Source organism: Acinetobacter bouvetii (assembly GCF_902753875.1).
GTDB lineage: Bacteria > Pseudomonadota > Gammaproteobacteria > Pseudomonadales > Moraxellaceae > Acinetobacter > Acinetobacter bouvetii_A.
The window spans coordinates 57,672-115,042 of the sequence record NZ_CADDTS010000033.1; the positions used below are offsets into that span (position 1 = coordinate 57,672).

The window sequence follows — 57,371 nt, forward strand, 5'->3', positions numbered from 1 at the left end:
AACGTCGTGACAGTGAAGAAGGTGAAAACCAAAACCCAATGGCCTATGCGCAGCGTGATCGTCGTGAAAACCAGAATGGTTTTGCCCAACGTCGTGACAATAATAGCAGCAACGCCAATAATTACGCCCAACGTGAACGTCGTGATGGCAATAATGGCAACGGTTTTGCCCAACGCGGTGAACGTCGTCAGGATGGCAACACTTATGGTCAACGTGAACAACGCCAAAACTCAAGTTATGCACAACGTGACAGCCGCCCGGACAACTTTGGCAACAAAGGCACCTATGGTCAACGTGATGCTCGCGATGAAAATGCACCGCGCAAACCATTTGGCAACAAAAGCTTCAAGAAGTTTTAATGCTTAAAAATTTGTATTAAAAAACCGCTCATCTGAGCGGTTTTTTTTATTCCTTATTACCCTTAACTTAATGCGAGTTAAAACTTAAACAGAGTTAGGATAAAACAGGAATATCAATCCACTCGGCACTCGGGAAATGCTTTGCCAAATAGTTTTTAAGATATGCTGCCGTGTCTTTGGAAATCAGTTCATCTTGTGATTCATCATTTAAATTATAGGCCAAGGCATACAACTCAAGACCTCTACTTTTTAAAGCCTCCAGACTTAAAATCGTATGATTAATACTGCCTAAACGCCCTGAACTGACCAAAATCACCGGCAGTTGTTGCTGTGCAATATAATCAATGGTTAACAGTTCTGTGGTTAAAGGCACCATTAAACCACCTGCACCTTCCAGCAACACGACTTCATAGTTCTCGGTCAGTTGTCGGGTCGCATCTGCAATTTTCTGAAAATCAATCTCCCTGCCATCAATTTTCGTGGCTAAATGCGGTGACGCCGGATAAGTAAAAATTTCCGGCATGGTGAGTTTAGTCGCATCTTCTGGAAACCAGCCCATCTGCATAATTTCACGATGCTGTTCAATATCTTCAGAAATATCGGTATTTCCGGTTTGAACCAGCTTCTGGGTAATGGTTTTTTTACCTTGCCCGCTCCATAACTTGGCCAGATAACCTGTGGTAAAAGTCTTGCCAATGCCGGTATCGATACCACTGATAAAATAAACGGGTGCTGTCATGACTTGCTCCGTGCAATGCAATAAATGGGATGATAACTCAGCGGATACTGACGCTGACCAGTCTGATCAAGCTCAGAAAACTGCTGATAATCCTGATAAAACTGCTGTAAAGACTGTTTAGTCCAGCGATATTGTGACGCCGTAGCTGTCACACCGGTCGCCTTTAAATGCTGCAGCACAGCTTTAGGAAGTGCAAAACTTAAAGTTTCAATGTTTTGTTCAAGATGCAGAATTTCAAAGCCTTGCTGAATCAGCTTATCCTGAATGGATGACATAGAGAGATAATCCAGCCCTTGCCCGGTCAAAGCTTTAATTTCTTTTAAATTTTGCTGACCAAACGTGGAGAAACACAAATATCCTGCCGAGGTTAAGGCTTGAGCACATTTTTTGAAAATTGCATCGATATCACAAATCCATTGCAAGGCCGAACTGGAGGCAATCAGGTTCAAAGAGTGTGGAAAGTCGAGCTGTTCAATATCGCCAATCTGCCATTCAAAGCGTGAATCGGGCTGAAAATGCTGTTGCACTTGCGGATAAAGATCATTCAAAAACAGTCTATGGATGTCAAAATTGTGCAGCAATAACTGGCTTAAATTTCCCGATCCACAGCCAATTTCAAAAACCTGATCCAAGCAAGTTTGCGGCAAATATTGTTGCATTAATTGCATGAGATGCTGGCAAATCTGTTTCTGTACCACAGCTTGCGCTGTATAGCTTTGCCCGGCTTTTTCAAAACGTTGGGCAACCTGAGATTTATTAATATTCAAGATGACCACTCACAGCAAAGCCACAAGCTGATCGATATCAGTTGCGTTAACTTGAGAGGTGAGCGAAATCCGTAATCTTGAACTGTGTTTTGGCACGGTCGGCGGACGCACCGGCATGATATAAAAGCCAGCATGTTGCAGCTGCTTAGCTTTTTCCACAGTTTTTTGCGATTCGCCAATAATCACCGGGACAATATGCGAGGTCGAAGGACAATCAAAACCTTGATTTTTGACGGCTTTCTGCAATTGCTGACTGACTCGATTTAAATGTTGCCGCTGGCTATTTAAACTTAAAACTTTCTGGAAAATAAAATCAGTCCACGCCATACAGATCGGCGGCTGCGCAGTACTAAAAATCAGTGGACGCATTGAATTGATCAGATATTCACGGATGATAGGATGACAAATCAGATAGCCCCCGACCGATGCCAAAGCCTTGCCAAAAGTCCCGACCAGCAGATCAATATCATCAATGACATCATACTGTTCTGCGCAGCCTAGACCCTGCTCGCCACGCACACCAATCGCATGCGCTTCATCAACATAGAGCATGACTTTAGCAAACTGCTGTTTAATTCGAACCAGTTCAGCCAGATCAGTTTCATCACCATCCATACTGAAAATCGATTCCGTCACCACAATAATGCGATCAAAGGCTTCATCAGTATGATATTTATGTAAAAGTTGCGACAGATGATTCAGATCATTGTGGCGATAACGCACATATTTCGCTGTTGATAAACGGATACCATCAATCATGCTGGCATGAACCAATTTATCCGCCAAAATTAAAGTTTTACTGTCACTTAAGGCCGGCAGAATCCCGATATTCATGTGATAGCCACTATTAAACAGCAGCGCTGCACGGCCATGAAAAGCCTGACTTAAATGGGCTTCCAGCTGCTCATATTCTGGAAAATTTCCGGTCAATAAGCGTGAAGAAGATGAACTCATTCTACGTAGCGCATTTGGCCTTTCATCAAAAAACTGTTCACGCAAAGTTAAGTCTGCAGCCAGCCCCAAATAGTCATTGGATGATAAATTCAACATCTGCTGACCGTGAATGTCGATCATCCTACCTTGCTGAATATTGGTACTAAACTGACGTAAATTGCCTTGCTGTTTTAAAGCATCCAGTTTCATTGCGTAATCATTTAACAGGTTCATGCAGACACCTCTTGCATCTGCTCAACGACACTGACCAATTGCTCCAGCAAGGTATTTAGTTGTTGTTCGCTAATCACATAAGGTGGCATCACATACACCAATTTCCCAAAAGGACGAATCCAGATGCCGCGTTGTACAAACTGTTGTTGCAGGGTTTTCATATCCACATTGAAGTTCAATTCAACCACCCCAATCGCACCCAATACCCGCACATCCTTGACATAATCCAACGCTGACAAAGCTTGTAAATGATGCTGTAACTGTTTTTCGATGCGCTGAATATTGGCTTGCCAATCCTGTGCCAATAACACTTCGGTGCTTTTTAAGGCCACAGCACAGGCCAGTGGATTGGCCATAAAGGTTGGGCCATGCATGAATACCCCTGCCTCGCCGCGGCTAATGGTTTCAGCCACGTGCTTGCTGGTGAGGGTCGCCGAAAGCGTCATATAGCCACCGGTCAAACCCTTACCTATGCACATAATATCTGGCTCAACGCCTGCCCATTCCCAGGCAAACAGCTTGCCGGTGCGTCCAAACCCGGTAGCAATTTCATCAAAAATTAGCAGCACATCATATTGTTCACACAGCAATTTGGCCTGACGTAAATATTCAGGATGATAAAAACGCATCCCACCCGCACCTTGCACAATCGGTTCCAGAATTAAAGCGGCAATAGTGGAATGATGCAGCTTTAATACTTGTTCCAGTTCTGCAATATCGGCTTGATTCCATTCATCATCAAAGCCAATTTGTGGGGCTGCGACAAAGAAACGATTCGGCAGACTGGAACCAAAAATCTGATGCATCCCGGTCACCGGATCGCAAACCGACATGGCATTCCAGGTATCTCCATGGTAGCCGGATCGTGGCGTGACAAAATTGGTTTTCTGACTCTGACCCTGTGCAGTCCAAAATTGTACAGCCATCTTCAAGGCCACTTCTACCGCGACGGAGCCGGAGTCCGCATAGAAAATTTTATCCAGACTAGGCGGGGTAATTTTTAATAATAATTTTCCCAGTTCTATTGCAGGATCATGGGTCAGACCACCAAACATGATGTGCGACATTTTTTGTAATTGATCTTGAACAGCCTGGTTCAGTTCAGGATGGTTATAGCCATGAATGGCGCACCACCAGGACGACATGCCATCAATCAGTTGCCGGCCATCTTCCAGTTCGATCATGGCACCAGAAGCCTGTTTCACCTTAAAGGTCGGCAATGGTTGGGTCATAGAGGTATAGGGATGCCAGATATGCGCCAGATCAAATTCCAGATCAGTTAATTCGGTCATCCCTTACTCCATGCAGATGCTTGAAAATCAATTTTCATGATCTTAAACCTGCTTGAAGCAAAAATAAATTGCGAGATAAACCAGTTATCCGGTTGTTTGTTCTATTTTCTGTAAAAAATGGCAGATTTTGCCAGTTATCAGTTCAGCCTCAAATAAAGGGAAGCCGTGTGACCCGCTGACCAGCTCTGTTTCTAAAAACTTTGCATTGAATTTTTGAAAATTTCTTTGAACTTTGTAACTAACTAAAAAATCCTGTTTTGCAAAGACATGATATTGATGACCCGAATAGTTTTTCAAGATATCAACATTATTTAACTGTTCCAGACAATTTAATCCTTCACGAAGGGTCTCTAAATTCTGTGCCTGAATTAAACTTTGCAAAGTAATAAAGTCGGCTTTGGTGGTTTCAGTGCCCTGACACACCATATAGCCAAACTTTTTCAGCGTGGCAACCGCATCCTGTTCAAAGGATTGTTTAAACTGCTGAAAGGTCTGCTGATCCATTGCAGTAGGCCATGTTTCATTGGCCACAAAACAGGGATTGGAACCCAAAGTGATTAATACTTTTTCCAGTCCATGCTGTTTTTGAATTTGATCAACCAATAGTGTGGCCAACTGTCCACCCAAAGACCAACCGACAATCACATCGAACTGCCGAGCCAGTTCCACCTTCTGTTGTAAAGCCTGTTCATCCAAAGCATTAAAGATGTTGCAAAGTTCAACATCATGTCCTTGCGCTACTAAAGCCTGTTTTAATGGGTGCAGCAGTTTGGTTCCGCCGCCCCATCCTGTGATAAGTAAAATACGTTGGTTCAATGTAAACTCTAAGAAAACTAAATCATTGAGACAGTATAAAACGTCTCTTTCAATTCAAGCAGTGGCATTTCAACATTCACACACAATCTGCCATCGAGGTGGGCGACCTGCATGTCGCCGCTGGTCAAGGGTGATCAAGATTTTCCAAATCCACCAATAACTGCGCAGGAATTACTTTTGCCCAATTGCCTTTAAACTGCTTATGCATTTGATCAATTGGAAACTGGCTCTGTCTGCCAATTTCCTGTGCTCTGGCAATATCTTGCGCACGCATATACGCGATTAAATAATCTACACCTGCCAATTCCACATGAAACCACGATTCCACAAAAACACCTTCAGCCTTTAAAGTCTCAAGTGCTTCAGCTTGACGCATGTTTAATTCTTTTTGCCAGGATTCTACATTGTCTTTAGTCTCGGGTTTCAGCTGAATTAATACTGCTCCAACGTCCATAGTCACTCATATTATTTATTTTTAAAGATTTTTAATCTTAAGAAGATTTGAAATAATTGCAAACATCCACGACACTATCCCAGCAATAAATTTGCTAAGATCAATACAGATTCTAATTATAAAAGTCGCGCCATGAAAATTTTAAAATCGCTACAGATCAGCTTAATAGCCATTTCATTACTCAGCTCTTTTACTGTTACCACGCATGCCGAAAGTGCCATCCTCAGCTCTCAAAACCATGATCAAAAGCAATGGGTAGGCAAGCCCGCACCTGTATTTAAATTGCAGGATCAAAATGCAAAATGGCATGAGTTGAAACAGTATCAAGGCAAATGGGTGGTACTCTATTTTTACCCCAAAGATAATTCACCCGGCTGCACCCAGGAAGCCAATCAGTTCAAAAGCCTGTATCCTCAATTTATTAAAAATAATGCTGTAGTGCTGGGTGTGAGTCTGGATGATGTCAAATCTCACCAAAAGTTTTCAGCAAAATTAGGCTTACCTTTTCCCATCCTCGCCGACAGCAATCATCAGCTGGCGAATCAATTCGGCATTGTGCGTAACTTAGGCATTACTAAAATCGCCAAACGGGAAAGTTTTTTGATAGATCCACAAGGCACGATTGTTTACCATTACAGCAGTGTCAATACGCAAACCCATGCAGCTCAAGTGTTAGCAGATATTCAAAAGCTGAACAGAAAATAACGGCGGGATTAAAAAAGCCTCCAGACATTTATCCAGAGGCTTTTCACGCTATGCAATTCACTTACATTTTCATCAAGCATTTAGCAGTGAAAATGTAAATTTTACATTTGCGATTGAATATAGTTTTGCAAACCAATTAATTCAATCAGACGGATCTGTTTTTCCAACCAGTAAGTATGGTCTTCTTCAGTATCTGACATTTGCTGACGAAGCATATCTCGGGTCACATAATCCCCTTTCTCTTCGCACAGTTTTACGCCTTGCGCCAATTTTTCACGCACATGGTACTCAAGTGCCAAATCTGCCTTTAAGCAGGTCACCACATCTTCACCGGTCACAATATCATCGCGGTTCATATTGGGTGTACCTTCCAGGAACAGCACACGGCGGATGATGGAATCGGCATGAGATGCTTCTTCCTGCATTTCATGATCAATACGTTCAAAAATCTTGGTTAAACCCCAATCTTCATACATACGAGAATGAATCAGGTATTGATCACGAGCAGCCAGTTCGCCACCGATCAACATATTTAGATAGTCTACGACTTCTGGATTGCCACGCATTTCCAATACTCCATACCCTTTTGCTAACATTATGGACAAAAGCAACGACCAATGCAAAACAAAAAATATGTAAACCCATGATTTTTATAAAATTAAAATGAGAAACATACGCATTTGCAGTTTAAATAAGCAAATTTTCCATATAAAAAATAAACCTTTGCAGAATTAGAACAATTGCACAAAGGCTTATTTAAACGGTAAAAGTATATTTTTAAGATTTGTAACGATTACAAATGGTTCTTGTTTAAACCATTTCTTTAATTAAAAATCAAAACTTACACCAAATTTGTAGCTCCGATCCGCACCCACAATAGCGTATCCATCCTGAAATACACCTTCCCAATATTTAGTATTGGCAATGTTATCAATATTAAATACGAAAGTTGTATCCACTCCAGCTAAACTGGTTTTATAACGAGCACCTAAGTCAATAGTCGTAAAATCAGGCAGTTCCAAAGTATTAGTAGCATTCAAATACTGTTTACCTACATAGTTCACTCGTGCATTCACATTCAAGCCTTCCAGTACAGGCAGCTTATAGTCCACTCCCAGAGTAGCTGTTAAATCAGGCAGGCCATACATTTCGTTCCCTTGGTTTTTCACAGCTTTGACATATTCAGAATCGATATATGCCATGTTGCCCAAGACATTTAATCCTTGTAGCAGTTCACCAGAGAATGACCACTCCACTCCACGGCTTCGGGTTTCAGCTCCACCAGTCGTGATTTGGGTATGTCCATTTGCATCTGGCTGTTTAAAAGCCTCTGTCATACTGCTTTCTTTTTCAATCTGATAAAGTGCAAATGTGTTTAGCCATGAACCGGTTTGAATTTTTGTACCCATTTCATATTGTTTGGCAATAAAAGGCGCAAAGGTCTGGTTCCAGTTCACATCTTTTTCATTGCTTACTGTATCTCCCTGTGACAGACCTTCTACATAGTTGGCGTAGAATGAAACGTTGTCACCAAAGGGTTTAACCACGACCCCAATACTTGGAGATAATGCATTTTCTGAATAGGACGATGAACTGGTGTTTATATCCATATCCTGATAGCGTAGACCCAAAATTAACTGCAACTTGTCATCCAGCATCGACATTTGGTCTGTCAGGGTATAACTGATAAATGTGTTGTTATTATTCGGTGCAATCACTGGTTCTGCCGACATGACAGCATCTTTAGAAGACTGATACAAATTTGTGGCAAAAGGAAGTGTAGTCGCAGGTTTGTGCTGATTCGATTTAACTTTCAAATAGTCAGCACGTAGTCCTATCTGATGGTCGACTTCACCCGTGTCTAACTTGTAATCTGTCCCCAGATTGGCAGTAGTATTTTTAAAATTTGAATACTGGTTGAAGGTTTGGCTATCGGCATCACCATTTGTATTTTTTACAATCATTCGTGTACCAAATACGAAACCGTCATAGGTCTTATCTGCATATCCCAAACCACCAAAGATATTCCAGTTCTGATTCAATGCATATTTCGCATTTAAACCAACAAATTTACTGTCGATTTGCGTATCCAGATTATTAAAGTGATTCAAGCCCCCTTCTGGCGCTTTTAATACTTTCGGGGTACTCATTTTAGTGAAGGCAACCATGGCTGGTGAACCATCTGCACGATTTTCCTTAAGTGCATAAGCATCAAGGTTCAACTGTAATTTATCCGTGGTGTAATCTGCAGCAATTGAACCCAAAGCTTTTTTATCTTCTTCGCCATCCATATTACGCTCGCCCTGACCATAGACCAGATTGCTACGAACCCCGAATTGTTTTTGCGTACCAAAGCGACGTGATATATCCAGATGACTTTGATAATAACTCTGATCTTCAAAAGTACTGGTGATTCGGGTTAAATCGTCATCTGCACGTTTAGGCGTAATGTTGATCACACCACCCACCCCACCATTAGGTGCCATACCTGCAACCAGAGCATTTGGACCTTTTAAAACAGTGACTCCACCCAACATTTCTGCAGGAGCACGACTGACTGGTGCCATACCATATAAGCCATTCAGTGCAATTTCATCCCCATGCACACCAAAACCACGAATCTGGAAGTTTTCGTATAAATGGCCCTGATTGGTGGTCATACGAATACTGGCATCATTTTTTAACACCTGAGCCACTGTTGATGCCTGCTGCTCTTCAATCAGTTTTTCGGTATAAGCTACGACACTAAAAGGCGTATCAATAATTTTTTGATTCCCCAGAGCTCCCAGCTGAGTATTTTGAGCCAATTTACCCGCGGCATAGCTGGCCGTATCCGCTTCCGCCTGAAGGGTAATAGTTGGCAGCGCGGTATTTGCCTGCACCAGCTGAGTCGCCACCCCACCCAACATAATAAGAGAAATAGAATTGCCTAATATTTTTTTTGAAAAAGCATGCATAAGTAAAAATTTCAGAAGTTTATAAATAAGAATAGTTATTATATGTACAATGATTCTCATTAATTATTGTAAATTTTAATGTAATATTCACTTTATATTAAAAATAAAAATAACAATCTTTCCGATTAGACTTATTGATTTTTATATTAAAAAAACCATATCCACGGGCATGGATATGGTTTAAATATCACTTTTTTTTAATTAAGCCTGCACTTGACCATATTCAGCCATCAGGCTTAAGAAGTCAGTTTCGTTCATAACAGGTACACCCAGTTTTTCCGCTTTTTCCAGTTTAGAACCGGCTTTTTCACCTGCAACCACACATTTGGTCTTGCTTGAAACACTGCCACTGACTCGTGCACCCAGCGCTTGTAACATTTGGGTAGCTTCATCTCGGCCCATCTGACTTAAGGTTCCGGTAATCACCCAGCTTTCGCCATTGAGCGGCTGACGCGTCGGTGCAATCGGTGCATCCCAGTGAATGCCGGCTTCGAGTAAACGGTTCACCACTTCCAGATTATGCGGTGCCTGAAAGAAATCGATAATCCATTCCGCGGTAATATCGCCCACATCCGGAGTTTTCTTCAAGGCTTCAATATCGGCCTGTTGAAGGGCTTCAAAGGTCTGGAAAGTATTGGCCAGCATGCGTGCCGTGGTTTCTCCCACGCCACGAATACCCAAGGCATAAATAAAAGCAGCCAGTGTGGTTTTTTTACTGTTTTCAATGGCATCGAACAGGTTTTGTACCGACTTTTCACCCATTTTATCAATGGTTAAGAGCTGCTCACGATGCTCATGCAAGCAGTAAATATCTGCCACATTTTTCAGCAAGTCGAGGTGCAATAAGGATTCCACCCAGCGATCACCCAGACCTTCAATATCCATGGCTTTACGCGAAACAAAGTGGCGAATGGCTTCAATACGCTGCGCTGCACAATACAACCCACCTGAACAGCGTGCCAAGGCTTCACCTTCCGGCATCACCACTGGGGAATCACAGACTGGACAGTTCTCTGGTAAATGCACTTCAACCAGATCATCCGGGCGGAATTCAGGCCAGACTTTTTCCACTTTGGGAATGACGTCACCGCTGCGGTATACACTGACGGTATCACCAATCCGGACATCCAGGCGGTGAATTTCCCCAATATTATGCAAGGTGACATTGGATACGGTCACCCCACCAACAGCCACAGGGTTTAAACGTGCAACCGGGGTTAAGGTTCCGGTACGTCCTACTTGCCAGTCAATATTTTCCACTGTAGTTAAAGCCGCGACTGCAGGAAACTTATAAGCAGTTGCCCAACGCGGTTCACGGCTTAAAAAGCCCAGCTGTTGTTGCTGTTTCAAGCTATCGACTTTAATGACCATACCATCAATTTCAACATCCAGATCTGGACGTTCTACATTGATTTGTTCATAGGCCTTTTGCACGTCCTGAATATTGTCACAAATAAAATGACGTTCACCCACGGCAAAACCAAACTGCGTCAGCCATTCCAGACTGGCCGACATGGTGCTTTGACCATGATGTGGCTCGCACTGGGCAATACCATAGGCATAAAAGGCCAAAGGACGGGATGCGGCAATGTTCGGATCGAGCTGACGCAGACTGCCCGCCGCGGCATTACGCGGATTGGCAAAAGTCTTTTCACCTTTGGCTTCGTTTTCGGCATTCAGCTTTTCAAAGCCCGCTTTGGGCATTAATACTTCACCACGCACTTCTAACAGAGCTGGAACCGATGCCTGAGCAGAGGAAAGTACTTTCGGCAAATTACGGATAGTTTTGACATTTTGAGTAATCACTTCACCCGTTTCCCCATCACCCCGGGTAACCCCACGTACCAACACACCGTGTTCATACCACAGTGAAATAGCCAGACCATCGAATTTCAATTCCACATCATATTGGATTTTCTGATTTGGCAAACGCTCTTCTACACGGCGGGCAAAGGCAAACAGTTCTTCCTGATTAAAGACATTGCCCAAAGACAACATCGGCACCACATGAGTAATACTCTCAAATTTGGAGAGAGCCTTTCCTCCGACTTTGTTGGTCGGCGTATCGGACTGTACCCATTCTGGATATTGCGCTTCTAAAGCTTTAAGCTGATGAAAGAGTTGATCATATTCACTATCTTCAATGCTGGGTTGATCCATCACATAATACGCATGATTATGCTTGGCTAAAATTTGAATCAATTGACGCATTTGCGCTTTGATAGCTGAATTTTCGGTCATATCTACACCATAAAAAAGGGCGGTCTAGTTCCGCCCTTCACACATATTTGATCTACTCGCTATTATAGAAATCGAGTTGGTCAGTTTCAAATTAAACTTCTGCAGCTTGCCCTGCACGATAATCAATCGCGAAATGACGCCATTGCTCACGTAATTGCGGTGTAAATTCCTGATTGTTCTGATCATACACAGTACCGTCAACTTCACGGGCAATCAGGCGTGAAATGCTGTCCATGGTATCAAAAGCATTTTGTACATCACTATGTGGCAATGCCAGGAAGAAAGCCAAACCTTTCACTTGCTCAGTCGACAAGGTTTCCAGATCAAAACCAGCCGCCCCTTCATCGGTAATTTGTAACACTGAAAATAACAATTTGCTGCCATCTTCACTATAACGATGGAAACAGGCCATTTCGCCAAAACGCAGACCATATTTCAACAAGACTTTTAAGGTTTTTTCACCTGAAAGCACGCGACGTTCTGGATAAATATTTAGGGCAATAAACTCGGCCGCGGTCGATAAAGCACTTTCTTCATCCACACGTTGCTGTTCATGCAGGTGCTCATCCAGAATGCTACTCTCATCTTCAAACTCTGAAATTTCAGCTTTTTCAATGTGACCAAGATTAAGTTCAGCCTCATCTTTATCTTCAGCCTGTTCAGCTTTGGGCGCTGAATCTGCTGGTTGAGCTGCTGCTTTAACTTCAACCTGTTCAGTCGACACAATTGCTGCCGGGATTTCAGTTGCTTGAACCGCATTAGTTGCCGCAGTTTCTGCTTTCAGCTCTGCTGGTTCAGCCTTCACTTCAGCTAGACTCGGTTCAACACGTTCTGCATTTTCAGCTTCTTTGGCACTGTGTAATTGATCACGAACATGGCGAGGAATTACCGGTTGCTGGCTGTCAGTATTTACATGCAGTTCCGAATCGAGTGAAGGCGCTGCATTTGCAGGTTTTTTAAATAATAATCTTAAACCGAATAACATAATGATAACGGCGATAACGATACCAACAATCGTGGTGGCTTCCATATTATGACTCCGCAACTAAACCGTATTCTTTTGCCTGTTCCAAATCGACAGTGACTAATTTTGAGGTGCCCGGTTCCGGCATAGTAACACCTAATAAATCGGTTGCCATCGTCATTGCAACTTTATTATGGGTAATGTAAATGAATTGCACTTGTTCAGAAAGTTCTTTTACCAAATTACAAAACCGACCCACGTTTGCATCATCCAATGGTGCATCAACTTCATCCAGAACACAGAACGGCGCCGGATTTAAACGGAAGATGGCAAACACCAATGCCAATGCTGTTAATGCTTTTTCACCACCAGAAAGTAGTGCCAAGGAACTGTTACGTTTACCCGGTGGTCTGGCCATTAGTTTTACACCCGATTGCCAGTCATCTTCAAGGCTTAAACTCGCTTCCCCACCATTAAATACTTTAGGGAACAGCTCCTGCAGTTCATGATTCACCTGATCAAAGGTATTCATAAACAATTTGCGGGTTTCCTGATCAATACTCTTCATGGCCGCTTGCAACTGCTCGACCGTTTTTTCCAGGTCTTGAATCTGATGGCTCAGCTCTTCAAAGCGTTTCGAGACTTCTTCATATTCTTCTGAAGCTGCCAGATTGACCGCACCGAGTTTTTCAAACTGCTGCTGGGCTTTTTCCAGGCTGTGCTGATGGCTTGCCACATCAATATTCAGCCCGGTAAGCGCTTCACTATTCATTTCTTTCAGCTGCTCAGAATAATGCTGCAGATCGGACTTAGCCGCTTGCCAGGCCAGACGTTTTTCTTCCAGCTGGGTACGCAGCTTTTCATCTTGCTGCTGATGTTGATGGCGCTGCTCGGTTAGGCTTTGCTGTTTTTGCTGAATATTATTCAGTTCAACTTGCCATTCCGACCAGGTTTTTTGCAGTTTTTCCGTGATCTGAGCCTGTTCGCCAAACTGTGATTCTAAAGCCGGTAACTCGAGTTGGACCGGATCAATAAACTTTTTCGCCTGCTCCATTTGCGACAGAATCTGCTGGTACTGTGCTTTCAGGAAGCTGCTGTCTTTGTCTAACAGTTCAATTTGTTGTGTGGTCTGTACCGATTGGCGACGCACCAATTCCAGTTCCTGCTGCACCTGCTGCGCCTGTTGCTGGCTGTCATCCAGCTGCTCGGTTAATGCATCCACCTGAAACTGCATGGTTTTATAGTTCGGCAGGTTTTGCTCCAGCTTGAGATTCAAGGCATGCAGATCAATCTCCAGATCGTCTTTTTGCATGGCATCTTCTTCAAGCTGCTCATCCAGTTGTGCCAGTTGATGTGCCAGCTGTTGCTTTTGTAGCTCAAAGGCCTGTTGGGCGGTTTGAACTTTGGTGATATTGAGCTCGATTTGCTGGGTCGCCTGAATCTCTTTACGTAGTAGTTGCTGATCGGTTTTCAGCTGCTCATCGACGGTTTGCACCTGAGTGCGTAGCTCTGCAACCTGGGTCTGTAACTGACTGTGCTCGGCTTGCTTATCAACCAGTAACTGTTCGATTTCATCCAGACGGATACGATGGCTCAGCGCCCCCTGACCGGCTTGGCTGGCTTCGTCATAGTATAGGCCAATCACCCAGTCTGCCCCGACATGATAACCGTCCAGACTTAACACCGACTGCCCGGCTTTCAACTGGCTTTGCAGCGACAATGCCTGCTGCAAATCAGTGGCTACGGCAACATTTTGCCACAATGAAGACTGCGGCGATTCAATCCAGCTGGCCAGACTTGGACAACCCGACAACTGTATCGATTCGGCCGCGACCTGAGCAGTCAATTGGCGAGCCACACTGTCAGCAAAGTCACTGGCCGATTCCAGCCAATGTGCCGACAGCCATTTGGCCAGAAATTTCTCGATCAATGCTGCATGACTTTTGGCTTCATCACGAAGCGTCAAGACCTGCATCAGCTGCGGTTGGTCGGGCTTGCTTTGTGAACTGACTTTGACCAGCAACTGATTTAAATGTTTTTGTTCAGCCTGTAAAACCTGAATTTCCGCATTCAGCTGATTCAGTGTGCTTTGCTGGGACTGATACTGGATCTGCAAATCATCTAACTGCAACTGGACATCAATAATGCTTTGCTCGCGTTGCAACTGCTGACCCAAAGCCTCTTGCTTGGTCTGCATCAGCTGTTCCATGGCATCCAGCTGACTTTGATTTTGAATCTGCGCAGCTTGCTGTTGCAGGGTTTGCTTTTGCTGTTCAATGCGCAAAATATTTTTCGCCAACTGTTCACTCTGTGCCAGCATCTGCATCTTTTGCTGCTGCTGTTTTTCCACCTGAGTTTTGACTTGTTCAAACTGCTGCAAAACTTGCTGTTGCTGCGCTTTTAAGTCTGTGAGACCCTGACTTTTTTGCTGATTATTGCTTTCTTGTTGTTGTAGTTGTTCACTCTGAACTTCATTTTGTTCCTGCAAACTTTCCAGTTGCAGTTCAATCAGTTGCATACGCTCTTTGGTCTGCGCCTTTTGCTGTTCAAGCTGGGCCAAAGTCGCGGTATTTTGCTGGAACAAGGACTGTTTTTGTTCCAGCGTCATTTTCAGTTCAGCCAGTTTCTTTTCGGCCTGCTGCCATTCGGTTTGCAGCGGTGTGGACTGTTGAATCAGGCGTTGAAACAACTCGCTGGTGGCGGTCAAATCATGTTCCAAAGTGGTCAATTCGGAACGCACCAACTTGAAGTGATCGCCCAAATCGTTCATTTGCACTGTATATTCTTGCTGCAAGCGACTGCTTTGCTCACACTGGAAAGACAGCACTTCAATTTTAATGGTGCGAATCTGGGTTTCCAGTTCTTTATACTGAATTGCAGTTTCCGCCTGACGTTTCAGGGTTTTCAGCTGCGATTTCAGCTCAGAGGCAATATCTTCCAAACGCGATAAATTTTGCGTAGTGTGGTCCAAGTGCAGCATGGTTTCACGGCGCCGTGCCTGATAACGTGAAACGCCGGCTGCTTCTTCAATAAACACCCGCATTTCTTCAGGTTTGGCATCCACCAGACGGTTGATCATGCCCTGTTCAATAATCGCGTATGAACGTGGACCTAGACCGGTGCCCAGGAAAATATCAGTAATGTCACGACGACGACATTTGGTGCCATTCAAAAAATATTCGGATTTGCCATCGCGATTGACCTGACGACGTACCGCCAGTTCATTATAGGCATTATAAGCGCCACCCAGCTTGCCATAGGTATTGTCAAAACGCAGTTCGACACTGGCCACGCCCACCGGTTTACGTTTTGCCGTGCCGGTAAAAATCACGTCCTGCATGCTGCCACCACGCAGCTGGCGCGCACTGGATTCCCCCATGACCCAACGTATGGCATCAATCACATTCGATTTACCACAACCATTGGGTCCAACCACAGCGGTACGATTCGCCTTGAAATGTAAAGTCGTACTATCGGCAAAAGATTTGAAGCCGGAAAGTTTTAAGCTGCTTAAACGCATAATGTCCTGATCAACGTCGTGAACGTCTTGCCCATGCAAGTTCGATTTGTTTCATCCGTGTTAGTGATTCCAACACAAGGTTACGCAAGTGTCGACAAAAATCATCCATAAATAAAGTAGCTTGTTGTGATTTTCGGATCAAAACAGCATCAGTCACCAATTTAAATAATTCAAATGATTCCTGAAGCTCGCGACGGGAGATATTCAAGGTTAAAAAATAGCTGCGGCGCAGTGAAGGTAACAGCTCTTGATAAACCTTCATCAAGTAAGGATTACCCACCATTTCATGCTGGCGAGCCAAACCCTGAAAGATTAAGTCATAGAATTTTTCGGTATGTCCCTGACGCGTTTCTTCATGCAATTGCTCCAATAAAGCCTGAATCCGTTCTGCTTCATGGCTACGCCAGGTTTCTGCCATCCGGTGCACAATCTGCCCGGTCAGCAAGGCACACATCTCAAACAAGGCCCGTACCTGCTGGGCCGACATTTCCGAGACAATGGCACCACGGCGGGGGTAAATTTCGATCAGCTGGGTACGTTCCAGCAACAGCAGCGCTTCACGCACCGAACCACGGCTGACATCCAGCTCAGATGAAATCCGCAATTCCTGAATGCGTTCACCTTCGACCAGTTCACCGCGAATGATCTGCTCACTAATATGCTTGGCAATCTGTTCGGACAAACTGTCCTTTTCTTGTTCTTGCATACTGTTCCTATCTTGTTTTTATAAGATACAATCAAAAGCTTGTAGATACATCTGACTGTTACTTGCTTTTTTACTTAATTTTAACTGCAAAAAGAATGACATTGTCAGACAGTTTTTAAGTCGGTAAGGCCAATCTCATTTTTGATAAGCGAACCGGATAAAATCACCCTGTTTTAGGGAATTGTGTATCCTGCTCTCTCTTCCATCATAAGTGATTCATTTTAATTATGAAATACTATTGATTTCTACTGGCTGGTATTTGGTGTAACTACCGGATGCAACAGGCGCTGGCGTGAATAGCGGTACCAGCTCACCCCTGTTTCATACATTTTGAATGGCTTGGTAAACATTAAAAATAGGTGGAAAAACCTTGATAAATAAAATATATCCCCACGACTGACAATAGACAGGCAAAGCATCTTTTCAGCATGGCTGGCGATAATTTATGCGCGACTTTAGCGCCTAATTTGGCAGTCATAAAGCTCATGATACTAATCCCAATAAAGGCATAAATATGCACATAGCCAATACTATGCGGTATTTCAGCTTCCGTATTGGAACCAAACCACATAAAACCTAAAGCACCAGCAATTGCAATCGGTAATCCACCTGCAGCTGAAGTTGCCACCGCTTTCTGAATCACCACGCCATGACGGCTTAGATACGGCACCGTCAGACTGCCCCCACCAATACCAAAAATCGCTGAGGCCACCCCAATGCCCGCACCCGCCAGAATTTGCATGCCTTTGGACGGTAGATGATGCTCAGGATTCACTGGCTTGCTGGCACCATTAAACATGGTATAGGCCACCCAGACCGCAAAGAAGCCAATCACCAGCTGTAAGCCTTGACCGGACATATAGTCCGCCACACCCGCCCCTAAAAAAGCCCCTAATGCCAGACCGGGCGCCAGATTACGAAACACATTCCACATCACCGCGCCTCTTTTATGATGTGCGCTCACTGAACTGATGGAAGTGACAATAATAGTGGCCAAAGAAGTCCCCACAGCCAGATGCATAATCACTGCAGGATCATAATGTAACTGGGTAAATACGATATACAGAATCGGGACAATAATCAGACCGCCACCAACCCCAAACAGCCCGGCAGCAAAACCCGCCATTGCACCAATCAATAAATATATGATTAACTCCATTATTCACATTCCACTATTGCTTAGATTTAAATGGATTTAGAGACCCGACAACTGCAAAAAATCCTCGATGATGCGCATCAGCTTCCTGAAGTGTTGATACTCAAACCGGTCACCACCTCAACCAATGATGATGTGCGTGAAATTGCGCTCAAAGGTGTGCAGAGCATTCTGGTCTGTAGTACCCGGCAAACTCAAGGTCGTGGACAGCGTCAACGACAGTGGGTATCCCCTGAAGGCAACATCTATTTAAGCACATTGCTGAATACCCGAACAGCTATTGACGGGCGGCTTGCACTTGAAATTGCATTAAATATTCTGCAAATGCCGAGTTTGCAAGATCTAGATTTGCAAGTGAAATGGCCGAATGACCTGTATAGCCGTCAGGGTAAATGGGGCGGCATTCTGGTCGAACCGATTTCTACCCATCAGGTGATTGTCGGAGTTGGTCTCAATCTGGCACCAATTCCCAAAGAACAGATTGACCAGCATGCCACCTCACTCCGTGAATTAGGATTACAGGATATTTCCCGTATTCAGCTGATTGCGGAATTGTATATGGCCATTCAACAAGCCAGCGCATGGTTTGATCATGATTGTCATAATCTGGCAGCACGTTTTAATCACTATGCTGCTTTTAAAAATCAAGCCGTTGAATTTGAACATCATTCAGGGCTATGCTCGGGGATCTTTGCAGGCATTCAGGATGACGGTTCGGTTCGCATTGAAACCCCTGAAGGTGTGCAACAGTTTTATCAGGGCCGCTTGCGTCTTTTAGCCGCATCTGCGTAGAGAAATACCATGAAGAATCTATGGCTGGATATAGGCAATACCCGTCTTAAATACTGGATTACCGAGAATCATCAGGTGATTGAACATGCAGCTGAACTGCATTTGCAATCGCCTGCCGAACTGCTGCTCGGTCTGATTCAGCATTTTAAAGGTTTAGAGCTGAATCAGGTGGGTGTGTCTTCGGTTCAGGACAAAAAAAACAATGAGCGCATCCAGAAAATTCTCAAGTTTTTAAATGTACCAGTGACTTTTGCCAAAGTGCATGCTGAATATAAAGGCTTACGCTGCGCCTATGAAGATACCAGCAAGTTCGGGATTGACCGTTGGCTGCAAATGCTCGCTGTGGTCAACAATCCTGAGCAAAAATACTGTGTGATCAGTTGTGGTACGGCGCTGACCATCGATTTAACGGATGGTTTACAGCATTTAGGCGGTTATATTTTGCCAAACCTGTATTTGCAGCGCGATTCCCTGATTCAAAATACCAAAGGTATTAAAATTCCGGATGCCTCCTTTGATGAGCTCACCCCGGGCCGCAATACCATTGATGCAGTGCATCATGGCATTCTACTCAGTCTGGTCAGTACCATAGAAAAGGTATTAAACAAGTATCCGAGCCAGCTGATTTTAACTGGCGGCGATGCCCCCTTATTTGCCAAATATCTTGCACAGTATCAGCCTGTGATTGAGCCTGATCTGCTGCTCAAAGGTCTGCAAAATTACATTTATTCTTTGGCTGAAGCCTGATTTTAAAGTATAGGATTTAGCGAATCAGATAAGGCTGGATCACCTGCCAGACTTCAGGCAATTCGGTACAGCCTTCAGAATCAATAAAATGCCCCTGATGCCGGGCTGCAACTAGTTCGGCATCCAGACTTTTAGCCTGTTCAATACTGAACTTGGGCAGCACATGATTATCCCCTTCTGAATAAATCACCACCCGATGCTGAATCTGACGTTTGAGCAATTCAAAATCTATTCGGGCTGCATCAATAAAAGGATTAACCTCATCCAAGCGTCCTAAACGGCCATTAAAACCGGCAATCAAAACCAGTTGTCGTATAGGCTGTGTTTTTAACTGCCGGGATAAATAATGCAGTGCCGCAATACAACCCAAGCTATGTGCAATCACAATACTGTTTTCATCCAGATGCCCCGCCTGTCCTGTGATTTGTGATTCCCACACGGATAACTTGGGACGCGGTGAAGGATCCAGACGCAAGATTTTCAAACTAAAATACTCTTGATCCGCAAGCTGTTGAAACCACGGATACCAGTTTTCTTCCGGGCTGGCGGTATAACCATGTATCACCATCACTTGAGCCATTGTTATTTTTCCATCTGTTTTAGCCATTTGAGTGTGCAATACATTCAGGCGCAATCTGATGATTGAATTGTTAGTTATTTTATAAACTGAGTTGCTCAGATAAAGTAAATTGCAGAGATTTTCCTCTGCAATTTGTTAGATGATGTTCTAATTTTTACATAGATAATCAATGCACTAATAAGGGATGCAGCACATCCCACACCTCTTTACATTCCTCAAAACCATCACTACGCATAAAATGCCCGGCATGATTCACTTCCTGCATTTGAGCATTAATGTAATGCCCCAATAGCACAGCTTTAGGCGGGGACACATAAGGATCATCACAGGAAAAAAATAAAACCCGGGTCGCAATCTGTTTTTGCAAAATGGCCATGTCCAATTTGGCCTGCCGAATAAAACCGTCCAATTCTGGTAATGCGGTTAATTTATCCTTAAAACCGGCCACCAGAATCAGCCCTTTAATCTGTTTTTCACTGAGCGCCTTGGTGAGAAAATGTAGACTGGCCAAGCAGCCTAGACTATGTGCCACAACAATACTGTCTTGATCTAATTGTGGCATTTGCAACCCTAAAGCATGTTGCCAGTTTTGAAAATTTGGGGTATTGGCATCAGGTAAGATCAGTCGTCTTGCCACATGACCTGAATGCTGGATTTGCTGGCCCAGCCATGGAAACCAATGATCATTAGGAGATGCCTGATCACCATGAACGATATAAACTTTCTTTTGAAATTGTGACATAGCTGTTCTTCTTATTATAGATTGTAAAATGGTTCATCTTTATTCAATCATCATATGTCGATTAGAGGAAAAAAATCCAGCCTCTTCATCACAAAATAGGCTGGATTTATTCGAAAGTCTTTCTAACAATAGCTCTGCTATAAACATTTTCAGTTCATGCTCAGCCATGCGTCTAAAAGCTTATTTTTTTGCCGCGACAATCTTCTGGGTAGAAAACTCTGCGACTTGCTCCAACACGTTTGACACCAGTGGCTCCAGTGCTGTTCCTTTAATACCTACAGCACCACCCGCACCGGCAAGGTCATTAAAACTCACCCCATAACTACGATTCTGGCCATTATCCGAGAAGGTTTGTGAACCTAAAACTCGACCGTTTTCAACATCTAGAATTTTAATGTCCAGACTTAGATCAGCCGATTTACTGGTTTGTTTCATACTACCTAAAACTGGAACAAAGTTAGGAATATAACCACCAGCAATATCTTTCTTCTTGGTGCTTACCGCAATAGAAGTCACAGCACCAGTAATCACATATTTCGCAGGTGTCAATTTTAAGGTTTTTCCAGCCAGCGCCATTTCAGATTTTAAGGTCTCCAGTGCTTCACGGTCTTGAATATCAAAGCAGCCAGTTGCCTGTAGACGGGAAGTTAACAGACTGGATAAGCTTTTTTCTGCACCCGGAAAAGTATTTGAAGATTCCCCCGAGGCCATTTGTGCAAGCTGTGCCAGACCCGACATTGGATTGTTCACTGCGCCAGTTGCATTTTGACAACCCGCAGCCTTACAGGTTAAATCATTCACCAAAACCGTGGCAACAGGTTGAGTGCACTCAGCCGCATAGGCGCCTGTGGTTAAAAGAAATGCTCCGATTGCAACTAGCAATTTATTTTGCTTATTCATTATTTACCCTCTTTAAAAAAATATATTCGTCAAAACCACTGGACGAAAAAATCTATTTATACCTGAAAGTGATATTTTTGTCTTGGACAATTAACTATTAATTAATAGTAAAAGTAAATTTTTATAAATAGTTATGAACAAGATAAATATACTTTTTATTTTAAAACTGACTTCAAAACATTTAAATCTGCAATAAAAAAGGCGCAGGATGCGCCTTCTTCGGATTGATCAGTAAAGCTCAATCTTATTTATCTTTATTACCAAATAGTGGGCCCATACCGCCGCCACCGCCAAATTGTTTTTGCATATTGCCCAATGAACGCATCATTTTTGCCATACCTGACGGATTGGCAAATTTCTTCATCATTTTCGCCATTTGTGCATGTTGCTTAATCAGTTTATTCACTTCAGAAACATCCATACCACAACCTGCGGCAATACGTTTTTTACGGCTTGGGTTCATCAAATCCGGATTGCGACGTTCTTTAATGGTCATCGACTGAATAATCGCTTCCATCTTTTTCACTTGCTTTTCAGGATTCGCTTGGGCAATCGCATCTTGAATGCCGGCATTACTCATGCCAGGCAATTTGTCCAGAAAGCCCATCATGCCGCCCATTTTGTTCATCTGTTCAAATTGCATCAGCATATCTTCAAAGTTGAAGCTGCCGCCTTTTTGCAATTTTTTCGCCATTTTTTCGGCTTTTTCTTTGTCAATTTTACGTTCAACTTCTTCGACTAAAGAAAGCACGTCACCCATGCCGAGAATACGCTGTGCAATACGCTCAGGATGGAATGGCTCTAGGGCATCGAGTTTTTCACCCATACCCAAGAATTTAATTGGCTTACCCGTAATCGCACGGACAGAAAGCGCTGCACCACCGCGTGCATCACCATCAGTTTTGGTTAGGATCACACCGGTTAATGGAAGCGCGTCATTAAAGGCTTTCGCTGTATTTGCCGCATCCTGACCGGTCATGGCATCGACCACGAACAGAGTTTCGGTTGGTTTGATGGCAGCGTGAAGTTCTTTAATTTCGTCCATCATTTCGTCGTCTACATGTAGACGACCTGCAGTATCGACAATCAATACATCAGCAAATTGAATTTTTGCTTGTTCAATTGCACGATTGGCAATGGTAATTGGCTTTTCGTCTGCGCTTGATTCAAAGAAAATTGCACCAACTTCACCGGCTACTGTTTGTAGCTGTTTGATTGCTGCTGGACGGTATACATCGGCAGAAACCATGGCCACTTTTTTCTTTTGACGTTCTTGTAAGAAACGTGCAAGTTTTGCCGCAGTGGTGGTTTTACCCGCACCTTGCAAACCTGCAAGCAATACAACTACGGGTGGTTTGGCTGCAAGGTCAAGGCTTTCATTGGCCTCACCCATCATTTTGGTGAGTTCGTCATGGACAATTTTGACGAACGCTTGGCCCGGTGATAACTGAGTCATCACTTCCTGGCCCAATGCCTCTTCCTTAACTTTCGCGATAAACTCACGAGTTACAGGTAACGCCACATCGGCTTCAAGAAGTGCCATACGTACTTCACGTAACGTATCTTTAATATTGTCTTCGGTTAGCTGCCCTGAGCCAGTAACATTTCTTAAACTCTGCGTGAGTCGTTCTGTTAAGGTATCAAACATTGCAAATTCCGCTTAAAATAGCCGTGAGCAAAAAATTGTTTCTTAAAATAGAAAATTTATGCATAGAATGCTATAGGATACTGTAGTTCGCATCGAATTTATATAAATGAATATTCATCATCCTGAAAAAGGTTTGACATGATTAGCCTGCCCTTGGTTTACACGATCCTAGCATTAGTCGCTTATACCTCCTCTTTTTGGTATCTGTTTATCCACTTAATGTCAAAACGTGATCCAAACCATTGGTTTATTGGGCTATTGCTCGGTTTAGGTCTGCTTCTACACGGAGCTGTGCTATATAACGACATGCTGACTCCTTTAGGCATCAATTATGATGTATTTGTGTTGATGTCCTTTACTTCTGGCCTGATGTTGCTGCTCAGCCTGCTGTTTAGTACCTTCCGCCCGATTCTGGCCCTGAACTTACTCGGCATACCCGTAGCTGCAACCGGCCTGATTTTAGGTTTTGCCTTAAGCAAACAGAATCAGATCATTGAACAGCATTCTTTGGGTTTAGATATTCACATTATTTTGTCTTTATCGGCCTATGCGGTTCTGTTGATGGCGACCATTCAGGCAGTGATTTTGTGGTTTCAGAACCGTGAATTAAAGAATAAAACCAAAAGACTGTGGGTTAATTTACTGCCTTCATTTCAGGCGATGGAATCGTTGTTATTTGATTTAATCATTACTGGTTTTATCTTGCTGACTTTAGCGCTTGGTTTTGGTTTCTTTACCATTGAAGATTTCTTTGCCCAGCACTTAGCCCATAAAACAGCATTTAGCATTATTTCCTGGTTTGTTTATGGATCACTTTTAATTGGCCATTACCAGTTTGGCTGGCGAGGTCAAAAAGCCATTCGCTTTACTTTGATTGGTTTTTTCTTATTGGCAGTGGGTTTTATTGGTTCCAAGTTTGTACTGGAAATGGTTTTGGGTAAGTAATACTCTTGTGTTCAGTTTGTCTAATTAAAAACATGGAACAATGATTAAACATTAAGCGTGGAACGTAAAAATAAAGACGTTGTCGCCCTGCCACCCTAAAAATCAGAGTGGTAGGACTTAATACAATGATATCAAAAGAGAAATATCTAGTATTTCGTATAAGGTGTATTATATTAATTTCAGGAAAACTTACAAATACCAATACTTAGCAAAATATATTGTATCTTTAGCCTAAAGAAATTATTTTTTTAAAACTATACTTATCAACATACACAGCCAATGGCCTCCAAATTTCTGAGTAGTTATCAATTAATGTATTTTCGTTTGCAATTTCTTTAGCTTTCTTATGATTAGGTATTAAGCCCCATTGATTTATAGAACTAGGGGAAAGAATTTCAAATGAACTATCTTTTTTAATAATTGGATATATTCCAAACAAAAAAGCAGGTTCTGTAAACTTATTTACAGTCCATCCTATCAAAATCATATCGCTCAATAATAATGCTGAATCCCACTGGTCTTCAAAAAATAATGGCAAATCTTGGAAATAACTATCATCCGCCGCTATTAAATAAGAAATACGATTAGTTTTATTTAGTTCAGTATAAAAATCTCGGTTTTTTACTACAAATTGATATCCATATTTAACATCTTGTCCTGAGGTATTCAAAAGATATGGACTAAAACTATCTAAAAAAAATTCATCATCGACTTCAGTTAATAACTCTGGAATCATCCAAAAATTTTCTAAAAATTTGAACGGCCCATCAACTATTGCAATATGGTGTGGTTTTAACATTCTGGAATCCTATGGATAGAATGAAGGATGACCTTTAGCATTTTGTATCACAATTCAATCAATATAGCCTCAAGCTATTTAACACAAAATCCCTTATACGAAATCTAAATCTTAAAGCCTATCTCACACTACAATATTTCCAAGCCCTTTTCCTAGACAACCCAAAGAAAAAAACGTATAACACCGTTTTTCAAATTTAACGGGTAAACATCACTGTGAAACTCATCCTTGCACCCATGGAAGGCTTAACCGACCCCATTATGCGTGATGTACTCACGTCTGTGGGCAGCTTTGACTGGTGTGTAACCGAGTTTATCCGTGTGACCAATTCAGTCCTACCCGATCATATTTACTATCAATATTGCCCAGAATTACTCAATGGCGGCAAAACAGCATCAGGTACACCTGTACACGTGCAGTTCTTAGGCAATGATCCTGAAATGCTGGCAGCCAACGCCATTCGTGTAGTAGAGCTGGGTGCTCCTGTGATTGATATGAATTTTGGCTGTCCGGCAAAAACTGTTAACCGTCACCGTGGCGGTTCTGTACTGCTAGATGAGCCTGAAGTCGTCCACATGCTGGTCAAAGCTGTTCGAGATGCTGTACCTGCACATATTCCAGTGTCTGCCAAAATGCGTCTGGGTTACATGGATAGAAACTTCACCATGGAAAATGCCCATGCCATTGAAGATGCTGGTGCTTCATGGGTCACTGTACATGCACGAACCAAAGCCGATGGCTATACCCCACCCGCATTTTGGGATCAGTTGGCCCCTATTCGGGAAGCATTAAAAATCAATGTCATCGCCAATGGTGAAATCTGGACCAATGCGGATGCCAAGCAATGCCAACTTGAATCTGGCTGTGAAGATTTAATGATTGGTCGGGCGGCTGTAACCACCCCCGATATCACTCAATGTATCCGTCAAAATACCGATGAGCCAATCATCACCTGGAATGAATTATTAGCTTTGCAAATTCGTTTCCTGAACGGCACCTATAAAAAAGAAATGAATATGGTGGGCCGTTATAAACAATGGCTCGGTATGATGTCCAAACATTATCCTGAAGCCAAAGCATTGTGGGATGAGGTCAAACGGATTAAAGCCTTGACTGAAATCATTGAAAATTTAAATGTTTCCAAGCATTAAAGTAAAAAGCCTTTGAATGTTCAAAGGCTTTTTATCTAGCTTTTCACTTTAGCTCATTTCTTTACGCTGTTTTAAATTTTCCACATGCATTCGATTGGTTTTCCATGATTTTTCCAAAACTTCTTTTTCAATACGCAGTTTGATACGTTTCAGCTTCATGGCAGGAATGACTTCATCCTGAAACCCTTTGACATAATCTACCCATGCCGCGCCACGAAATACATTATCTGGCATGGCCGTTTTAAATTCACTTTCTGGCATAAACACAATCACCGAATGCAGATATTGCGGCTCAATAATATCGGACAATACATCTTGCAGCACTTTCATGTGCTTATAATTTTGATGCAATGGATTTTGAAATTTATAGCTGTTTTTATAAATCTTTTGCGTCCACATTTTTTGGCGTTCACCGCCAAAAATCCAGCCGGTATAATTTTTGGTTTCAATCACAAAAATCCCAAAGGGGCTGAGCAGAATATGGTCAATTTGCGTCGTCCCCGATTGTTCATCGGGCAGAGTACAATCATTTAATAGAATATAGTGAGGGGCTTTTAAATACAGTTTGACATGTACAGCTACCGCTAATTCCCCAACTTTTCCCTTTAGATAAGGCTTAAAAATTTTAAATAATAAAGCACCGATAAAAAATAAAGGCAGCCACCAAAGATTCGATACCGCAAGTCCCAAAATTTGATCCAAAATATCCCCCTGATATTTAAATCATTTATTTATATTCTTATAATATCATTGATTTTTTTCAATTTTTAACAAAATCTCTTTATTCTCCAGTCCACCAGCAAAACCGACCAATTTACCATTGGCTCCGACTACACGGTGACACGGCGCAATAATGGAAATTGGATTTTTACCATTGGCTGCACCCACAGCACGAACCGCTTTGACATTACCCACTTGCTCGGCAATGTCACGATAACTGCGGGTTTCCCCAAATGGAATAGTCAGCAAGGCTTGCCAGACTTTCTTCTGAAATTCAGTGCCTTCAAAATCTAAAGGCAAATCAAATTGCTGCCGTTTTCCAGCAAAATATTCAGTTAACTGCTTTTGGGTTTCCAATAAAATTGGATGATACGTCTGTTCAATCAGTTCGGCTAAACGGACGCGTTTGGGATTTTCATTTTCCCAGAGTACTGCCACCAAAGCCGTGTCATTCGCCACCAATTTTAAGCTGCCTACAGGAGAAGCCATTTCCATAAATGCCAGTTTCATTGTCTACTCCTGCAGTAAAATAAATGATCCAGATTTTATGATGATGACAGTTTCATCAACACTAATCCAGAAATAATCAGTACAGCTGCCAGCATGCGCATGGCCGATGCTGGCTCACCTAAAATAAACACCCCGACCAGAAAAGAACCGACTGCGCCAATCCCGGTCCAGATGGTATAAGCTGTCCCCAGTGGCAAAGTCCGCATGGCATAAGCCAACAGGCCAAAGCTTAAAATCATAAAAACAAGAGTAATAATACTCGGGGTCAGACGTGTAAAACCTTCTGAAAGTTTCATGGCATACGCCCAGACAATTTCAAAAATTCCGGCTAAAACTAGAACTACCCAAGCCATGACGACTATGCTCCATTTGATTAGAGTCAGGTCGTCCTGACGAATTTTCTTGATGCACATAGCAATGCCATGACAACAAGGGAGGTCGTTCCTCCTGAAATTACTTAGATAATTATATAAATAATCGCGCTAAACAGGTGCGAATTTTACATTTTTTGACCAATTGAGCACCCTAAAAGCTCAAACCAGAACTTAAATAAGATCTCAAATGAAAATACGACTGGCCTTAACCAGTCGTTTTTTGAATCAGCTGATGGCATTAAAATTTAAAACGAATCCCGGCACCATACAGCCATTCGTGTTCACTAGAGGTTTGGCTTTGCCAAGCCGTCTGCTCTTGACCTTGCGTATATCCATAAGCAACATCAACAAAAGGCATGACCTTTTTATTGATTTCATACCGCGTTTCCAGGCCCAATTGTGCCGTACTTAAACCGGTTTTCTGAGCATAGCTGGAGTCATCACTCAACACCACATTCAAGTCTAGATAGGGCTTAACAATCAATTTTTGCGTCAACAGCACATCACGCTCAGTTTCCAGACTCAAAGACGTCTGATGGTCCTGCCCGACATATAAATAGGCATTGGTTTCAAAGAAATACGGAGCCAATCCATGCACACCAATCACGGCATCAACTTGATCCTGATCGACTTCCCGATTCTGGTCATTGCGATAGCGTAAACCGGCCTGCACATCCCAAAAATCGGCCACATTACGGCTGTATAACACTTTGGCATCGTACTCGGCTTGCTGTGATTCAGCCTGATCGGCATGGACTTTGATAAAAATCTTGTTTTCATCTGTGCCAATGCGGGTTTCCAGTTCCGACTTTAGAACCCCGTCGCCATCGTTATTGCGCAACCAGCGACTTTCAAGCGTGGTCTGCTGATAAATCTGCCCGCCATGCTCGTTAATATGTTCGGCAGTGGCTGCATCATTCGCGTTGGTATTTTCATACGCTACAAATGGCGCTGCTTTGGCTTCCACCGGTACTTGAGCTACCGTCGACATGACATAATGCTGTGAATGATTGACTGGAATTTCATCCTGTTGTGGCGTCTGCGTTTCTGGCATCAACATGGCATGATGACTTTCATGGGCAAAACTTTGTCCAGATAACAGCAGCAATGAGGCACTCAATGTGCTCATTGCAAAGAGATTAATGATGCGCATGTGAACCTCCTTGCTGAACGTGAGCTGAAGTCTCAGGTGTTGCTACTGTTTTATTTTCATCGACATTGGCCACCACCAGTTTGCTCATCATGCCGGATGACATGTGATACAGCAGATGGCAATGAATCGCCCATTCTCCCAGTTCATCCGCTGTCAGCATCGCAGTCACGGTTTTACCCGGCGGCACAATCAGGGTGTGTTTATTCGGCATATTGGCGCTACTTTGGCCATTTTGCAGCTGCATAAACATGCCATGCAGATGCATCGGATGTGCCATCATGCTGTCATTAATAAATTTCAGCCGGATACGTTCACCATATTTCACCTGTAGCGGTTCAACCTCGGTAAATTTCTTACCATTGATGGTCCAGATATAGCGCTCCATGGTGCCGCCCAAACGCACTTCCAGTTCACGTTCTGCCGGACGGGTATCGGGCTGAGGAGTTAATGATTTCAAATCGCTATATTGCAGTGCCTTATGCCCTGCAGGTGTGGATGCATTGGCCCAACCATAAACCACTTGATCCTTGTCAACTGAGTATGGTTGTTCTGTACGATGCGCCGCATGGCTTTGTTCATGCTGTGGCTCAGTCTCTGACTGTGCTGGCTGAGTGGCATGTTGCGAATGCTGCTGCATCGCAGCATGATTCATTTGAGTATGATCTTTTGTAGACACGTCATGCTGCATCGATGAATGATCCATTGACGAGTGATCCATCATTGGATGCTGCATTGAGCTTACACCACTTTGATCCGCACTGCCGTGATTTTCATGGTCTTGATTGGTGGTGCTTGGATGATCATCCATCTGGGCGTGAATCATATTCGCATGATCACCGGATGCCGAAGCATGTCCCATATCTTCCATGGTGAGTAATGCACGTGGACGGGCTTGTGGCTGATGAATCCCCTGCGTCATTGCAGTCAGCTCATTGTGCAATGACCCAATGGCAAAACCGCTGCGGTCAATCGACTCGGCTTCAATCTGATAATGATTGGCTTTAGGCTCCACAATCACATCATAGGTTTCTGCATTGCCGATCCGAAATTCATCCACAGGAACCGGTTGTACCGGCTGGCCATCAGCACTGACCACCGTCATTTTCAACTCTGGAATACGCACATCATAGAAGGTCATGGCGGATGCATTGATAAAGCGTAAACGCACTTTCTCATTCGGCTTAAACATGCCAGTCCAGTTTTGTTCCGGTGTTTTGCCATTGATCAGGAAGGTATAACCGGTGACATCGGATAAATCGGTTTTCAGCATGCGCATTTGATTCCACATGCCACGATCTTGCCAGGTATTTTTCAGTCCATCACGTTTCACCTGCTTCATGACATCAACCAAGGTTTCACGCTGATTTTGATAATACTCTGCTGACTTTTTCAGATTTTTCATGATCTGATCACTGCTGGACTGATGAAAATCGGACAGCATCACCACATAATCACGATCAGCCTGTTCATGCGCTGCTAGCGGCTTTTTCCCTTTGGGATAAATCACCAAAGCACCATATAAACCGTCCTGCTCCTGTCCTTTGGAATGCGCGTGATACCAGTAAGTACCGTTTTGGCGAACCTTGAAACGGTAGACAAAATCGCTTTGCGGTTTAATGCCTTTAAACTGGTTAAAACCTGGCACCCCATCCATCAGTCCAGGCAGTAACAAACCATGCCAGTGAATGGAGCTATCCTTGTTTTTCAGATTGTTATGCACATGAATCACGGCATCGTCACCTTCTTCAAATTCCAGAAGAGGTGCAGGAAAGTGACCATTTACGGTAATCCGTTTTAAGGGCTTGCCAGTTACATTGACCATCTGTTCATCAATGTTGAGATGATATTCCTTGACCGCGGCAAATGCCCACGACGATGACACTAGACACACCCCGATCACGAGGCTTTGACTTAATTTAATAGACATGACTTAACCTATAATTTAAAAATAAAAAATTTTTTTAAATCACGGTCAAGCTTTGGGGGGACGTAAAATCTGCTGCCAGAACCCGCTTAAATGCTGGGCGGTATAATCAAAATTGAGCACTGGATGCGCTTGAATAGCTTCTATCTGCACAAGATCAGGTGTTTGTGAATCTAGCCAGATACTTAAACTCTGGCAGTGTAACTGCAGACAATCATTACAACTCAAATGCTGTTTATGATCCGTCATGTGCTGATGACAATCCTGATCCTGCTGCAGCACAGTCACATGTTCAACCGAATGATACTGGCCCATTAAGGACTCTTTACTGTCCTGATGGCAATCCGGCATTTCACTGGCTGCGGCTTGCTGATGATCCATCACTATGGCGCGCATCATTTGCTGATGCATTGGCTGTTCTGATGCCAAGACAGCATTACTCCACCCGATGGCAAAAACCATCAGGAACACAAACCAAGCCTGTTTGCGTAATGCAGTCAGCACAAAATTGTCCTTTCGCCTATCCACAAAAAAGAAATAAAAGATAAATCATTGTATTTTGATTTCAGTTTAACAGCATAAACAAGATCAGAGTTATACACAATTTTTAAATTTATGCAGAACAGTGCATATTTTGCCAACATCATGGCAACTTAAACAATAAAGTTATTTTTTAATCAGCTTTATTTTTAAGCATAGATGAATAAACCATCATATTTTTTAGTAGCTTAACAATGTAAAAAAGGACTCATTTGAGTCCTTTTTATACATTTAATGTCTAATTATTAAACTATTGATCTACAATTGTTTATAAACTAATCAAGTTATCCATACAGTTATCTACACAGATATCCATATGGTTATCCATAAAGTTATCCACAACTTAGCAATAATTAATTATAGATTATTAGAGATTAACTGAACCGACTTTTGCCAATTCTGAACGCATTTCTTCAATCACAGCTTTATAATCCGGCTTGCCAAAAATAGCAGAACCTGCCACAAACATATCCGCACCCGCTGCTGCAATTTCGCGAATATTGGCTGGTGTCACGCCACCGTCAACTTCCAAACGGATATCACGGCCTGAAGCATCAATAATTTTACGAGCATGACGCAGTTTATCTAAAGTGCCTGGAATGAACTTTTGACCACCAAAGCCCGGGTTCACGCTCATCAATAACACCTGATCGACTTTATCCAAAACATAGTCCAGATAATGCAATGGCGTTGCCGGGTTAAATACCAAACCGGCTTTAGCACCACCCGATTTAATTAACTGTAAAGAACGGTCAATGTGCTGGGTCGCTTCAGGATGGAACGTGATAATGTCTGCACCTGCTTCCAGAAAATCACCAATCATGCGGTCGACCGGTGAAACCATCAAATGCACATCAATCGGCGCCTGAATGCCATATTTTTTTAATGCCTTGCACACGCCTGCACCAAAAGTCAGGTTCGGTACGTAATGGTTATCCATCACGTCAAAATGTACGACATCTGCCCCTGCAGCAAGTACATTTTCGACTTCTTCACCTAAACGGGCGAAGTCAGCAGATAAAATTGAGGGTGCAATTAAATAGGGCTTGGACATGGAAAACCTGGCTGTGTATTCAAATCGATTTTTCTTATTATAACAAATTGCATCTGGCTACTGTGGCTCAATCCGCATCCGTTCAAATTTATTCAGCATTGCAGATTTGCAATGTTGCGTTGCATTTTTTCACTTTTGTTGTTTGTTCATTCTGTTATTTTAGGATGACACCCCAAGGTAAATGAGAATGAAAAGCAATACAGAAATTCATACAGCTGATGCAGCACGCATTGCCAAACGTTTACTCAACCACTGGAAACATAAATTTGAAGTGGCTGAAACAGAAGGCCATTTCAGTATTTTTATGCCCGATGCAACCGTGAAGCTGATCCCACAATCCGAAGTATTACAGGTATCAATTGATAGTCCATTAGAAGACTTGAGCAGACTGGAAAAAGTGGTGCTGGATCATTTAAGCCGCATGGCCCAACAAGAATTTACCGCCACATGGCAGCATCAATAAATAGCGACATCCATATAGTGACATGAATAAGTAAAGGGAGAATATCATTCTCCCTTTAGTTTCACTGTTGAGTCATCTGCTTTTAAAGATTGAGGTTATTCATTAAAAAAACATCCTCACATAGCTGATTAAAACCGGATCATTTCAGCTTAGGCATCAAGTTGTACTGCATGAAATTGCAGATGGTCATCCATAAAGGTCTGAATAAAATAATAACCATGATCATATCCGGAATGTTCACGCAAGGTCAGTGACTGACCTACCTCTGCACAGGCCTGTTTAAATAAGGCGGGATTCAGTTGGCTATAGAATTGATCTTTCAAGCCCTGATCAATCAGAATCTCTTGGAACAATGGCCCTTTGGACTGAACCAGAGCGGTAGCATCATGCTTTTTCCATTCCGCCTGATCATCACCAAAGTAATGCGAAAAGGCCTTATCTCCCCACGGACATTGGCTCGGTGCACAAATGGGTGCAAAGGCGGAAACTGACTTGAATTTTTCTGGATATTTAAAGGCCAGGGTCAAGGCACCATGTCCACCCATGGAGTGCCCGAAAATGCCTATGGCATCCACTTGCACCGGAAAGTTTTGCAGGGTCAAATCATACAGTTCATCCGCAATAAAACTTTCCATTTGATAATGTTCAGCCCACGGCGCCTGTGTAGCATTAATATAAAATCCGGCTCCTTGACCCAGATCCCAAGAATCGCCTGCGGCCACTTGCTCACCGCGTGGTGAGGTATCCGGACTGATCAGGATTAAGCCGAGTTGTGCAGCTAAACGCTGCGCATGGGCTTTAATGGCAAAGGTTTCTTCCGTACAGGTTAGACCAGCCAAATAAAACAGCGTAGGACAAGGCTGCCCGGTTAAGGCCTGATGAGGCAAGAAAATTCCGAATTTTGCCTGCCCTTTTAAAGTCTTGGAATCAAAAGCATAAATTCGTTGTTCCCCATCAAAGCATCGATTATGTTGGATTAATTCCATGAATGTTTTCCTATTGTGTTTCTACCGTTAATTGCGGTGTTTCCACCTTATTATCGCTTTTCAGCGCCGCAGGAAATAAGCGCTGTTCTAATTGAGGCAACATGAATTCCATGTTTTTTCCTATAGACCATTGCGGTTCAGAAGCTTCAAAGCCTTGAGCCTTTTCCCATTGTGCAACAGTTTCTTTAGTTTGTTCGAAGGCAGCCCCTATCGAATTTTGTTCACGCATGGCCTGATCAAAAAACGCACGCCCAAAATAAGTATAATCGGCTTCATTAGAACATCCAAAAGATGCCCGATCAGCCGCAGATGCAGTAATAATGAGAGTATTGTCATCCTGTAAAGCGGGAACAAAACTTCCTGAATAGCAAGCCGAAATCACAATCACGCGCCAACGAATACCAGATTTATCTAGGGTATCTTTTAACCATTTCGGATCGACATCATTTAAATCGATCGGATCATTTTCCATTTCAAACTGGTTCGGCAAACCGTGTGAAGTCATGTATAAAAATAACACATCACTTTCTTTGTTCATCTGCTGACCAATACGGCGTAAAGCCATTTCCATACTGGTACGTGAAGCAATCGGCATTTGAGTGCGGGTTTCAGGATTATTGATCAAGGCGATTGAACGGCCAAAAGTTCCAAATCGGGTATCAAATTGTTCTTTAATCCGCTCAACTTCCGACTTAAAGACATCTTGATAACCCGCACCAGCTACACCCAAAAAGTACCAGTGAGACTGTGCAAATTCACCATATTGGATCGATTCCAGTGATTTATTCAAAAGACGGCTTTGTGCATAAAAGGCATCTTCAGCAAAAGTGGGTGGTGATTCTTCAACTTTCCAGATCGGCTGACTTTTCACTGACATCTGCCAAACGACCAATGTGAATAATGTCGCAGCCACGATCAGTGCCCGTTCCCACCATGGCCATTTCAGTTCACGGGAAAATACCCAGACCACCGCCAGACTTTGCCAGACAAACAGGATCATAAAGATCGTGGGCAAATAGTCATAGAACATGTAGGGCAAGACATCGATATAACCCAGATACTGGATCAAGCTTTGCAATAAGGCGATATGAGTATCCAGCACCAGCCACAATAAAGCCGGTACTAACATCAAACGTGGGTTATTAATCCGTTGGGAAAGAAAAATACCAACAATCAAGGCAATAAACGGCCATAAAGCGTAACTGATCAGACCTTGCGGGTTAAATTCGCCCCCCTCACCTGCACTCAGCCAACTAAATAGGCTATTGGCACTACCGCCTAATACCCCCCAAAAAATCAGTTGCAGAATGGATGGACGCACAATCTGCAAAGATCGACGTGAACCCAGAAAAAGCCACATCCCAGCAGTTTGGTTGCTCTTAAAATCATGCCAAAAGTTGATGGAGGGTTTAAAGTCGATCATAGGATTTCAGGGAAAATGGTCACTCACGGATTCACAATCTAAGTTTATGCTTGATGAAATTTTTATCAATGCTGCTTTTTAACTATATAGCAAATTACTGTACAATATTGAAGCAGTTACCAAACTACTCTAGAAGATGATGCTGAAAGTAGGCATCAAAACGACAAGCATCACCTTGCCATTGATGATCTGGTTGTTGCTCTGCTAAATATACCGCTAAACGTGGACGTTTGACCACTACACGTTTGGCTATTTTTTGCGCCAGACCAAGCAGGTTATCGCCCAGATCCATCTCACCATCTTCAGGCAATAGCAGATGTAATAACTGCATCTGCTTTTTTACTTGTGCCTGTTTTTTAATGGCTTGCTGATTTTGGTCGCGCTGAGGAAACATCGGATCCAAATAGACGACATCCACGACATGCTGCTGTTCAGCCTGCAATCTTAAATAGTCAGCTGAATCTGAAAAGACCAAATGAATCCGTGCCACCACAGCACTTAAAAAAGGATCATTTTCAGCCTGCTTTTTTGAATCTTCCAGCAAGGTAAATAAAATCGGGTTTCGCTCGACCAGAGTGACGTCAGCACCCAAATGGGCCATCAATAAACTGTCATGCCCCAAACCTGCTGTTGCGTCAATCAAGCCGGGTTTTTCACCCAGGTTACAGGCCCGGGCAATCATTTCAGATTTTAATGATGATCTTTTTAAGCGCGGAACTTCTGCCTTCCAGTCCGGTTGCATCTTCATGCCATTGGCACATAACCAGAGTCCGGACTCATCTACACATAAAGCCAATTCCGGGTTGAAACGTAAAAAGCGTGCATTCAGCTTGTCAATGTTCTCAACATTTACATGGACTCCACGTGAAGAAAGCACAGCAGAATACTGCTGTGCTTTCTCTTGAAATTCCTGTTCAGTAAATAAGCGGAGTGCGCTTACCATAATTTCCAGCCTGTAAATGCAAAGAGTAAGATTAAAAGACCTGAAGCAATGCGATACCAGGCAAAAACCATAAAATCACGTTTCGCCACATAAGCCACTAAAACACGAATCAGGATCAAGGCTGAAACAAAGGAAACAATCAGCCCCAAGAAGAAGGTCGTCCAATCTTCACCTGTTTGGTAAATTTGATAGTTCTTCACTAAATCCAATAAACCGGCACCCACAATCACAGGGATACCCAAGAAAAATGAAAATTCAGTCGCTGCTTTACGAGATACACCCAACATCATCGCACCAATAATGGTGGCACCTGAACGCGATGTGCCCGGGAATAATGCAAGAACTTGAATGAGGCCAATATAAATCGCTTCTTTTAAAGAAATATTTTCAACTTCTTCCGCATTCACTTTGGGTGGATTCTTTTCTACCCACCAAATAATTACACCACCAACAATTAAACCTATCGCCACTGAAATATCATTAAAGAGTAATTCTTTAACTTTTTCCCCGAAGGTCAAACCGACAATCATAATAGGAATAGAGGCCAAAATTAGACTAATGCCTAAATGACGCCCTTTCGGCTCACCAGAAACCAAACCGGTCGCAGCCCCCCAAAGTTTGTTCCAATATTCATAAATGACGGCGAGAATTGCGCCCATCTGAATAGCAACAACAAACAAGTCGCTTTTTTCTTTGGTCCAGAAATTCATTAACTCTGAAGCGAGAATGAGATGTCCAGTACTTGAAATTGGTAAAAATTCGGTAATACCTTCAACGATACCCATAATTGCCGCTTTCAGCAGCAGTAAAAGATCCATAAAAAATCCTGATTATGATTTGCCCTGTTCTGGAATTTTTTTCCAAGCATTGTCACGTAAATAAACTGGTAAGGCCTGTTCTGCACTGACCCATTTTTGTTGCCTAGCCTCAGCGCGCGCAATAGTCGCAATATCTTGCGCAGTCGCCGTTAAGTCTTTGTATTGTATTTGTTCAGGCTTAATCAAAGCTGAACCCGAACCGACGAGTTCAAATTGAACAGCCTGATTGGCATCAGTGTAATTTAACAGTTGCTCTGCATCTACAGCCTGCATAATGCCCTGCTGGTTCAGTTCAAAACTTGCGATATAGACTTCATTCATGCGCGCATCGAGCGCCGCAGTAACTTTGGTTAATCCTGCAATACGGTATGCTGCTTGTGCCAAGGCTTGTAAAGTTGAAACAGGAATCACAGGCAGATCATTTGCCCAGGCCAGTGCCTTAGTCACGGCAGCATTAATGCGCACACCACTAAAAGAACCGGGGCCACGGCTAAAGGCAATTGCAGTGAGTTCAGATGCCGATAGACCAAGCTGGATAAATGCCTGTTCGATCATTGGGAGGATCGTTTGCGTTTGTGCTTTTGCTCGCGCATCTAATTGAAAAAATAATTCTTGAGTGTCATCTACAATAGAAACGGAACACTGCTCATTGGCAGTTTCCAATGCCAGCAATTTCATGCACAACCTTAATTCATTGAAATATAAAAATGTCGCCTATGATACTCCACTCATGCGTACTAGGCGAGATGTTCCATCTGCAGGATACAAAAAAGCCAAGCGATGGCTTGGCAGTATTCAGCTTTCAAATCATAATTCAACTGCTTCTAAACATTGAAAATTTTTAAAATGTTCTGCGTAGTGCATAGCACTCATTTTTAATCGGGCTTCAGCGGCCTGATCCAAAGTTTTGACGATTTTCCCTGGTGAACCCATCACGACCGAATTATCCGGAATCACTTTGCCTTCAGGAATTAACGCATTGGCGCCAATAATACAATTTTTACCAACCACGGCATGATTTAAAATCACCGAATTAATCCCAATCAGCGTGTTATCGCCAATGGTACAACCATGCAACATCGCCTGATGTCCAATCGTCACATAGCTGCCGATCTGCATTTCAATACCTGCATCGGTATGTAAAACAGCATTTTCCTGCACATTGGTAAAATCACCCAATGTGATCTTGCTGTTATCACCGCGGATGACTGCACCAAACCAGACACTGACCTGCTTTCCCATTTCAACTTGGCCAAGGACGGTCGCATTATCAGCAACCCAACCATCCCAGGGTTGATGAGTGGCTTGAGGTGTATAGCCCTTAAATTTATAGATCATATGGTGATGTTCCTTATTTACCGTATTTAATCTTCTTGCTACGAAAAGCGGGCGAATTTAATAAAAACGGCCATTCTTTCTGATAATCCAATCCATATTGAAACAGTGAAACCAGCATCCGTGCGGTTAAGCCCCAGACAATCTCATTTTCAATACGCATACTGGGAAAGTACAAAGACTGATGGGCATAACGGACTTCATAAGGGATAGGATGTGCTTTCATTAATCCATTTAATGAAGCAAAGAAAATGCGATCAATCTCGCTCGGTTGAGGCGTTAGTTTGACTTCAGGTGGAATCAGTCCAACCACAGGTTTCACCAACATCCCATTACGAGCCTTTTGCATCGGCAAATCGCCAATCAATTGCACATCAAATGGATTAAGCGCTGTTTCTTCGTAGGCCTCACGCAGCGCCACCACAATATTACTGGTATCTTGCGGATCGCGCTTACCTCCCGGAAATGAAACCTCTCCGGCATGATTAGATAAATACAAAGAACGGCGTGTCAGAAGTACTTTAGGATTGGGCTCATTAGTAATGGCAATTAGCACAGCCGCTTGAGCAGGTTTGACACGTTTCGAAAAACGTAATCGATGCTGTAATAATTGTATTAATGAGTTGTCATCCATAAGCTACTGCTCCTCACTTCATCATGATTTCATCATAGCTGAATTTTTATGCCAAAGGATAGAAATGATGCCAAAGTTGGATTTTTCAGTTATGCTGATCAACACCTTTATCATTGACGATGAATATGAATTTCTGTGTAATTTGCGGACATAAAACAACGGAAAAAATTCCACTTGGCGATCACCAGTTACGCCGTGTTTGTACAGATTGTGGCAATATTCATTATGTCAATCCGAAAGTGATTTGTGGTGCACTGGTGCTTTGGGAAAATAAAGTGCTGCTGTGCCGCCGTGCGATTGAACCGCGCTATGGTTTATGGACGCTACCAGCTGGTTATATGGAACTGTTTGAAACTATGGAGCAAGGTGCAGCCCGAGAAACCCGCGAAGAAGCAGAAGCGGAAGTTGAAATTGAACAGCTTTACTGTATGTACAATATTCCCCGGATTGGACAAATATACGTTTTATTTAAGGCCAATCTGGTCAATGGCGTATTTGGTGCAGGTGAAGAAACCATTGAATCGCGTTTATTTGAAGAACATGAAATTCCCTGGTCTGAACTAGCCTTTCCAAGTGTAGAGCGCACCTTAAGACACTATTTTGAAGATCGTAAAACTGCTTCATTCAACATGCATTTAGAAACGCTGGGCTCACGATTAGATCATACCGGTTAAAATATAGAAATCATTCAACTGAATGAAAAAAGCCCATCGATCTGATGGGCTTTTTAACTTCTCGCTATTTCACATGAACTGAATAACAAGGCGCTAAAGCAAAGGTCAAAGTTCCTCCGCTTAACTTCGCAAGATCGGTATCTTGAGACGTATGTGTCGCGTTATTCGTATTATAAACTTTCTGGAAACTTGCCAGAGAATTTGCCCATTTTACGGTACTACCTTCAGAATCATTAAATGTCACTGCTGCTGAGCCACTATTAATATTTAAAAGATTGCCTACATTCAATAAAGCACCACCGACTACAATAGTTTCAGAAGTATCGGAAGTCTTGATATTGGTATTCATGCCCACCAAAGCACCATCAATTTTACCTAATGCAGCATTCCCCAGCACCATTCTTAATGACAATGTCTTGTTGTTAGTAAATGCACGAGAAATAGTACCAATACGATATTGTTGAACGCCAAACCCATCCATATAGGTCGATGAATTAAACTGAGTACTATCACAAGAAGCCGTACTCATATCATTTTCAGTGTTGCCTGACTTTATATTGGTTCGGATGTTCCCTTTCTCATCAATCACTATACCCAATACCACATCTGCCACACTGGTATCTGTAAATTTAAAGGTTAAATTCGCATACATCGGGAAGGCATAACTCTCACCTGCACCTACATTATTGATAGATTTAAATACTCTTTTATCCAAATAAGTAATCGGGAAAATTTTGTACAGATCAAGTGTGCCTTTGAAATTTTCACTACCAATGGTCTGACTCCATAAACCATAATCCTGCTCATCTGCTGTTGTAACCGTCGTTTTTCCAGTCAGGAGCTTATAGAATTTTTCTTTACCGGCAATCATATAATCGTTATACAAAGTACCTTGATAAATACTTAAAGGTGTAGTGACTTGATCAACCTGAAAATCATAATTTTGATCAATTTTCTTGGTCACCGGATTAATCCAATGATTCTGTGCATTTGCCGTCATACGAATCGGTTTTGTACCCGTAATCAGTTTAGTATTCAGACCACCGATGGTTGATGTATTTGTAACACCAGCCCCGCGCCACTGTAAACCGCTACCAAAAGTATAACCATCACGGTCAGTAATCAGCATGAAATGACCAAACAGATGTTGGGTCGAACTGTCTTCTGTGTTACAGATAGTTTTATTACACCCCACTAAACCATCCGAACCACTTAATAGGCTACCGACAATTCCAGCCGTAGAGAATAAAGAAAACTCAGGCTGATACACACCAGCATTAGCAATAGTAACCAAATTACTTAAAGTGGAAAAAGCCTCTGTATCACTTATTCCAGAAATATTTACCCATGGTTTGAGCAGATTTTCCAAATCAATATCGGTCGCAGTGACAAATTTACCTGATAAGATAGATTCACTCATCTTTTCTAAATCTACACGCATCTGATCTGTAATATACAAAGGCTGAATATCTGTAGAATCAACAATATTGTTATTTTGCTTGGCAAGTGCTTGCAATATTTTGACTAAACGCATCGCTACTTTGACAGTATTATCATTAGGATCTAACGACGCTGCCGTCTGACTGGTCATTCCGGAAGCAATATCTAAAATAGTTAAACGTGGTAATTGTGAAGTACTTACCCGGGCAATTTTATTGAGGTCCAAAACGCCTAAACTAATTTGTTTATCTTTTTCACCTTTGATAAAGAAAGTGATTTTGTCACCAACTTTACATGCACCTGTTGCTGCACCATTATTCAAATCAAAAGAGGTCACAAAGCTGTTTTTAGTATCACTACTACAGGTAAAATTTAAACCATTTAGTGGATAATCTAATGCAAACCCAAGACATCCCGTTGCACCAATACTACAAGCACCATTCGCTGTACTGCTGTCATAAACTTCTGGTTTAACATTTGCGCTTTCTCCGCCGCAACCACTCAAAGCTGCCATTAATGAAGTGATGGCAAAAGGTAATAAATATTTATTTCTCATCCTGATTCTCTTTTTATATCCTTAGCGAATCGCTATTAATTTTAATTGACCCTGATTTGTCAAAGCCCTGTTATCTAGATCTATAGCACTGGCTAAAGGTGTTAATAATATATATTGACTTTTCTCAGGAACATGTATGACTCCTTCAATCTTTTCATGGGAAATAAAGGAGGACGATGCTTCATTATTTTTAAAACCACCTGCACCTTCCAGTACACATCCCTTAGAATCCAAAAATACAACAAATGGCCAATAAAACGTAGGATTCTCTTGGCGTGAAGCATAAGAGTTAATTTGAACATTCTGAATAGCATTTGCAAGTTTCACAATTTCAAAATCAAACTGCTCTTTTAAAGGTGCCCGTGGCCAAACATTAATATCCTTATTCAAACTGACAGTTTTCGCATCTTTGATTTTTTTGTCTTGGATACACTGGTGACCTAGACTATTCACTGCATCTGCTTGAGATACCCGATAATACGTTGAAGATAATGTAATTGGACCACTATCCTGTTGTTGTTTCTTGTTAAAAAAAGATTGTAGTAAAGATTTACTCACCCCTTTTTCTCTTTCAACGACCTGTAAACGAGTCGCTCCATGTTTAGTATCTATAATGCCTTCGGGCATTGTATAGAACCGTTTCTTGCCTTCCAGATTGAATTCTTTATCTTCTAGGTATTCATTTTTAATATATTTTTCGCCATCTATCGTTGCAAAGGCTTCAGTATCCTCTGTTGCTTGCTTGTTAACAGCTCGGCTCATTGACGGTTGTTTTGGTTCGAAATTATCAATTTTCGAATGAGCTTCAACGTCTTCTTTTTCTACTTTGAATTCAACTGGAATAATATCCGTTTTCTGCTTTTTAACCTTTTTTCCTATACTTATTTTTGGTTCCACTCCCTTAGATAGGTCAGATTCAACGCTCAATTCTGAATCTTCAGATTTTTTAGCTTTGGGGATATTTTTTGATGATTGTGACTCATATTGCGGTACTTTATCACCCGTCAATGCTGGTGCAATTTGAATGACTTTTGCATTGTTATTCTGAGGTAATTGATGCTGTGATTCTTTAACAATCACAGCTTGCTCAGTTTTAAAAACGTGAGTTGCACTATTTTGTTGTGGCAGAACTTCTTGCAGTGACTCTTTGACAGTCTGCTTTGTTTGCTCAGATTTAATGGATTTAGCCGGGACTTTCTGCTGCACGACCATAGGACGACCGTCCGGACCAATGATGGTATAAAACTCGCCCGCATACGAAAAAGATACTTGCACCATACACAGTGTAAGTATCGATTTCATAAATGAATTCCCTTTCATTATTTTCAATTTACCTACCATCTTGTTCTATAGTTCAATCCTAGAATGGTGACTTTTGTATCTGTTTTAACGTTTAAACCTGCATATGGGTTTAACAATAAGTTATTTACCCCAGTACAATTCGATAAACAACTTGTATTTGCAGGAATATTATCTTTACTACGTAAAAAACCAATTGATAAATCTAAATCAGTATCTGCATCAAAACGATACCCGACCCCAAGACCAAATAATTGTGCATTATTAATAGGTACCATTGTATTTCGTTTATTATCAGGAATGGCACTGGTTCGTGGTTCATAACCTGCGCGCAACTTTAAACGATCAGTTGCCGAATATTCCACACCTACACCATAACTCCAAGGTGAAGTAAATTTCAGAGGTAATGCAAGTGAGTTATCCCCAATATTTTCTGAAAGTAACTTGGCAATTTTGAGTGCTGAAATTTGTCGGTCAAATTCAAATTTAAATTTGTCCCATGCTTTATAGTCCGTCCAGCCTACGTCAAAATTAATCTGTAAATCAGGTAAAATTTTATATTTTATACCTGATTGGAAATGGGCTGGATACTCAAAATCCATTGAAACCAGACCAGACTCACTGGCAGGTACTGCATTTGGAAAACCTAAAATAGCTGCAAGAATTTGCCCTGTAGGAGAAGACATTAATCCTTTAATCAACTCTCGCGGAGCTTTGGCATTATCAATATGATATTTACCTTTTAAACGCATTTTGGCAGCACTTTGATACACCATACCAAAGCTAAAATCATCTGTTGGTTCCCACAGCACCCCAAGGTTATAGCTTGGGCTGAGTGATTGCTCCATGGAAAGTTGCAGCTGCCCAAACTTGCCAAATGGATTCATGCCTTCTTCGGTATTACACATCCCTAACAATAAGATATCGGTAATAATATCCGAGTTTTCTTTAAATGGCGTACAAACAACCTCATCGATCATTCGTAGCATACCAATCAATTCATTGGGAAAACGTAAATCTGTTTTTAGTCCAATGGCTTGATAAGACATTCCAACTGAAGCACCCACTGATAAGTGGTCATTGACTTCATAAGCTATTGATGGAGATAAATAGGTAATCCTTTCGAGGGCAACCTGCTGCCCCATATAATTACCCGGATTACCATTTTCTGCACCAAACCCTGCCACCAAGGGTGCATACATAGCTGTTGCAAAAGTCGTTTTTGACCCAGGAGGATTGTAAGCAATACCAGCCGTAGGGGCTGCCATTGGCATACCTTCACCCAAATCCACCATTTTTTTCAGCACAGGAACATATAGGCTGACGTATTCTACGTCACCATTTACCGTCCCTTTAAAATCTGTACATAAATCTGAAGAAACTTCTGGTCCATCATTACAGACCATCGGGTCATCAGAATAACCGAATACGTTATAACCAGCAGGAACAGAAAATTCTCTTTTAATATCAAAATTTGCCAGAATACCCTGTACATCTGTTTGCAAGCCTTCAATTTTGGTTAGGGCTGCAGGGTTAAAATGAATAGCACTAATTCCAGGAGGATCTGCAGTAACAGCATTCCCCATGCTCAATGATCGAATATCTACAGATAAGTTCGTCCCTAATTGAGCAAATGTTGCACTTGAACAGCCCGATACGATAATTGCTGCGGCTAACGGGCGAAGTCGAATCTTATACATACGACTACCCTCTTAGCGAAGTTTCTTACCGAAACCTAAAATATCCAGCGGGAATGACAAACCTAAAGACACATCTGGAGCATCTTCTGTTAAACCTATGCCCACAGTTCCATTCACAATAGTTTCAGGTGAAACACGAACACCCAAAGAAATAGATAAAGTAGAACTTGTCTGATCTGCTGGTGCATAGCTTTCACCTGTACTATAGGTGAACTCTGACCCCGTATTGAAACTTTGCTGATACGACATGGTCATAGAGACATCATAGTTAAACGAATAAGCAAAACCTAAAGCAAAACCACCACTAATACCGGGTTCAAAATCTTCCAGTACTCGTGTACCACGACGCTGATCAAGACCTGTTTCTTTAAACCCATAATTTGCTGAAACTGATGCAAAAAGTACTACAGGATCAATATATTTACGCGTACTTGCACCAATACCTGCGGAGTAATAACCTTTACCAGTCGGCAAATCATTTGTGGCATTCACTTCATAAGGACTATCGCCTGTTTTAGTAGAAACATTTCCGAACAAGATCAGAGGTAATCTACCAGCCTTAAGCGGGAAAGGTTCCCAACGTGCTCCGAATGAAATATCACCCAAACCTGCTGTAGAAGCATCCTTTAATAAATCTGTTTTAGCAACCAAAGGAAGTGAAGCAGTAAACGTTAAATTATCCAGTACACCGTATTGTGCTGTAAAAGTATTGGTAAGAGAATGCGTTGCATTTTCTTGTACACGTAGTTGATACAGCTGACCATTTGCCATTTCTGCATCAATTTGCGTATCTCTATAATATGTATAATCAATATCATAATAAGATGAAATCTCACCTTGTTTAATTAATGAATATTGTCTTTCATTTGAGGTGAAAACTTCCTGTAGACTTGCTTCCTTACTCGCATCACCTTCTTGCTGTTGTAATGCAGTCGATGCTTTAGTGTGGCTATCCACAGGCTGGGCTGCTGTCGCATTATTACCCGTATTTTGTGCAACACTTGTTGTATCTGCATCGGCTTCTTCAACAGTCTCGTATTCACCTAATCCCGGTTCCTCTGCACTAACTGCTGCAGTTTCTTGCTTCCCAACAGGTTGAGATGCCGTCGACTCAGCCTCTGCTTCCTGCTGATCTACAACCTCATATTCACCCAGTGCTGGCTCTTCAGCTGCATAGGCCACCCCTATTGCCATTTGAACACTTAATGCCAATAAAGTTTTGTTCATCCATTTACGATTCATATTCCATTCCACCATTTTTATTTTTTTAATCTGCTACATTTATACGTTATTTACTCTTGTAATAAAGACGTAAAAAATTATATGTCGGCTGACCATACTGCTCTGAACTTTCGTTTAAATTTTTATCCAATCGAATTGTAGAAGCTTTATCTGCAATTTTATCCATATAGAACTGTGGGTATTGAATATTGACAAAAGCATAGCGGTTCACGGTTGCATCTTCGACGTGTCTTAAATCTGAATCTTGAAGTGTTAATAAATTTTTTCTGTGTTCAGGCGCAACATTAATTAAAAACAGGGTATTGTTTTCCCATATCTCTTTAAAACGTTGTTCATCAAAACTGATATTCCCTAAAGCCGGATCTGCCACATACACACGACCATTTTTATAGGCTTTAAATACTACGAAATGTTTAAAGCCTGCATAAGAAATGGGTACAATGGCGGGTTCAGCCTGTTTGACCAAATCTGTAAATTCACCTTTATAGCCTCCGCTTTCCAGCCCTAAAGCACCAACGAAGCGCTTCATATCTAAAAGTGAAAAACTACGACGTTCAACAATCTTTTCAGTTTCGCCAAACTTTAAAAGACCGTTCATGGTTTCCTGTTCTGATAATTGCGTTCCGACATAACCATTCAACAAGGTGGTCAAGGCCGCAGATCCACAACTATAATCATAAGCTTGACGAACAATGCCACGAAATTGATCTACTAAGGCAGGTTTAATCAGGACAGGCTCTCTATGCATACGCGTAAAAGAGTCATTTCGAGAATCCAGCGTTTCTGTGTAATACACAGCTTCTGCTGGTTTCTTTTTTATATCAAAGGCTTCTGTGGCAAAGTAGTACATCAATGCCGAGCCTAACGCGATCTCTAACATATCTTTTAACTTTTCTAGTTATCGGCATGACGTGCCATTGTTCATTATTTTTCTAGAGCTTATGCTCTACATCCATGTAAAAAGGAAGATAACCTTTTTTATAAAAAAAAACAGCTTTTTTTTAGCTTTTTTGATGAATTTCACATTATTTTTGTAAAAAAAAGCGCGTGAATTCACGCGCTTTTTTTGATATAGAATTAACGACCAGAAATCGTAATTATTGAACCTAGAGCACCAGTTGTACTGTAAGTCTGTAAGCCTTGTACTTCTACATCACCAATTGAACCAGCAGTTTTGCTTCCTAAATGAATACCTTTCACATATGTATCAATTGGACCTGATGTACTAACCATACGAATATAACCATTACTGGTATCATCTTTACCCACTACACTGATATTTTGCTTAATCGCCAAATCAGTAGAGTTTGCATCTGCAACCTTGATGCTTTCAATAAAGATTTCACCTGCAGCACGGTTAGCAGCGCTAGTACCATCTCCTAAACCAGCTTTAGTTGAATTGTCCAAAATACCTAGGTCGGTAATTTCCAAACCACCCTTCATTACAGTTTCTAATTTAATCATTGCACCTTGAGGAGCTGCACCTAATTGAACATTCGCCGCCATTTGTCCAGTTTTCACTGTTAAACCAGATAAAATTGCGTTGTAATTTTGACCAGTACCAGCGTCATCTTTACCACCTCGGCGAATAGAAGTAGCACCAGTGGTTGGAACAGCATTAGATGCTGTTACACCAATTTCACCAATATTAATGGTCAAGCCAGAAACTTGTGCAGCAATATTGATAAATGCACCATTTGTGCCAGTACCCGCATCAGAATCAATTTGTAAATCAGCTAAATTATGGGAAGCAAGTAAGGCACTATTGTTCGCTGTTATTACAAGAGCTTTATCTTTTACAAGGTTTGTCTCAACACCGCCTACTATTTTTGAAACACCATTGCCTTTAATTACAATTGCACCGGCAGTTCCTGTACCACCAGCAATTGCTGTGTCAGAAACAACTGCATTTGCTGCAAATGTAGGAACACCAGCAACAACACCCGTAACAGACGTTCCAGTCACGGTATTTTTTGCAGTTGCTGATAAACCATCATTATCATGCACATATAATTTATCGATAGAAATTTTAGAAATACCAATCCCGATGTTAATACCATCTTGACCAGTTGTAGCACCCAATGAAGCATCATCCATTGCTTGCATTGCCATAGCATTTGCGCTAACTGCTAATGAAGAAACTAAAGCAAGTTTAGTAAATTTTTTCATTTCGTACTCTCCCAAGAGTATTATTTTTTTGATTGTCAACCACTCGATTTCACCTATTGTTTTTTATTTTTTGACAATAGTGAGTCTTTCCTTGAGCAGCTTATTTGCCCTAGTTAAATTATCTCTGTGTCATTTTTTGTTCAACTGCTGTTGGTCGTAATCTATATGTTACCGACAAACGGTATTTACAGTTTTTATGCAGCTACAATGTTATAGAATAGCGTATCTATGTATCAATTTTAAAAGCAGCTTTATATGACTAAGCCTGTCATTTTTCAAAAATTACTGACTGAACAACAGCTTAGCCCTGCTAAAATTCTTATGTTGTTATCTCAGCTTGAGCATATTGTTTACTTAAGAAATGTAAAGCAACCCATTATTGCTTTTGCAGCTTCCGAGTATATGCTCGTCCAGCATAAAAAAATTCAAAACTTTAAACGTACTGCATTTAATCATTATCAAGAAAAATCTGAAAATATTGATTTTAATAAATTTTTAAATAAGCAAAATCAGCAAAGGCATGCTGATTTTAATGGCGGTTTAATCGGTTTTATCAGTTATGATGATGCTGCACAGCAGCAAGTCAAAATCAAAGAAAAAAACCAGCCGACTTTATTTTTAGGGATTTATCACAATTTTATCAAACTGACAGATCAGGGCTGGATGTTCTTTAGTCAGGAGAACGAAGCGGATACGATTTTCCAAGCCATTCAAAATTTGTTGAGCAATAAACCCCAGCAAACTTTTTCACTGAATCAAGCCTGCACTGCACGCTGGACCAAACAAGAATATTTCAATGCTTTTGAACAAGTTCAGAATTACATTCGTGCTGGAGATTGTTATCAAATTAATTTGACTCAGGAATTTACGGCAAAGGCACAAGGCCGGCTGTTAGATACAGCAGAAGCTTTTTGGAAATTGACCGATGCACCTTATTCAGGTTATCTGAAAATTCAGGATTTTGAATTATTAAGCTGCTCTCCCGAACTGTTTATTGACTTTGAAGCCCATCGAAAAATCATCACTAAACCCATTAAAGGCACCATGCCACGTTATGCCGATCCGGATTTAGATGAACGATCCAAGCAAACGTTGATCCATTCTAAAAAAGATCAAGCAGAAAATGTCATGATTGTTGATTTACTGCGTAATGATTTGAGTGTCTATGCCGAAACCGGTTCTGTCCAAACTCCAAAACTTTTTGCAATTGAGTCTTTTAACCAGGTGCATCATATGGTCAGTGAAGTCACGGCCACCTTACAAGAAGATGTCAATCCATTCGATGTTTTGATGTCTGCACTTCCCGGTGGCTCGATTACTGGTGCGCCTAAAATTCGAGCCATGCAGATTATAGATGAACTTGAAGGTGCTCCACGGGGGGCTTATTGTGGATCAATGGGTTATTTTAATTTTGATGGAACCGGTTCCTGGAATATCTTGATTCGTTCAATTCAAAAATATCAAAATGACATTTCTTTGTGGGCCGGCGGCGGAATTACCATTGCTTCGGATTGCGATGCAGAATATCAGGAATGCTTTGATAAAGTCGCGGCCATGTTAGATTTACTCAACACTTGGTACACACCTGAATAAACAAAAAAAAGCGACTCAATCGAGTCGCTTTAAAATCTCCCCTAACCCCTCTTTATAAAAGAGGGGAAATTCTTCCCTTTTTTAAAGGTGAGAAGCACTGCTTCGTAAGGGTGGGATTTATTAAACCAAAATATCGTTTTTCAAAGTATCTACTAAACGTTGATTTTGCTCATCAGTACCAATGGTAATACGCAAATACTGATTAATACGTGGCTTATTAAAATAACGAACAATAATACCACGTTCACGTAATTCGGCGGCTAATTCACCTGCGTCTTTCGCTGGCAATGATGCAAAAATAAAGTTCGCACTTGATGGCAATACTTTAAAGCCAATCTCATTCAACTGTGCCACCAGCTGTTCACGACTAGCAATGACTTTCTGATTTTGTGCTTCGAAATAAGACTGATCTTCAAACGAAGCAACAGCAGCTGCAATCGCAAAACGGTCCATTGGATAAGAGTTAAAACTGTTTTTTACCGCTTCAAGTGCAGCAATTAAATGTGGTTGTGCAATGGCAAAACCGACACGCAAACCTGCCAGTGAACGGGATTTAGAAGTGGTTTGGCACACCACTAAATTATCGTATTTTTCAACCAAACTGACCGCAGATTCAGCACCAAAATCAACATAAGCTTCATCAATCACCACGACCGAATCCGGGTTAGCTTCAAGCACTTCTTCAATGGCTACTAAACCAAGATCAATACTGGTTGGCGCATTGGGATTGGTGATAATAATGCCGCCATTTGGCTGTTTATAATCATCCACGACAATCTCAAAATTGTCATTCAGCGGCAAGATTTTGGTTTTTACCCCAAAGAACTGGCTATAGACTGGATAAAAACTATAGGTAATATCCGGATATAGAACTGGCAGTTCCTGTACAAAGAAGGCTTTGAAGATATGTGCTAAAACTTCATCCGAGCCATTACCCACAAATACATTTTCAACCGCTACATGTTGCTGTTTAGCAATGGCTTGCTTTAATGCAGAGGCATCAGGGTCTGGGTATAAACGTAAGGCATCTGCTGAATTTTCTAAAACTGCTTGTACTGCGGCTACCACTTTAGGTGATGGCGGATACGGGTTTTCGTTGGTATTGAGTTTCAATAGATTTTGGATTTTGGGTTGTTCGCCGGGTACGTAAGGTTCTAGTTCACGTACTGCTGGGCTCCAAAAACGCTTTTGTTGTGTTGTAATAGTCGACATCTTTATTTCTCTTATATTTACCTAAGTCCCTCCTCAAATGCTATAGAGAAGATAGTGATCATTAGAAGAAAGTTATTTGACCCTCTCCTAACCTCTCCCATAGGAAGAGGGACTTTTCATTAGTAAATGAATTTAATCTATATTTTTGAGTCTCCCCCTTTATTTACCATTTAATTAAAAGTAATTTTATTGCAGTACTTTAATTAATTGGCAGCCCCACTCCTTTTAGGTGAGGATTAGGGAGATGTTAATCTTGATAACGATAACGCGCTGATCGTGCGTGGGCATCCAGATTTTCCTGCTGCGCCAATATATCCGCTGTCTTCGCTAAGGTTTTTACACCCTCTTGCGAACACATAATCAAGCTTGAACGTTTTTGGAAATCATATACACCGAGTGGTGAAGAGAAACGTGCAGTCCCCGATGTTGGCAAGACGTGGTTTGGTCCCGCACAGTAATCCCCAATCGCTTCAGGCGTATAACGTCCCATGAAGATCGCACCGGCATGGCGGATACTTTCTGACATTTCCTGCGCCTCATCCAGACAAAGTTCTAAATGTTCAGGTGCTACTTGGTTAATCAGATCAATCGCTTCCTGACGGTCTTTCACCAAAACTAAAGCGCCACGATTGGCAATGGAAGTACGCGCAATCTCGGCTTTAGGCAATGCTGCTAAATGCTCTTCAATCGCATGTTCTACTTCATTTAAAAGCTGTTCATCTGGAGTAATGAAAATCGCTTGTGCAACGGTGTCATGCTCAGCTTGTGACAGCACATCCATCGCCAACCATTTGGCATTATTTGTGCCTTCTGCATAGACCAGAATTTCTGAAGGACCGGCAATCATATCAATACCGACTTGACCGAACACGGCACGTTTTGCCGCAGCCACAAAACGGTTACCCGGCCCCGTGATTTTATCGACCGATGGAATAGTTTCTGTACCATAGGCCAAAGCTGCAACCGCTTGCGCACCACCAATGGTAAATACACGATGTACCCCTGCCAAATAAGCAGCAGCCAGTACCAATGGATTTAACTCACCATTCGGCGCAGGGACTACCATGATAATTTCAGGTACACCGGCTACATGCGCAGGAACCGCATTCATCAGTACTGAAGATGGATAAGAGGCCAAACCGCCCGGCACATAAATTCCCACGCGATCTAGCGGTGTGATTTTTTGGCCTAAGGTATTACCCAAAGCATCGACATAGGTCCAGCCATCTTGTTTTTGCGCTTGGTGGAACTCACGCACGCGGTTGGCAGCTAACTCTAAAGCTTCACGCACTTCAGTAGTCAGACCGTCAAATGCCGCTTTAAGTTGCTCTTGGCTCAGTTCAAGCTCTGTAAATTGATGCGCTGGATGTCGATCGAACTGTTGTGTGAGTTTTAAAACATGAGCATCACCATGCTGGCGGACATCAGCAATGATTTGGTCTACGGTTTTTAAAAGTTCTGGGTCACTCACGGTTTCAAAAGCCAACAAGTCAGCAAAAGTCTGCTTGAAGTTTTGATCTTGAGTCGATAAACGTCGCATCAATTTATCCACAATGAAAATAAAGGGAAGCTTTAGTTTACCTGTTTTATCAGCATTTGTCGGTAACTACATTTGACTATCAGTATGAGTTTTATTGGAAATAGCTTTTGATAAAATTGATTAAACTTGTATGGCTCTACATTTTTAGCACCCACAAAAAAAACCGCCCAATTGGACGGTTTTTTAAAATAAACCTTAAGCCTGTTTGGCTTTCTGACGTTCTTCTACAGCAGTTTCAAGCTGCGCAAGAATCGGATTCAATAAAGTTTGCTTACGTTTAAAGCTGGCTTTATTCACAATCAAGCGTGAAGAGACTTTGCAGATTTCTTCCAAAGGCTCAAGACCATTGGCACGCAGCGTATTACCGGTATCCACGACATCGACAATGTAATCACCCAAACCGACCAGTGGAGCAAGTTCCATCGAACCATACAGCTTGATCACATCTACTTGCTCGCCCAGGCTTGCATAATATTGACGGGTTAAATTGACATATTTAGTGGCAATTTTTAAGCGTCCTTTAGGACGAACCATACCGACTTTACCTGCTGTCATCAGCTTGCAGTTGGCAATTTTCAGATCCAAAGGTTCATACACATTTTGTGCGCCATGTTCCATCAATACATCTTTACCCGCCACACCTAAATCCGCTGCACCATTTTCAACGTAAGTAGGTACATCAGAAGCACGTAAGATTAAAATACGCACCTGTTTATGAGTGGTCGGAAAAATTAACTTACGAGATTTATCCGGATCTTCCAATAAGTTGATGCCGGCTGTTTCCAGCAATGGCAGTGTTTCCTTTAAGATACGTCCCTTACTTAATGCTAAAGTTAAACCATGATCAAAATTGCCCATAACGTCAAAGTTTGGATCATCGTTTCTCATATCGCTCATTAACTTACTCGCTTAATTTGGGCACCTAAACCTTGTAATTTTGCTTCGACATCTTCATAACCGCGGTCAATATGATAAATACGGTCAATCAGAGTTTCCCCTTCAGCAGCTAAAGCAGCCAACACCAAAGAGAATGAAGCGCGTAAATCTGTTGCCATCACCGGTGCAGCAGAAAGTTTTTCTACACCAGTCACCACAGCATCATTACCTTCGACCTGAATGTTTGCCCCCATACGCGACAATTCAGGTACATGCATAAAACGGTTTTCAAAAATCGTTTCAGAAATTGTTGCAAAGCCACGACCAATTGCATTCACAGCCATGATCTGCGCTTGCATATCTGTTGGAAATTCTGGATGTGGTAGCGTCTGGAAGCTCACCGCTTTCGGACGTTTACCCATCATGTCCAGCTCAATCCAGTCATCACCACGAGTGACTTCCGCACCCATTTCTTCAAACTTGTCTAATACAGATTCAAGCAGGTTTGGGTCGGTATGCGTAGTTTTCACTTTACCGCCGGTAATCGCTGCAGCCGCAAGATAGGAACCGGTTTCAATCCGGTCAGCGACTACGGCATATTCACAGCCATGTAAATGTTCAACACCTGTAACAACTAGAGTATCAGTATCCAGGCCTTCAATTTTCGCACCCATGGCAATCAACATTTTCGCCAGGTCGGTAATTTCAGGTTCACGCGCTGCATTACGAATTGTTGTTACACCATCCGCCAATACCGCAGCCATCAGAATATTTTCAGTCCCACCGACAGTCACCATATCAAAGACCACTTCGCCACCTTTCAGACGGCCATCGACTTTGGCATGTACATAGCCGGCTTCAACTTCAATTTCAGCACCTAAAGCTTCCAAGGCTTTTAAATGCTGATCGACTGGACGTGAACCAATGGCACAACCGCCAGGAAGTGAAACTTTCGCACTACCATAACGCGCCAATAAGGGACCAAGCACCAAAATTGAAGCACGCATGGTTTTTACAAGTTCATAAGGCGCAAACTGATTATCTAATGTAGACGTATCTGCTTTAACCGTATCCCCTTCATAAGAAATCTGAACACCCAGACCTGCAATCAGTTTAACCAATGTATTCACATCTTTAAGATTGGGAACATTGGTTAATGTAGTCGGTGTTTCTGGTAAAATCATTGCCGCAAGCAACGGAAGTGCTGCATTTTTTGCACCAGAAATACGCACTTCACCTTCGAGCTTAACACCGCCCTGAATTAAAAATTTATCCATCTAGTTCTAGGCTCCGAATAAGCTTGCTTTACGCCATTCTTCTTTGGTCATTGCACGAATAGTAACCGCGTGTACTTCACCGCTGGCGATATATGAATTTAACGGAGCATAAACCGTCTGTTGGCGTGCGACCGGGCGCTTGCCTTCAAACTGTTCATCGACAATTCGAAGATCAAACTTACCGCCTTGCCCACTAACTGCAACTTCAGCCTCTGGAAAAGCAGCTTTTAAAATTTCAGTGAGCTGTTCACTATTCATCACAAAGACCTCTTATAGGACCAACGGTGTAAAAACCTGCCATTTTACTATAAATATGAAAAATAAATCATTACGGTATAACATTTAATATATAAAAAAAGAGGTCATTAAAAACCTCTTTTTGTGCAGAATCTAAACTATGCCAATACAGGCGGGTTAATCAGCTGCATTTTTCGATGCTTATCTAACTGTCTTTTCAATTTTTCCGTCATTTTTTTAATTGAAGTATACATATCATCAGCGGTTGCCTGTGCGAACAATTCTGCCCCCGGAACACGAATAATCGCTTCAGCAATATGATTCAGACTACCTTTTCTTGAACGCTTATCTATTTGATGATCTTTGGTCAATTTAACCTGCATACTATTCACCTGATCCAGATGTTTCGTCATTTGTGAGAACTTCAAGCGAATATTGTCCTCAATTGCAGGGGTGATAGTTAAATGATGACCACGGATTGTTATTTGCATAATTCTATCCCTCACCTTCTTTAGGATTAGTAAAGTCATAGCTGAAATGATCTAATACCTGATGCTAGAATTCTGCAATTCACCGTTTAAATCATTTCTACCATTCCTTTAAATAAAAAAGATTCATTATGTTGTCACAATGAATCCCTAGAATAATCAAATTTTTAAATTTAGATCAAGACTTTTCGTTCGGAAGATGAAGGAATATGTAACGACTCTCGATATTTAGCTACAGTCCGACGTGCCACATCAATACCATCTTCTTTTAACAAATTGGCAATAATGTTGTCAGATAAAGGCTTGCGCGGATTTTCTTCCGCAATCAGTTTTTTAATTTTTGCCCGAATCGCAATAGAAGAGGCTTCACCACCAGATGTAGTCGCAACATGGCTGGAAAAGAAATATTTCAGTTCAAATAAACCACGTGGTGTCAGCATAAATTTATTAGTAGTCACACGCGATACAGTAGATTCATGTAATTCTACTTCTTCAGCAATATCGCGAAGCACCAAAGGCTTCATCCCTTCAGGCCCCATTTCTAAAAACATCTTTTGATGTTCCACAATACAGCTTGCGACTTTCAATAAAGTTTTATGGCGTTCATCAACACTTTTGATAAAATTTTTCGCATCTAACATTTGATTGCGCAAATATTGATTATCATCACTTTGATCTGCGCGTTTAATCATATTGGCATAAAAAGAATTGATCCGTAATTTTGGCATTACATCCGGATTAAGCTGCACTTGCCAATGATCATTTTTTTTCATCACCACGACATCGGGAATTTGATAATCTGAATCTTTATTTTCAAATTCCATACCTGGATAGGCTTTTAAAGTTTTCAACAAATCAACAGCACATTTTAGCTGCTCAGGATTCAAACCTGTTTGTTTAACCAATTTAGCCAATTCATTCGAAATCAATAATTCATAATGCTTCAACAAAGTCATGGCTTCACGACGATAAGCCGTGCGAACAGGTAAACCTTCTAATTGTACCAATAAACATTCAGCCAAATTACGTGAGGCCACACCAGCAGGATCAAGATGCTGAATATGCTTTAAAACTACAAGCACTTCATCATCTTCAACTTCATCGTCATAATCCATAGACTCTAACAGATGCTGAACCGAAGCTGTGATTTCCGCAATCTCAGCATCTAAAAAGCCTTTTTCATCCAAGGCATCCACAATACAATGGGCTATCAGCCGATCTACTGCCGAAAAATGTAATAAGTTAATTTGTTCAAGCACATGCTCTTTTAAGCCTAGATGCCCTTGGCGGTTATCCTCTCGTTCCTCAAATTCAGCAGAACCTAAACTGGTTGGCTGATGGGTATATACATCATCCCAATCGGTATCGACAGGTAAATCATCAGGAAGATGATCCGCATTTAGCTCACTGGTTAAGTCTTTATTTTCACGCTCTTGATCTTGTAAGGCAGATAAACTTTCAATCGAAGACTGTTCTTCTACTTTTTCCAATAATGGATTACTATCAAGTTGAATTTGAATTTCTTGCTCTAGTTCCAAGCTAGAAAGTTGAAGCAAACGAATGGCTTGTTGTAACTGCGGTGTCAGTGACAAGGAGTTTGCAACTTTTAATCCAACCGATAACTTCATATTACCCTACTCATTTACTGCTATTTTATTAAAGCACGCCTTACAAGCAATTTTTGTGCCGTTTTATTTTTTATATCATAGATACACATAAAAAACATACAAATTCATAGATTTTTTAGAAATTTTTTTCATAAAATGTTTTAAAATATTTATAAATTAATATATAAATCAATAATCTAATACTCTTAAAGATAACCTAATTATTTTTATAAATCCTAAGCATGAACTATGTTAGATTCTTTATTTTTTACTAAACCCATCCCCTTGCAAAGAAAAAAAATCCCCCTCTGCATAAGCGGAGGGGGATTTCGAATAATGAGCTGGCGATGACTTACTCTCACATGGGTAATCCCACACTACCATCAGCGCTAAGAGGTTTCACTTCTGAGTTCGGGAAGGGATCAGGTGGTTCACTC

Annotated in this window: 53 protein-coding genes, 1 rRNA gene and 1 pseudogene (1 of these 55 only partly in view); 9 read left to right on the top strand and 46 right to left on the bottom strand. The window is 41.8% G+C overall.

The window, feature by feature from the left end; genetic code table 11:
* Positions 1 to 20: pseudogene (rluB, locus tag FB6_RS09990) on the top strand (23S rRNA pseudouridine(2605) synthase RluB); its annotated part reaches 835 nt to the left of the window's first position; the annotation flags it as partial.
* 433 nt (positions 21 to 453) lie between these two features.
* Here the strand turns inward: rluB and bioD are convergent.
* The 6 genes from bioD to FB6_RS10020 all read right to left on the bottom strand — a co-directional run bounded on the left by bioD (position 454) and on the right by FB6_RS10020 (position 5,594).
* Positions 454 to 1,098, bottom strand: coding sequence for a dethiobiotin synthase (gene bioD, locus FB6_RS09995; protein WP_174559852.1), 645 nt, complete (start codon positions 1,096 to 1,098; stop codon positions 454 to 456).
* The gene (gene bioC / locus FB6_RS10000; protein WP_174559853.1) at positions 1,095 to 1,874 is read right to left on the bottom strand and encodes a malonyl-ACP O-methyltransferase BioC; all 780 of its coding nucleotides are present in this window, start codon (positions 1,872 to 1,874) and stop codon (positions 1,095 to 1,097) included. The genes bioD and bioC overlap by 4 nt, the downstream gene beginning before the upstream one ends.
* Entirely contained in the window at positions 1,875 to 3,032 is a 1,158-nt protein-coding gene (locus FB6_RS10005) for an 8-amino-7-oxononanoate synthase (RefSeq protein ID WP_174559854.1), read from the bottom strand.
* On the bottom strand, positions 3,029 to 4,324 hold the full coding sequence (gene bioA, locus FB6_RS10010; protein ID WP_174559855.1) for an adenosylmethionine--8-amino-7-oxononanoate transaminase: 1,296 nt from the start codon (positions 4,322 to 4,324) through the stop codon (positions 3,029 to 3,031). The genes FB6_RS10005 and bioA overlap by 4 nt, the downstream gene beginning before the upstream one ends.
* An 84-nt stretch (positions 4,325 to 4,408) precedes the next feature.
* Complete coding sequence (locus tag FB6_RS10015; RefSeq protein ID WP_174559856.1) at positions 4,409 to 5,140, bottom strand: YqiA/YcfP family alpha/beta fold hydrolase; 732 nt, start codon at positions 5,138 to 5,140, stop codon at positions 4,409 to 4,411.
* Positions 5,141 to 5,264: 124 nt separating this feature from the next.
* Positions 5,265 to 5,594, bottom strand: coding sequence for a DUF6176 family protein (locus FB6_RS10020; protein WP_174559857.1), 330 nt, complete (start codon positions 5,592 to 5,594; stop codon positions 5,265 to 5,267).
* 132 nt (positions 5,595 to 5,726) lie between these two features.
* Here FB6_RS10020 and FB6_RS10025 point away from each other — a divergent pair, with 132 nt between their 5' ends.
* Positions 5,727 to 6,299 (top strand): peroxiredoxin, encoded by a 573-nt coding sequence (locus tag FB6_RS10025; RefSeq protein WP_174559858.1) that lies wholly within the window; start codon positions 5,727 to 5,729, stop codon positions 6,297 to 6,299.
* A gap of 101 nt (positions 6,300 to 6,400) precedes the next feature.
* Here FB6_RS10025 and ftn read toward each other — a convergent pair whose 3' ends face one another.
* From ftn to FB6_RS10060, 7 genes are all read right to left on the bottom strand, one after another.
* Positions 6,401 to 6,865, bottom strand: a complete 465-nt coding sequence (gene ftn, locus FB6_RS10030) for a heteropolymeric bacterioferritin subunit Ftn (RefSeq protein WP_174559859.1) — start codon at positions 6,863 to 6,865, stop codon at positions 6,401 to 6,403.
* A gap of 261 nt (positions 6,866 to 7,126) precedes the next feature.
* Positions 7,127 to 9,256, bottom strand: coding sequence for a TonB-dependent receptor (locus tag FB6_RS10035; protein ID WP_174559860.1), 2,130 nt, complete (start codon positions 9,254 to 9,256; stop codon positions 7,127 to 7,129).
* 201 nt (positions 9,257 to 9,457) lie between these two features.
* Positions 9,458 to 11,497, bottom strand: a complete 2,040-nt coding sequence (gene ligA / locus FB6_RS10040; protein ID WP_174559861.1) for an NAD-dependent DNA ligase LigA — start codon at positions 11,495 to 11,497, stop codon at positions 9,458 to 9,460.
* 91 nt (positions 11,498 to 11,588) lie between these two features.
* Positions 11,589 to 12,527: a cell division protein ZipA C-terminal FtsZ-binding domain-containing protein gene (locus tag FB6_RS10045; protein ID WP_174559862.1), complete on the bottom strand. Its 939-nt coding sequence runs from the start codon at positions 12,525 to 12,527 to the stop codon at positions 11,589 to 11,591.
* A gap of 1 nt (position 12,528) precedes the next feature.
* On the bottom strand, positions 12,529 to 15,981 hold the full coding sequence (smc, locus tag FB6_RS10050; RefSeq protein WP_174559904.1) for a chromosome segregation protein SMC: 3,453 nt from the start codon (positions 15,979 to 15,981) through the stop codon (positions 12,529 to 12,531).
* Positions 15,982 to 15,991: 10 nt separating this feature from the next.
* Positions 15,992 to 16,687, bottom strand: a complete 696-nt coding sequence (locus FB6_RS10055) for a GntR family transcriptional regulator (protein ID WP_174559863.1) — start codon at positions 16,685 to 16,687, stop codon at positions 15,992 to 15,994.
* Between the two features lie 349 nt (positions 16,688 to 17,036).
* A complete protein-coding gene (locus tag FB6_RS10060) occupies positions 17,037 to 17,846 on the bottom strand; it encodes a sulfite exporter TauE/SafE family protein (RefSeq protein WP_174559864.1) in 810 nt (269 codons plus the stop codon).
* A 30-nt stretch (positions 17,847 to 17,876) separates the two neighbouring features.
* Here FB6_RS10060 and FB6_RS10065 point away from each other — a divergent pair, with 30 nt between their 5' ends.
* Positions 17,877 to 18,635, top strand: coding sequence for a biotin--[acetyl-CoA-carboxylase] ligase (locus FB6_RS10065; protein ID WP_174559865.1), 759 nt, complete (start codon positions 17,877 to 17,879; stop codon positions 18,633 to 18,635).
* Between the two features lie 9 nt (positions 18,636 to 18,644).
* Positions 18,645 to 19,382: a type III pantothenate kinase gene (locus FB6_RS10070; RefSeq protein ID WP_174559866.1), complete on the top strand. Its 738-nt coding sequence runs from the start codon at positions 18,645 to 18,647 to the stop codon at positions 19,380 to 19,382.
* Positions 19,383 to 19,398: 16 nt separating this feature from the next.
* Here the strand turns inward: FB6_RS10070 and FB6_RS10075 are convergent, their stop codons facing one another.
* The 4 genes from FB6_RS10075 to ffh all read right to left on the bottom strand — a co-directional run bounded on the left by FB6_RS10075 (position 19,399) and on the right by ffh (position 23,252).
* Positions 19,399 to 19,962 (bottom strand): RBBP9/YdeN family alpha/beta hydrolase, encoded by a 564-nt coding sequence (locus FB6_RS10075; protein ID WP_174559905.1) that lies wholly within the window; start codon positions 19,960 to 19,962, stop codon positions 19,399 to 19,401.
* Between the two features lie 166 nt (positions 19,963 to 20,128).
* Positions 20,129 to 20,704: an RBBP9/YdeN family alpha/beta hydrolase gene (locus FB6_RS10080; protein ID WP_174559867.1), complete on the bottom strand. Its 576-nt coding sequence runs from the start codon at positions 20,702 to 20,704 to the stop codon at positions 20,129 to 20,131.
* 180 nt (positions 20,705 to 20,884) lie between these two features.
* Positions 20,885 to 21,604, bottom strand: coding sequence for a CsgG/HfaB family protein (locus FB6_RS10085; RefSeq protein ID WP_174559868.1), 720 nt, complete (start codon positions 21,602 to 21,604; stop codon positions 20,885 to 20,887).
* Between the two features lie 244 nt (positions 21,605 to 21,848).
* Entirely contained in the window at positions 21,849 to 23,252 is a 1,404-nt protein-coding gene (ffh, locus tag FB6_RS10090; protein WP_174559869.1) for a signal recognition particle protein, read from the bottom strand.
* Between the two features lie 138 nt (positions 23,253 to 23,390).
* On the opposite strand from ffh, the gene FB6_RS10095 reads away from it, so the two are divergent.
* Positions 23,391 to 24,197, top strand: coding sequence for a cytochrome C assembly family protein (locus tag FB6_RS10095; RefSeq protein WP_174559870.1), 807 nt, complete (start codon positions 23,391 to 23,393; stop codon positions 24,195 to 24,197).
* Between the two features lie 226 nt (positions 24,198 to 24,423).
* Here the strand turns inward: FB6_RS10095 and FB6_RS10100 are convergent, their stop codons facing one another.
* Complete coding sequence (locus FB6_RS10100) at positions 24,424 to 24,996, bottom strand: hypothetical protein (protein ID WP_174559871.1); 573 nt, start codon at positions 24,994 to 24,996, stop codon at positions 24,424 to 24,426.
* Between the two features lie 215 nt (positions 24,997 to 25,211).
* Here FB6_RS10100 and FB6_RS10105 point away from each other — a divergent pair, with 215 nt between their 5' ends.
* Positions 25,212 to 26,147, top strand: coding sequence for a tRNA dihydrouridine synthase (locus FB6_RS10105; protein ID WP_174559872.1), 936 nt, complete (start codon positions 25,212 to 25,214; stop codon positions 26,145 to 26,147).
* Positions 26,148 to 26,195: 48 nt separating this feature from the next.
* Here FB6_RS10105 and FB6_RS10110 read toward each other — a convergent pair whose 3' ends face one another.
* From FB6_RS10110 to rpe, 7 genes are all read right to left on the bottom strand, one after another.
* Positions 26,196 to 26,852 (bottom strand): nuclease-related domain-containing protein, encoded by a 657-nt coding sequence (locus FB6_RS10110; protein ID WP_174559906.1) that lies wholly within the window; start codon positions 26,850 to 26,852, stop codon positions 26,196 to 26,198.
* A gap of 42 nt (positions 26,853 to 26,894) precedes the next feature.
* On the bottom strand, positions 26,895 to 27,377 hold the full coding sequence (locus FB6_RS10115) for a methylated-DNA--[protein]-cysteine S-methyltransferase (RefSeq protein ID WP_174559873.1): 483 nt from the start codon (positions 27,375 to 27,377) through the stop codon (positions 26,895 to 26,897).
* 35 nt (positions 27,378 to 27,412) lie between these two features.
* Complete coding sequence (gene sugE, locus FB6_RS10120; protein ID WP_174559907.1) at positions 27,413 to 27,730, bottom strand: quaternary ammonium compound efflux SMR transporter SugE; 318 nt, start codon at positions 27,728 to 27,730, stop codon at positions 27,413 to 27,415.
* Between the two features lie 259 nt (positions 27,731 to 27,989).
* Positions 27,990 to 28,904, bottom strand: coding sequence for a copper resistance protein B (locus FB6_RS10125; protein WP_174559874.1), 915 nt, complete (start codon positions 28,902 to 28,904; stop codon positions 27,990 to 27,992).
* Positions 28,891 to 30,831 carry a copper resistance system multicopper oxidase gene (locus tag FB6_RS10130; RefSeq protein ID WP_174559875.1) on the bottom strand — a complete coding sequence of 647 codons (1,941 nt, stop codon included), beginning with the start codon at positions 30,829 to 30,831 and terminating at the stop codon, positions 28,891 to 28,893. The genes FB6_RS10125 and FB6_RS10130 overlap by 14 nt, the downstream gene beginning before the upstream one ends.
* Before the next feature lie 45 nt (positions 30,832 to 30,876).
* Positions 30,877 to 31,332, bottom strand: coding sequence for a hypothetical protein (locus FB6_RS10135; RefSeq protein ID WP_174559876.1), 456 nt, complete (start codon positions 31,330 to 31,332; stop codon positions 30,877 to 30,879).
* Positions 31,333 to 31,735: 403 nt separating this feature from the next.
* Entirely contained in the window at positions 31,736 to 32,422 is a 687-nt protein-coding gene (gene rpe / locus FB6_RS10140) for a ribulose-phosphate 3-epimerase (RefSeq protein WP_174559877.1), read from the bottom strand.
* Positions 32,423 to 32,609: 187 nt separating this feature from the next.
* Here rpe and FB6_RS10145 point away from each other — a divergent pair, with 187 nt between their 5' ends.
* Positions 32,610 to 32,885 (top strand): DUF2218 domain-containing protein, encoded by a 276-nt coding sequence (locus tag FB6_RS10145; protein WP_174559878.1) that lies wholly within the window; start codon positions 32,610 to 32,612, stop codon positions 32,883 to 32,885.
* A gap of 149 nt (positions 32,886 to 33,034) precedes the next feature.
* Here FB6_RS10145 and fghA read toward each other — a convergent pair whose 3' ends face one another.
* The 7 genes from fghA to FB6_RS10180 all read right to left on the bottom strand — a co-directional run bounded on the left by fghA (position 33,035) and on the right by FB6_RS10180 (position 39,024).
* A complete protein-coding gene (fghA, locus tag FB6_RS10150; protein WP_174559879.1) occupies positions 33,035 to 33,871 on the bottom strand; it encodes an S-formylglutathione hydrolase in 837 nt (278 codons plus the stop codon).
* A gap of 10 nt (positions 33,872 to 33,881) precedes the next feature.
* Positions 33,882 to 35,294, bottom strand: coding sequence for a C13 family peptidase (locus FB6_RS10155; protein WP_174559880.1), 1,413 nt, complete (start codon positions 35,292 to 35,294; stop codon positions 33,882 to 33,884).
* 124 nt (positions 35,295 to 35,418) lie between these two features.
* Positions 35,419 to 36,237: a class I SAM-dependent methyltransferase gene (locus tag FB6_RS10160; RefSeq protein WP_174559881.1), complete on the bottom strand. Its 819-nt coding sequence runs from the start codon at positions 36,235 to 36,237 to the stop codon at positions 35,419 to 35,421.
* Positions 36,231 to 37,055, bottom strand: a complete 825-nt coding sequence (locus FB6_RS10165) for an undecaprenyl-diphosphate phosphatase (protein ID WP_174559882.1) — start codon at positions 37,053 to 37,055, stop codon at positions 36,231 to 36,233. Before FB6_RS10165 ends, FB6_RS10160 begins: the two co-directional genes overlap by 7 nt.
* Before the next feature lie 12 nt (positions 37,056 to 37,067).
* Positions 37,068 to 37,733: a tRNA (adenosine(37)-N6)-threonylcarbamoyltransferase complex dimerization subunit type 1 TsaB gene (tsaB, locus tag FB6_RS10170; protein WP_174559883.1), complete on the bottom strand. Its 666-nt coding sequence runs from the start codon at positions 37,731 to 37,733 to the stop codon at positions 37,068 to 37,070.
* 129 nt (positions 37,734 to 37,862) lie between these two features.
* Positions 37,863 to 38,393: a gamma carbonic anhydrase family protein gene (locus FB6_RS10175; protein WP_174559884.1), complete on the bottom strand. Its 531-nt coding sequence runs from the start codon at positions 38,391 to 38,393 to the stop codon at positions 37,863 to 37,865.
* 13 nt (positions 38,394 to 38,406) lie between these two features.
* A complete protein-coding gene (locus tag FB6_RS10180; protein ID WP_174559885.1) occupies positions 38,407 to 39,024 on the bottom strand; it encodes a CoA pyrophosphatase in 618 nt (205 codons plus the stop codon).
* 125 nt (positions 39,025 to 39,149) lie between these two features.
* On the opposite strand from FB6_RS10180, the gene FB6_RS10185 reads away from it, so the two are divergent.
* The gene (locus FB6_RS10185; RefSeq protein WP_174559886.1) at positions 39,150 to 39,698 is read left to right on the top strand and encodes an NUDIX hydrolase; all 549 of its coding nucleotides are present in this window, start codon (positions 39,150 to 39,152) and stop codon (positions 39,696 to 39,698) included.
* Between the two features lie 64 nt (positions 39,699 to 39,762).
* Here the strand turns inward: FB6_RS10185 and filF are convergent, their stop codons facing one another.
* The 6 genes from filF to filA all read right to left on the bottom strand — a co-directional run bounded on the left by filF (position 39,763) and on the right by filA (position 48,104).
* Entirely contained in the window at positions 39,763 to 41,694 is a 1,932-nt protein-coding gene (gene filF / locus FB6_RS10190) for a putative pilus system protein FilF (RefSeq protein WP_174559887.1), read from the bottom strand.
* Between the two features lie 21 nt (positions 41,695 to 41,715).
* Positions 41,716 to 42,996: a putative pilus assembly protein FilE gene (gene filE, locus FB6_RS10195; RefSeq protein WP_254592228.1), complete on the bottom strand. Its 1,281-nt coding sequence runs from the start codon at positions 42,994 to 42,996 to the stop codon at positions 41,716 to 41,718.
* 32 nt (positions 42,997 to 43,028) lie between these two features.
* Positions 43,029 to 44,693 (bottom strand): putative pilus system OmpP1/FadL family transporter FilD, encoded by a 1,665-nt coding sequence (gene filD / locus FB6_RS10200; RefSeq protein WP_174559889.1) that lies wholly within the window; start codon positions 44,691 to 44,693, stop codon positions 43,029 to 43,031.
* A 12-nt stretch (positions 44,694 to 44,705) separates the two neighbouring features.
* The gene (gene filC / locus FB6_RS10205) at positions 44,706 to 45,935 is read right to left on the bottom strand and encodes a putative pilus system protein FilC (protein ID WP_174559890.1); all 1,230 of its coding nucleotides are present in this window, start codon (positions 45,933 to 45,935) and stop codon (positions 44,706 to 44,708) included.
* Positions 45,936 to 45,981: 46 nt separating this feature from the next.
* Positions 45,982 to 46,815 carry a putative pilus system C39 family peptidase FilB gene (gene filB, locus FB6_RS10210; protein ID WP_174559891.1) on the bottom strand — a complete coding sequence of 278 codons (834 nt, stop codon included), beginning with the start codon at positions 46,813 to 46,815 and terminating at the stop codon, positions 45,982 to 45,984.
* A 197-nt stretch (positions 46,816 to 47,012) separates the two neighbouring features.
* Positions 47,013 to 48,104: a putative pilus system protein FilA gene (gene filA / locus FB6_RS10215; protein ID WP_174559892.1), complete on the bottom strand. Its 1,092-nt coding sequence runs from the start codon at positions 48,102 to 48,104 to the stop codon at positions 47,013 to 47,015.
* A 255-nt stretch (positions 48,105 to 48,359) separates the two neighbouring features.
* On the opposite strand from filA, the gene pabB reads away from it, so the two are divergent.
* Positions 48,360 to 49,697 carry an aminodeoxychorismate synthase component I gene (gene pabB, locus FB6_RS10220; protein WP_174559893.1) on the top strand — a complete coding sequence of 446 codons (1,338 nt, stop codon included), beginning with the start codon at positions 48,360 to 48,362 and terminating at the stop codon, positions 49,695 to 49,697.
* A gap of 120 nt (positions 49,698 to 49,817) precedes the next feature.
* Here pabB and hisC read toward each other — a convergent pair whose 3' ends face one another.
* The 8 genes from hisC to rrf all read right to left on the bottom strand — a co-directional run.
* Positions 49,818 to 50,909: a histidinol-phosphate transaminase gene (gene hisC / locus FB6_RS10225; protein WP_174559894.1), complete on the bottom strand. Its 1,092-nt coding sequence runs from the start codon at positions 50,907 to 50,909 to the stop codon at positions 49,818 to 49,820.
* A gap of 247 nt (positions 50,910 to 51,156) precedes the next feature.
* Positions 51,157 to 52,461, bottom strand: a complete 1,305-nt coding sequence (gene hisD, locus FB6_RS10230) for a histidinol dehydrogenase (protein ID WP_174559895.1) — start codon at positions 52,459 to 52,461, stop codon at positions 51,157 to 51,159.
* Between the two features lie 183 nt (positions 52,462 to 52,644).
* Complete coding sequence (hisG, locus tag FB6_RS10235) at positions 52,645 to 53,346, bottom strand: ATP phosphoribosyltransferase (protein WP_174559896.1); 702 nt, start codon at positions 53,344 to 53,346, stop codon at positions 52,645 to 52,647.
* On the bottom strand, positions 53,346 to 54,602 hold the full coding sequence (gene murA / locus FB6_RS10240; RefSeq protein WP_174559897.1) for a UDP-N-acetylglucosamine 1-carboxyvinyltransferase: 1,257 nt from the start codon (positions 54,600 to 54,602) through the stop codon (positions 53,346 to 53,348). The genes hisG and murA overlap by 1 nt, the downstream gene beginning before the upstream one ends.
* Before the next feature lie 6 nt (positions 54,603 to 54,608).
* Positions 54,609 to 54,860 (bottom strand): BolA family iron metabolism protein IbaG, encoded by a 252-nt coding sequence (gene ibaG, locus FB6_RS10245; RefSeq protein WP_004650949.1) that lies wholly within the window; start codon positions 54,858 to 54,860, stop codon positions 54,609 to 54,611.
* Positions 54,861 to 54,997: 137 nt separating this feature from the next.
* Positions 54,998 to 55,330 (bottom strand): ribosome hibernation-promoting factor, HPF/YfiA family, encoded by a 333-nt coding sequence (hpf, locus tag FB6_RS10250; protein ID WP_174559898.1) that lies wholly within the window; start codon positions 55,328 to 55,330, stop codon positions 54,998 to 55,000.
* A gap of 170 nt (positions 55,331 to 55,500) precedes the next feature.
* Positions 55,501 to 56,955: an RNA polymerase factor sigma-54 gene (locus FB6_RS10255; protein ID WP_174559899.1), complete on the bottom strand. Its 1,455-nt coding sequence runs from the start codon at positions 56,953 to 56,955 to the stop codon at positions 55,501 to 55,503.
* A gap of 318 nt (positions 56,956 to 57,273) precedes the next feature.
* Positions 57,274 to 57,371, bottom strand: a 5S ribosomal RNA gene (rrf, locus tag FB6_RS10260); the annotation flags it as partial.

Excerpts from the sequence above, each read along its gene's own strand:
- FB6_RS10035 (WP_174559860.1), bottom strand. The coding sequence starts at position 9,256 with ATGCATGCTTTTTCAAAAAAAATATTAGGCAATTCTATTTCTCTTATT.
- FB6_RS10060 (WP_174559864.1), bottom strand. The coding sequence starts at position 17,846 with ATGGAGTTAATCATATATTTATTGATTGGTGCAATGGCGGGTTTTGCT.
- FB6_RS10045 (WP_174559862.1), bottom strand. The coding sequence starts at position 12,527 with ATGGAAGCCACCACGATTGTTGGTATCGTTATCGCCGTTATCATTATG.
- bioD (WP_174559852.1), bottom strand. The coding sequence starts at position 1,098 with ATGACAGCACCCGTTTATTTTATCAGTGGTATCGATACCGGCATTGGC.
- FB6_RS10125 (WP_174559874.1), bottom strand. The coding sequence starts at position 28,904 with ATGCGCATCATTAATCTCTTTGCAATGAGCACATTGAGTGCCTCATTG.
- FB6_RS10180 (WP_174559885.1), bottom strand. The coding sequence starts at position 39,024 with ATGGATGACAACTCATTAATACAATTATTACAGCATCGATTACGTTTT.
- FB6_RS10160 (WP_174559881.1), bottom strand. The coding sequence starts at position 36,237 with ATGGTAAGCGCACTCCGCTTATTTACTGAACAGGAATTTCAAGAGAAA.
- filA (WP_174559892.1), bottom strand. The coding sequence starts at position 48,104 with ATGAAAAAATTTACTAAACTTGCTTTAGTTTCTTCATTAGCAGTTAGC.
- FB6_RS10085 (WP_174559868.1), bottom strand. The coding sequence starts at position 21,604 with ATGAATAAGCAAAATAAATTGCTAGTTGCAATCGGAGCATTTCTTTTA.
- FB6_RS10255 (WP_174559899.1), bottom strand. The coding sequence starts at position 56,955 with ATGAAGTTATCGGTTGGATTAAAAGTTGCAAACTCCTTGTCACTGACA.
- filD (WP_174559889.1), bottom strand. The coding sequence starts at position 44,693 with ATGTATAAGATTCGACTTCGCCCGTTAGCCGCAGCAATTATCGTATCG.
- FB6_RS10005 (WP_174559854.1), bottom strand. The coding sequence starts at position 3,032 with ATGAACCTGTTAAATGATTACGCAATGAAACTGGATGCTTTAAAACAG.
- ibaG (WP_004650949.1), bottom strand. The coding sequence starts at position 54,860 with ATGAATAGTGAACAGCTCACTGAAATTTTAAAAGCTGCTTTTCCAGAG.
- FB6_RS10065 (WP_174559865.1), top strand. The coding sequence starts at position 17,877 with ATGGATTTAGAGACCCGACAACTGCAAAAAATCCTCGATGATGCGCAT.
- FB6_RS10070 (WP_174559866.1), top strand. The coding sequence starts at position 18,645 with ATGAAGAATCTATGGCTGGATATAGGCAATACCCGTCTTAAATACTGG.
- FB6_RS10100 (WP_174559871.1), bottom strand. The coding sequence starts at position 24,996 with ATGTTAAAACCACACCATATTGCAATAGTTGATGGGCCGTTCAAATTT.
- smc (WP_174559904.1), bottom strand. The coding sequence starts at position 15,981 with ATGCGTTTAAGCAGCTTAAAACTTTCCGGCTTCAAATCTTTTGCCGAT.
- FB6_RS10175 (WP_174559884.1), bottom strand. The coding sequence starts at position 38,393 with ATGATCTATAAATTTAAGGGCTATACACCTCAAGCCACTCATCAACCC.
- FB6_RS10095 (WP_174559870.1), top strand. The coding sequence starts at position 23,391 with ATGATTAGCCTGCCCTTGGTTTACACGATCCTAGCATTAGTCGCTTAT.
- FB6_RS10075 (WP_174559905.1), bottom strand. The coding sequence starts at position 19,962 with ATGGCTCAAGTGATGGTGATACATGGTTATACCGCCAGCCCGGAAGAA.
- FB6_RS10165 (WP_174559882.1), bottom strand. The coding sequence starts at position 37,055 with ATGGATCTTTTACTGCTGCTGAAAGCGGCAATTATGGGTATCGTTGAA.
- filF (WP_174559887.1), bottom strand. The coding sequence starts at position 41,694 with ATGAGAAATAAATATTTATTACCTTTTGCCATCACTTCATTAATGGCA.
- FB6_RS10115 (WP_174559873.1), bottom strand. The coding sequence starts at position 27,377 with ATGAAACTGGCATTTATGGAAATGGCTTCTCCTGTAGGCAGCTTAAAA.
- ftn (WP_174559859.1), bottom strand. The coding sequence starts at position 6,865 with ATGCGTGGCAATCCAGAAGTCGTAGACTATCTAAATATGTTGATCGGT.
- hisG (WP_174559896.1), bottom strand. The coding sequence starts at position 53,346 with ATGAGCGATATGAGAAACGATGATCCAAACTTTGACGTTATGGGCAAT.
- ligA (WP_174559861.1), bottom strand. The coding sequence starts at position 11,497 with ATGACCGAAAATTCAGCTATCAAAGCGCAAATGCGTCAATTGATTCAA.
- bioA (WP_174559855.1), bottom strand. The coding sequence starts at position 4,324 with ATGACCGAATTAACTGATCTGGAATTTGATCTGGCGCATATCTGGCAT.
- FB6_RS10055 (WP_174559863.1), bottom strand. The coding sequence starts at position 16,687 with ATGCAAGAACAAGAAAAGGACAGTTTGTCCGAACAGATTGCCAAGCAT.
- FB6_RS10155 (WP_174559880.1), bottom strand. The coding sequence starts at position 35,294 with ATGATCGACTTTAAACCCTCCATCAACTTTTGGCATGATTTTAAGAGC.
- fghA (WP_174559879.1), bottom strand. The coding sequence starts at position 33,871 with ATGGAATTAATCCAACATAATCGATGCTTTGATGGGGAACAACGAATT.
- pabB (WP_174559893.1), top strand. The coding sequence starts at position 48,360 with ATGACTAAGCCTGTCATTTTTCAAAAATTACTGACTGAACAACAGCTT.
- tsaB (WP_174559883.1), bottom strand. The coding sequence starts at position 37,733 with ATGAAATTGCTGGCATTGGAAACTGCCAATGAGCAGTGTTCCGTTTCT.
- ffh (WP_174559869.1), bottom strand. The coding sequence starts at position 23,252 with ATGTTTGATACCTTAACAGAACGACTCACGCAGAGTTTAAGAAATGTT.
- filB (WP_174559891.1), bottom strand. The coding sequence starts at position 46,815 with ATGTTAGAGATCGCGTTAGGCTCGGCATTGATGTACTACTTTGCCACA.
- FB6_RS10130 (WP_174559875.1), bottom strand. The coding sequence starts at position 30,831 with ATGTCTATTAAATTAAGTCAAAGCCTCGTGATCGGGGTGTGTCTAGTG.
- FB6_RS10145 (WP_174559878.1), top strand. The coding sequence starts at position 32,610 with ATGAAAAGCAATACAGAAATTCATACAGCTGATGCAGCACGCATTGCC.
- murA (WP_174559897.1), bottom strand. The coding sequence starts at position 54,602 with ATGGATAAATTTTTAATTCAGGGCGGTGTTAAGCTCGAAGGTGAAGTG.
- FB6_RS10020 (WP_174559857.1), bottom strand. The coding sequence starts at position 5,594 with ATGGACGTTGGAGCAGTATTAATTCAGCTGAAACCCGAGACTAAAGAC.
- FB6_RS10185 (WP_174559886.1), top strand. The coding sequence starts at position 39,150 with ATGAATTTCTGTGTAATTTGCGGACATAAAACAACGGAAAAAATTCCA.
- FB6_RS10025 (WP_174559858.1), top strand. The coding sequence starts at position 5,727 with ATGAAAATTTTAAAATCGCTACAGATCAGCTTAATAGCCATTTCATTA.
- sugE (WP_174559907.1), bottom strand. The coding sequence starts at position 27,730 with ATGGCTTGGGTAGTTCTAGTTTTAGCCGGAATTTTTGAAATTGTCTGG.
- filC (WP_174559890.1), bottom strand. The coding sequence starts at position 45,935 with ATGAATCGTAAATGGATGAACAAAACTTTATTGGCATTAAGTGTTCAA.
- rpe (WP_174559877.1), bottom strand. The coding sequence starts at position 32,422 with ATGTCCAAGCCCTATTTAATTGCACCCTCAATTTTATCTGCTGACTTC.
- FB6_RS10080 (WP_174559867.1), bottom strand. The coding sequence starts at position 20,704 with ATGTCACAATTTCAAAAGAAAGTTTATATCGTTCATGGTGATCAGGCA.
- filE (WP_254592228.1), bottom strand. The coding sequence starts at position 42,996 with ATGAAATCGATACTTACACTGTGTATGGTGCAAGTATCTTTTTCGTAT.
- hpf (WP_174559898.1), bottom strand. The coding sequence starts at position 55,330 with ATGCAAATAACAATCCGTGGTCATCATTTAACTATCACCCCTGCAATT.
- hisC (WP_174559894.1), bottom strand. The coding sequence starts at position 50,909 with ATGTCGACTATTACAACACAACAAAAGCGTTTTTGGAGCCCAGCAGTA.